The following is a 54,052-nucleotide window of genomic DNA, read 5'->3' on the forward strand; positions in this document are numbered from 1 at the left end:
GCCGGTCAGGCGCGCGGCCTCGAAGCCGTCGCCGATCTCCACGCCCTTGACCGCATTGATGCCCATCATCGCTGACGCCAGGTCGGCGTCCAGCTTGCCATAGACCGGCGCCCCCCATCCGGCAGGCACGCCGCTGGCCTCGCATGTCACCACCGCGCCCAGCGAGGATCCCGAGCGGCGGCATAGTCCAGCCGTTCGGCCCAGCGCTCCGCCGCGGAAGGGTCGGGGCAGAAGAACGGGTTGGTGGGGATGAGAGAGGCGTCGAAATTACCCTCGTCAATCGAGTCGCCGCCCATTTCCGACACCCAGGCGCGAATCGTGACGCCGGGAATGATCTTGCGCGCGACCGCGCCTGCCGCGACGCGTGCTGCGGTTTCGCGCGCGCTGGACCGCCCGCCGCCGCGATAGTCGCGCAGGCCGTATTTCGCGTCATAGGCGAAATCGGCGTGCCCTGGGCGATAGCTTTTCGCGATGTCCGAGTAGTCCTTGGAGCGCTGATCGGTATTCTCGATCATCAGGCTGATCGCGTGCCGGTGGTCTGCCCGTCGAACACGCCCGACAGGATGCGCACCTCGTCCAGTTCGCGCCGCTGGGTGGTGAAGCGGCTGGTGCCCCGGGCGGCGCGCGTCCATGAAAGGCTGGATGTCCCTTTCGGTCAGCGCGATGCGGGGCGGGCATCCATCGACCACCGCGCCCAGCGCCGGCCCGTGGCTTTCGCCCCAGGTGGTGAACCGCAGCACGCGGCCGAAACTGTTCACACTCATGCGTTGAAGCCCATGTTCGATCCCCGGCCCTTTTCCGATCCCGCCTTGCGCGCCCTATTCCTGCGTTGCACGCAAAAGTCCACCTGTCCTATCGGCGCCTGCATATTGAATGTTTCACGAAAGGCCCCCGGCATGACCACGATAGTCTATGGCATTCCCAATTGCGACACGGTGAAGAAGGCCCGCAACTGGCTGGATGACGCCGGGATCGCCCATGCGTTCCACGATTACAGGAAACAGGGCGTGCCGGAAGCGCATCTGAAGGCATGGATTGCCGACAAGGGCTGGGAGCCGATCCTGAACAAGCGCGGCACGACGTTCCGCAAGCTGCCCGATGAGGACCGGCAGGACATCGATGCCGCCAAGGCGGAGGCGCTGCTGATGGCAAACCCGTCGATGATCAAGCGGCCCATCGTGGAGCATGACGGCGGGTTGCTGGTGGGCTTCGATGCCGGCGAATGGTCGGCGTCGCTTAAATAACTATTGCGACGCACTCGCAATATAACGCAGAGCGCCTATCTGGGTCATCGGAAACGAACGGAAGGATCATCATGGCACGCCCCGAACCGCGCACGCTTGCTCTCCTGTCTCGCACCCGGGTGACGCCCAACATGGTCCGCTTGCGGCTGGGCGGTTCGGGGATGGCCGGTTTTCCGGAAGGCTCGCAGGGCGGATATGTGAAGCTGCGCCTGTCCGACGGCGCGGAGGGTGCGAGGCCGGTGGTACGCACCTATACGATCCGGCAGCAGGGCGCGGAATGGATCGATCTGGACTTCGTGGTGCACGGTCTGGACCATGAAAGCCCCGGTCCCGCCGTCCAATGGGCACTGGATGCGCAGCCCGGCGACATCATTTCGGTCGGCGGTCCCGGTCCGGCCAAGCCGCTGCCCGAAGACATGGATTTTTACCTGGTGGCGGGCGACATGACTGCGCTGCCCGCCATCTCGGTCAATCTGGAAGCGCTGCCCCGACATGCGCGCGGCGCGGCGGTGATCGAGATCCAGCACGAGGACGACCGGCAGGATCTGATCGTGCCGGAGGGGCTTGCGGTTCACTGGCTGGTCAACCCGCATCCCGGCAGCGATCCGGACCTGCTGGTGCGAAAGCTGCGCGAACTGGGATGGCGGGACGGCGAGACCTATGCCTGGGTTGCGGCGGAATTCGCGGCCATGCGGGCGCTGCGCGACTATTTCCGCAGCGAGCGCGGGCTCGGTCCCGACCGGCTCTATGCCTCAAGCTATTGGAAGCAGGGCGAGGACGAGGACAGCCACCGCGTGACCAAGCGGGCCGATGCGGAACTGGCGGCCTGATCAGGCCCGGCGCGCGGTCGCGATATAGTTGAGCGAGAGATCGCCCGAAAGCTCGAGCCCCCGCATCGGCGAAAAGGCGATGCCCTGCGGCGCGCCCATTACAAGCCCCGCGGCGGCGAGCAGTTCGCTCAATTCGTCGGGGGTGACGAAATCCTCCCAGTGATGCGTGCCGCGCGGGACCATGCCCAGACGCTCGGCCCCTTCGACCAGCAGCAGCTTCGAACGCGTGGTGCGATTGGGGGTGGAAATCACCATCAGCCCGCCATCCGCCAGCCGTTCCTGAAGCTGGTGGACGAAGGCGCCCTTGTCCGCGACATGCTCGATCACCTCCATCGCGGTGACGAGGTCGAACCGATCGGCCTGCAATTCCGCCAGCTCGCCCGCGTGATAGGTGATGTCCAGCCCTGCCGCCCTGGCATGCGCGCGCGCCGCGCCGATGTTCTCGGCCGCCGCGTCGACGCCGGTGACCTGCGCGCCCAGCCTTGCCAAAGGCTCGCACAGCAGGCCCGCACCGCAGCCGACGTCCAGCGCGGCCTTGCCCGCCAGCGGATGGCGCGCGCGAATGTCGCCGCCCCAGTGCATGTCCACCGCCTCGCGGATGAAGCCCAGCCGGACCGGGTTCAGCCGGTGCAGCATCGCGGAGGAGCCTTTCGGATCCCACCAGTCTGCCGCCAGCGCGCCGAAATGGGCGGCTTCCTCGGGACGGATGGTTACAGGTGATATTGTTGCATTGGCCATGCCATACCCTTAACAGCGCGCAGTTCGAACGGCCAGCATTCGCGTGGCCGACCTTGGCAGACAGACAGAGAAGGCGAAGCATAGTGGCTCGCATCGTGATGAAGTTCGGCGGCACCTCGATGGCGGGGACGGAGCGTATTCGCCGCGTCGCCAATATCGTGCGCCGCCAGCAGGCCGCGGGGCACGAGGTGGCGGTGGTCGTTTCGGCCATGGCGGGCGAGACCGACCGGCTGGTCAATTTCTGCCGCGAGGCCAATCCGCTCTACGACCCCGCCGAATATGACGTGGTTGTCGCCGCGGGCGAGCAGATCACCAGCGGGCTTCTGGCGCTGACGCTGCAGGCGCTGGGCTGCAAGGCGCGGTCGTGGCTGGGCTGGCAGGTCCCGATCCACACCGACAACGCCCACGCCAAGGCGCGCATCGGCGAGATCGACGCCGCCGAAATGATTGCCAGCATGCAGGCGGGCGAGATCGCGGTGATCCCCGGTTTCCAGGGACTGGCCGAGGATGGCCGCGTCGCCACGCTGGGCCGGGGCGGCAGCGATACCAGCGCCGTGGCGGTCGCCGCCGCGGTCAAGGCGGACCGCTGCGACATCTATACCGATGTCGACGGCGTCTATACCACCGACCCGCGCATCGTCGCCAAGGCCCGCAAGCTTAAGGCCGTGACGTTCGAGGAAATGCTCGAGCTTGCCTCGGTCGGGTCCAAGGTGCTGCAGACCCGCTCTGTCAGCCTTGCGATGAAGGAAAAGGTACCCGTCCAGGTGCTGTCGTCGTTCATCGACGACGATGCGCCTTTGGCCGATGAATTGCCCGGAACGCTGATCGTCAGCGAGGAAGAGCTTGAAGGACTCGACATGGAAAGCCAGCTGATCACCGGCATTGCCGCCGACAAGAACGAAGCCAAGGTCATCCTGACCCGCGTGCCCGACCGCCCCGGCGCGGTGGCCAGCATCTTCACCCCGCTGGCGGCGGCCAACATCAACGTCGACATGATCATCCAGAACGTGGGCCGCGACAAGGGCGAGACCGACGTGACCTTCACCGTGCCGGGCGCCGACCTGGTGCGCACCCAGGCGCTGCTGGAAGAGCACAAGCCCCAGATCGGCTTCAACCGCGTGATCACCGATCCCAAGGTTGCGAAGATCAGCGTCGTGGGCGTGGGCATGCGCAGCCACGCGGGCATCGCCAGCACCATGTTCAAGGCGCTGGCCGATCGCGGCATCAACATCCAGGCGATCTCGACCAGCGAGATCAAGGTGTCGGTGCTGATCGACGAGGACGAGACCGAGCTGGCCGTGCGCGTCCTGCACACCGCCTATGGGCTGGACGCGGTCGACGACGCGGCCTGAGCGGACCGTTCGCGGATCCGCGGCGCAAGCGGATCCGCTGCGGCGGCCATTGCGGCGCTGATCGCGGCTTTAAGCGCCGGGCGCGGCGGGATGCGCGCTGCCCGGCGGAATTGCGCGGCCTTTGCCTGCCGTGCCCCGCTGTCCGGTTATCCGGCAGTCTCGGCCCGAACCAAAGGAAAACCCCCGCCAGGCTTGCGCCGGGCGGGGGTTCCTGGTGATTCGGTGATGTCGCCTGCCTATTCGCCGACGGGTGCTGTCGTGTCCGTGTCGGCGGCGACCTCGGGATAGGTCCCGGCGCTGGCGTCCGAAGCCTCGGTGCTGAGCGTGCTCGGCTCGTCCACGGCCTCGATCTCGGCGGCGACCGTTTCGGCGGGGACTTCCTCCACCTCGGGCAAGGGCAGGTTCGAGCCCATGCTGTTGAGATAGGCGATGATATTGGCGCGGTCTTCCGGATTGCCGAGGCCCGCGAAGCTCATCTTCGTGCCATTGGCAAAGGCGCGCGGGCTGGTCAGCCACGCGTCCATGTTCTCGAAATCCCAGTTGCCGCCGTGACTCGACAGCGCCGGGCTATAGGCGAAGCCGGCCGCGTGCTGGCCGATGGGCTTGCCCATGATGCCCCACAGGTTCGGGCCGATGCCGTTGGGCCCGCCCTGCGCGATGGTGTGGCACGCGGTGCACTTGGCGAAGACCGCCTCGCCCTTGGTCACGTCAGCGGTCGACAGCAGCATGGCCAGCGAGGGGCCTTCCTCGCCGCCTTCTTCCTCGGCGCCCTCGATCACATAGCCCAGTTCTTCGGGGCGTTCGCTGTCGAAGACATGGCCGCTGATGCTGGACAGGCCCAGGGCGACGACGCCGCCGAACAGGGTCCAGCCGAAGATGGTATTGGTTCTGCCGTCCATCAGAGAAAATATCCGTCTGCGAGTGCGCGCGTGAAAGCGTTCATGAAAAGATGCATTGGTTCGTGGCCGATAGGGCTCGCGCGCCGCTCTAAATAAGGGTTCGGCGCCTGACAAGGGCGTTTCATGCCATGGCGCGATTCGTTTGGGCGATTTGCCCCGGCCATGGGCCGCGCGTCGCGCCTTGCGGCTTAACCCACTTGGCAGCCGCGCGGCGACGGCCTAACGGCATGGCCCATGAACGCGCCCTTGCCCACGAAGGCCAGCCCCTATGCCGCACCGGCGATGGCGCTGGTGAACAAGATGACCCGCGCCGCGCTTGCGCAGCCCGACCGGGCGATGTCGTTCCAGGGCGCGCCGGGCGCCAATTCGCATATCGCGGCGCTGAACTTCGATCCCGATTGCCTGCCGATGCCCTGCTTCTCGTTCGCGGACGCGATCGACGCCGTCAAGGAAGGGCGCGCCGCGCGGGCCATCATCCCGATCGAGAATTCGCATAACGGGCGCGTGGCGGACATCCATTTCCTGCTGCCGGAATCGGGGCTTGCCATCACCGGCGAGCATTTCATGGAGATCCATCACCATCTGATGGCGCTGGGTGATGGCCCCTATCGCGCGGTGATCAGCCATCCGCAGGCGCTGGGCCAGTGCCGTCACCGGCTGCGCGCCGACGGGCTGGTGCCGATGGACCATGCAGACACCGCCGGCGCCGCCGCGACCGTGTTCGAACAGCAGGATCCGGGTCTTGCCGCGATCGCTCCCGAAATGGCGGCCGAGCTTTACGGGTTGAAGATCGTCGCGCGCGAGATCGAGGATGCGCGCGACAACATGACGCGATTCGTCGTGCTGGCGAAGGACGCGCTGGACCCGGCGACCATCGAGGGACCGGCCATGACCACCTTCGTGTTCGAGGTGCGCAATATCCCGGCCGCGCTGTACAAGGCGCTGGGCGGATTCGCGACCAACGGCGTCAACATGACCAAGCTGGAAAGCTATCAGAAGGGCGCGGCCTTTGCCGCGACCGAGTTCTATGCCGACATTCTGGGCGCCCCCGGCCAGCCCGCCGTGGATCGCGCGCTGGAAGAGCTGGGCTTCTATTCCAAGCATCTTCGCATGCTGGGCACCTATCCGCAGGCGCGCGAACGCGGCTGACGCCTAGTTGGCGGTCCACCAGCAGAACAGCGCCGCCGACGTGCCGATCATAATGGCAATGACGCGGTCGGCGGCGGATCGCCGCCTGACCGGTTTGACGGTTTCATGCCCGTAAACGGGCACTTGCGGCGAACTTGCCGCTTCTTGTGCTGCCATCTCCCACCTCCCGTTATGAATCGCGCTGCCGCATCATGGTCATGGCATGATGCGACAGCGCGATCAGGACTTTTGCGCGGCAATCTACCGTCCCCCGACGACAGCTGCCGCGTCATGCCATTGCGACCGGGTCGCTCAGGTCCTGCTCTGAGGCATGAGACTACATTATAAACCGCCGATCAATGATGCCATCATGGAAATTCGGTTTGTTTGCGTTGGCAGGCGTGTTTTGTACGGTTAACCGCACGATGGCAGACGCCGGGCATGGTTGAACCGCCGTGCGCGCGGCTTCTTCCCTGCCAGCGCAAGAGGGCCCCGATACACATGACAGATTTCCGCCTGCGCGATGCCGCCATCGGTGATGCCGCAGCCCTGTCCATGCTTGGGCGAGAGAGCTTCGTGGCCGCTTTCGGCCATCTCTACCGGCCCGAGGATCTGGCGCGCTTCCTGGATGAGGTGCACGACCCCGCCGCCATCGCCGCGCAGATCGCCGATCCGGCGGTCCTGCACCAGCTGGCGGTGGACGATACGGACCGTCTGCTGGGCTATTGCAAGCTCGACGCCCACAGTTTCTATGGCGAATATTCCGACGCGCGCAGTCCGCTGGGGCTCAGCCAGCTCTATACCGATCCGGCAATGACGGGGCTCGGGCTGGGGGCGGCGCTGATGGAATGGGCACTTGGGACGGCGCGGGCGCGCGGCTGCGATGCCATACAGCTGTCGGTCTGGAGCGAGAATTTGGGCGCGCAGCGTTTTTACCAGCGGCACGGTTTTGCCAAGATCGCCGACATCGACTTCTGGGTCGGCAGCCACCGCGACGACGAGTTCCTCTACGAGTTGCGGCTTTGACCCGTCACAGCCATTTCCAGCGCCAGAACAGGAACAATTGCACCGCCAGGATGGCCGTGCACAGGCCGACGACTTCCCAGAACGCATTGCCGTCGTTCACCCCCGGCATGCCGCCGACATTGATGCCCATCAGGCCCGTCAGAAAGCTGAGCGGCAGGAAGATGCCCGCGACGATGGTCAGCATATAGGTCGCCTTCTCGCTGCTGGCGACGGCGCGGGCGCGAATCTCGTCCTGCAGCACCACCGCGCTTTCCATCGAGATGTCGATATCGTCGAGATAGCGGCGCAGGCGTTCGATCGTCTCGGCGATCTCGCGCCGGTCGTGATCCTCGAACCAGCCCGGCGCTTCGCGGCTGATGCGCTCCAGCGCCTCGTGCTGCGGGCTCATGTGGCGTTTCAGCGCCAGGCAGTTGCGGCGAATGGTGGTGATGCGGGGCAGGATTTCCTCGGGGTCCTCCTCGGGATCGACCCGCTCCAGCTCGTCGATATGTTCGTTCATGTCGATGATCGACCGGCTCATCCGCGCGATCATGTGCTCGGTCAGCTGGGTGATCAGCGATCCCGCGTCGGTCGGGCCGATGCCGCGGTCGATCTCGGCCAGCGTGTCGCGCGGGGTCTGCAGCCGTTCGCGGCGCAGGGTGATCAGCCGCCGCCCGTCGCACCACAATTGCATCGAGACCATGTCCTCGGGCTCGGCATTGGGGTTGAAGTTGATGCCGCGCAGCGTGGCGACCAGCGTATCGCCCTCGCGGAACGCGCGGGGGCGGGTGCGGTCGCTGACCAGCAGCTCTGCCGTGGGTTCCGGGATGCCGACCATGTTCTCGAGCCAGTCCTGCACGCCCGGCTGGTTGCGGCAGATATGCATCCACAGCACGTCATTCGGCCGCGACGGCGATGGGGCCCAGGCGCGCGCTTCCTCCCAGCCCAGCATGCGCCCGCCGCCCTTGCCGTCGAGTACGCGCGCGAACAGCAGCGCATCCTCGCCGCCATGATCGTCGTAGAGTTGAACGTCTTCCAAGAACGGGCCTCCCTTTCGCGCGGGACTGATGGCGCATCGCCGCAATTCAGGCAAATGCGTCTTTGCCCCGTCACGCAAGGGACTGTATAGGCAGGGGCATGTCCACAGACAGCATCGCAGCAATCCGCCCCTGGCGCATGATCGACCGCCGCAAGAGCCGCCAGATCATGGTCGGCCGCGTGCCCGTCGGCGGCGACGCGCCGATCAGCGTCCAGACCATGACCAACACGCTGACCAGCGACGCGGGCGCGACGATCGACCAGATCCGCCGGTGCGAGGATGCGGGCGCCGATATCGTGCGCGTGTCCTGCCCCGACGTCGAATCGACCGCGGCACTGAAACAGATCGTGCGCGCGACCGACGTGCCGATCATCTCTGACATCCATTTCCACTACAAGCGGGCGCTGGAAGCCGCCGACGCGGGCGCGGCGTGCCTGCGCATCAACCCCGGCAATATCGGTTCGGGCGAGCGCGTGGCCGAGGTCGTGCGCGCTGCCAAGGCCAACGGCTGCTCGATCCGCATCGGCGTGAACGCGGGCAGTCTGGAAAAAGACCTGCTGGAGAAATACGGCGAGCCTTGCCCCGAGGCGCTGGTCGAATCGGCTCTGGATCACATCAAGCTGCTGCAGGACCATGATTTCCACGAATACAAGGTCGCGGTGAAGGCCAGCGACGTGTTCCTGGCGGTCGCGGCCTATCAGGGGCTGGCCGATGCGGTCGATTGCCCGCTGCATCTTGGCATCACCGAGGCGGGCGGACTGATCGGCGGGACGGTGAAATCCGCGCTGGGCATCGGCAACCTGCTGTGGGCGGGCATCGGCGATACCCTTCGCGTGTCGCTGTCGGCAGAGCCCGAAGAGGAAGTGCGCGTCGGGTTCGAGATCCTCAAAAGCCTGGGCCTGCGTACCCGCGGCGTGCGCGTCGTGTCCTGCCCGTCTTGCGCGCGGCAGGGTTTCGACGTCATCCGCACGGTGCAGGCGCTGGAAGAGCGGTTGCAGCACATCAAGACCCCGCTGTCGCTGTCGGTGCTGGGCTGCGTGGTCAACGGGCCGGGCGAGGCGCGCGAGACCGATATCGGCATCACCGGCGGCGGCAACGGCAAGCACATGGTCTATCTGTCGGGCGTCACCGACCACCATGTGCAGAGCGCCGACATGCTCGATCACATCGTCAAGCTGGTCGAGGCGAAGGCCGCCGAGATCGAGGGCGGGATGACCGACGCCGGGAAGGCCGATATTGCCGGCGTGAACGAGGCCGCCGAATAGCCGGACTTTACGCCTGCTTAAACATGGCCGGCGTAGGCTGGGTGCATGAGCATGCACAAGGTCTTCTGGATCGGCTTCGCCGCCTGCATCGTGGGCGCCTTCATGACCGAGATGCCCGGCGGCGATGCGCCCGAAGCGTCGCCTGTGTCCGATGCGGCGATGCCGGCCGCGGCATCGCGAACTTCGCAGGTCGATGACGGATGGGGCGGGGGCGATATTCGCCTGTCGCGCCGCGATGACGGACATTTCTACGCCAGCCCGTCGATCGGCGGGCGTCAGCTGGACGTGATGGTCGACACCGGCGCCAGCTTCGTGGCGCTGACCGGCCAGGATGCGCGCGCGGCGGGGCTGGACTGGAGCGATTCGGATCTGCAGCCGGTCGCCCACGGCGCCAGCGGGGTGGTCGAGGGCGTACCGGTGATGATCGACAGCATCGAGCTTGGCGGCACGGAAATGCGCAATGTCGAAGCCGCGATCGTGCCCGAAGGCCTGCCGGTCACGCTGCTGGGCCAAAGCTATCTGCGCCGCTTCCAGCGGGTGGAGATCGAAGGCGACGCCATGGTGCTGTCGCAGGACTGATCGCCGAAGCCCGCGCAAGGTGAAGAACATCGGTTAACTTTGAAGCCATGGCGGTTGTGGTATATATTTAACCGATGACGAAACGAATTTCAGACCGATCCGGAACGGGCCGCCGCCCTGGCACGGCGGAAACCGGCCTTGCGCTGGGCCGCCGTGCGGTGCTGGGGGGCGCACTCGCCGCCGGGGCCGCCATGGTCATGCCGGGCCGGGCGTTTGCCAGCGCCAGCCCGCTGACGCCGGGCCAGCGCCGCGTGCTCGACGTCGCGAAGGAACAGATGGACCGCGCGGGCGAGGCGCTGTGGCGCAGGGACATCGCGGGGATCGCCGATTTCGGCGTCCACTCCTCCGTCCCGCGCTTTCATTTCGCCAATCTCGAACAGGGCACGGTGCGCAGCTTCCTCGTGGCGCACGGCACCGGCTCGGACCCCGAGCATGACGGCTATCTCAACGAATTCTCGAACACGCCGGGGTCGAACGCGACCAGCCGCGGCGCCTATGTGACCTATGAATGGTACCGGGGCCGCTATGGCACATCGATCCGGCTGGGCGGGCTGGATCCGGACAATTCCAACGCGCTGCCGCGCTATATCGTGGCGCATCCGGCAGAATACGCCACCCGCGCCCATGTCGAGCGCTGGGGCAGGCTGGGCCGGTCCAACGGCTGTTTCGCGATGGACCCGGCCGATTTCAACGAAGCGCTGTGGAACCTGTCGGGCGGCCGGCTGCTCTACGCCGACCGCCTCGGTATTTCCTGAACCTGCGGCGCGCGGGGCCGGTCAGGCTCCCGGCGCCTCGATCGGCACGATCGGCTCGTCCGTCTTGTGCTGGCCGGTCTTCTGCACGCGCGGGGCGGCCAAGCTGGCCAGCACGGGTTCGTCGCGGCCGTAGATGTCGTCGAAGCTGCGCATCTGGTCGTCGATGTCGCGCGCCATGGTGAAATAGGTGATGTAGACCGGCAGCTCCTTGGTCAGCGGCACGCGGGTATATTCGCGCGAGTTCGCGATCTCGACCGCTTCCTCGCTCGACAGCCCGCCAAGGCCCTTGGCCATGATCATCGCCAGCTTCATCGCATTCTCGGTACGGACGCAGCCATGGCTGAGCGCGCGCTCGCTGTTATTGAACAGCGACTTCGAAGGCGTGTCGTGCAGGAAGATCGCATGCGGATTGGGCATGTCCAGCTTCATCAGGCCCAGCGAATTGCCCGGCCCCGGCTGCTGCACGACGACGGTCATGCCCGCTTCGGTCTTGTAGGCCTTGTACCCGTTGCTCCGCGCATAGGACGGATTGCCCATCACCCGCGCGCCCAGCCCTTCGCCGACCACGATCGATTGCGGCACGGTCCAGGTGGGGTTGAAGATCACGCCCTCGACCTTTTCGGCCAGCTGCGGGGTGGCGGTGCGGCCCGGCTTGCCGACGATGGTGCGGAACGAGGTATGGACCTTGTTGTTGACGACCAGCCGCAGCTGGTATTCGGGCACGTTGGTCAGCAGATAGTTCTTGCCCAGGTCGCGGCCCAGCCAGCGCCAGCGGTCCATGTTGGCGCGGATCTTCGCGCGCGATGCCTTGTCGCCCTCGCTCGTTTCCAGCAGCATCTGTTTCAGCACCGCGTAATCGGGGTGCGTGGGATTGAGCGAATCGAGCGCGGCGACGATCCCGCCGCCCGAACCGGTACCGGCGAGCGCTTCCTGCAGCAGCGGCTTGATCGGGCGCAGCTTCCAGTCCGGGTCCTCGACGAACCATTGGTGGCGCGAATCCATCTCGGTGCGACCGTCGCGCAGATCCTCGGCGACCCAGGTGAACAAGCGGGTCGCCGTTTCGTTCAGGCGCGGGCCCGGGCCGGCGGCGATCGCAGCCTGCAGCGCCTCGGGCTGATAGTCGCGGGGGAACAGCCCCTCGTTCCCGATTCCCTTGATGAAGTTCAGCAATTGCTGGGCCTGCGCCACCTGCCAGTCGGGCGCGGTGACGAAATAATCGGTCGGGATTTCCTGAACCACCGGCGCGGAGGTCAGGTCGGTCGGCGCCTGCCGTGCCTGTTCGCCGGGCAGCAGCGACGTGGGCTGCGGCCGGGGCTGCGTCTTCGGAAGTGGTTGGGAACCCGAAACGGGCTGCGCCTGCGCGGCCCCTGCGGCGGGCGCGACCTGCGCCACGGCGGTGGCGGGCATGGCGATCGCCACGCTCCACAGGGCGGCATGGCCCAGCAGTTTCAGCGCGCGTCGCGGGGCTTTCGGCGCGTCTTGCGGGGCTTTCAACGCGCTGCGCGGGGCAGGGCGCGGGGCAGGGCGCGGGGCAGGGGAACGGGTGGGTGCATACAAGGTCATCGTGATTTCCCGATGGCGGACCGGCGATCCGATCGCGCCAAGATCTTCCATTTTCGCTACCATACCATAACCGGCGAACGCGCATGGAGGTTTCGGTCCGCTAATGCCCTTTTCAGCCTTTCGCCATGCTGAATCGCAAGGCTTCCAGCCTTTTCTTCATCGATCGCGCCTTTTTTCACGCCTTGACGAAACAGGTGATCCGGCCCATCGCGGCGGCAAACATTTCGCACCCGCACACCCGCGCTTGCGAGCGGTTTTCAACTGACCCAGTTGGATCGACGCGCGTGGGCCAACCATCAGGGAAAGGTCACCCATGACTGCAATCGGCAAGGACACGCTTGGCACCCGCTCGACCATGAGCGTCGGGGGCAAGGAATACGCATATTACTCGCTCGCCAAGGCGGCGGAGAAATATGGCGACGTGTCGCGGCTTCCCTTCTCGCTCAAGGTCCTGCTCGAGAACATGCTGCGGTTCGAGGATGACGGCTTCACCGTCTCGACCGACGACGTGAAGGCGATCGTCGACTGGCAGCAGAACCCCAAGGCGCCGCATCCCGAAATCCAGTACCGCCCCGCGCGCGTGCTGCTGCAGGATTTCACCGGTGTGCCCTGCGTGGTCGACCTGGCCGCGATGCGCGACGCGATCTCGGCGCTGGGCGGCGATACGCAGAAGATCAATCCGCAGGTGCCCGTGAACCTCGTCATCGACCACTCGGTCATGGTGGACGAGTTCGGCCATCCCAAGGCATTCGAAAAGAACGTCGAGCTGGAATACCAGCGCAACGCCGAACGCTACGATTTCCTGAAGTGGGGCGCGAAGAGCCTCGACAATTTCTATGCCGTGCCGCCGGGCACCGGCATCTGCCACCAGGTGAACCTTGAGCATATCGGCCGCGGCGTGTGGACGTCGAAGGACCCGAGCGGCACGGACATCGCCTATCCCGACACCTGCGTCGGCACCGATTCGCACACCACCATGATCAACGGCCTTGGCGTTCTGGGCTGGGGCGTCGGCGGGATCGAGGCGGAGGCCGCGATGCTGGGCCAGCCGGTTTCGATGCTGATCCCCGAAGTCGTCGGCTTCAAGCTGACCGGCAAGATGGCCGAGGGCATCACCGCCACCGACCTGGTGCTGACCTGCGTGCAGATGCTGCGCGAAAAGGGAGTGGTGGGCCGCTTCGTCGAATTCTACGGCGAAGGCACCGCCAAGCTGACGCTGGCCGACCGCGCGACCATCGCCAACATGGCGCCCGAATATGGCGCGACCTGCGGCTTCTTCGGCATCGACGACAAGACGCTGGACTACATGCGCTTGACCGGCCGTGACGAGGACGCGATCGAGTTGGTCGAAGCCTATGCGCGCGAACAGGGGCTCTGGTTCGATCCCTCGAATCCCGAGCCGATCTTCACCGATACGCTGGAACTCGACATGGGTTCGGTCGTGCCGTCGTTGGCCGGCCCCAAGCGTCCGCAGGACAAGGTCGCGCTCGACAAGGTGGACGAGCTGTTCAACACCGACCTCGTCAAGCTGTACAACAAGGCCGGGGCGGAGCGTTTCGCGGTCGAGGGCAAGACCCACGACGTGGGCGACGGCGACGTCGTGATCGCGGCCATCACCAGCTGCACCAACACCTCGAACCCCGACGTGCTGATCGCGGCGGGCCTCGTCGCGAAAAAGGCGCATGAGAGGGGCCTGATGCCAAAGCCCTGGGTGAAGACCTCGCTCGCGCCCGGATCGCAGGTGGTGACCGACTATCTGGTGAAGGCGGGGCTGCAGGACCATCTGAACGCGATCGGCTTCGATCTGGTCGGCTATGGCTGCACCACCTGCATCGGCAATTCCGGCCCGCTGGCCGAGCCGATTTCCCGTGCGATCAACAACAATAATGTCGTCGCCGCATCGGTGCTGTCGGGCAACCGCAATTTCGAGGGCCGCGTATCGCCCGACGTGCGCGCCAATTTCCTCGCCTCGCCGCCGTTGGTCGTCGCCTATGCGCTGAAGGGCACGGTGACCGAGGACATCACCGAGACCCCGATCGGCACCGGCAGCGACGGCAGCGAAGTCTATCTGCGCGATATCTGGCCGACCAATGCCGAGGTTGCCGAAGTGCTGCAGGGCGCGATCAGCCGCGACATGTTCCAGAGCCGCTATGCGGACGTCTACAAGGGCGACGAACATTGGCAGGCGATCAATGTCGAGGGTTCGGACACCTATAGCTGGCGCGCCGGATCGACCTATGTCGCCAACCCGCCCTATTTCGAGGGCATGGGCATGACGCCCGACGCGGTGAGCGACATCATCGACGCCAGGCCGCTGGCGATCCTGGGCGATTCGGTCACGACCGACCACATCTCGCCCGCAGGCTCGATCAAGGAAGACAGTCCAGCGGGCCGTTACCTCAAGGAGCACCAGGTCGCGAAGGCGGACTTCAATTCCTATGGCTCGCGCCGCGGCAACCACGAAGTGATGATGCGCGGCACGTTCGCCAATATCCGCATCAAGAACGAAATGGTGCCGGGGGTCGAGGGCGGCTACACCAGCTATAACGGCGAGCAGATGGCGATCTATGACGCCGCCATGAAGCACAAGGAAGACGGCACGCCGCTGGTCGTCATCGGCGGCAAGGAATACGGCACGGGATCGTCGCGCGACTGGGCGGCGAAGGGCACGATCCTGCTGGGCGTGCGCGCCGTGCTGGTCGAAAGCTTCGAGCGTATCCACCGCTCCAACCTTGTCGGGATGGGCGTGCTGCCCCTGCAATTCAAGGCGGGTGACACGCGCGAGACGCTGGGCCTGACGGGCGACGACCAGTTCAACATCCAAGGCCTCGACAATCTGAAGCCGAGCCAGGAAGTGACCGTCAAGGTGACGCGCAAGGACGGATCGGAATTCAGCTTCGACGTGCTGTGCCGCATCGATACCGCGAACGAGATGGAATATTACCGCAACGGCGGCATCCTCCATTACGTCCTGCGCAAGCTTGCCGCGGACTGATCCCGCAGCGATAGATGACAAACGCAAAGGGGCGGCTCCATCGAGCCGCCCCTTTTCACGTCAAGGCTGCCGGTCCTATCAGCCGCCCTGCCGCATCGCGCTGCGCTGTTCGATCGCGGCAAGCTGCGCCCGCGCGTCCAGCATGGCTTCGCGGAAGCAGGCTTTCTGGCGGTCGTCCATCGGCCCGCGATTGACGCGGCCCACGCTGCAGACGATGCGTGCCGCCTCGCGCAGGTCGCTTTCGACCGCGGCCATCTGGCGCACGTCCGAAGCGGACTTGGTGGAAACGACGATTTCCCTGACATCCATGGTATCGCCAGCCAGCGCAGGCGTAGCCAGCAGGCCGCCGCAAAGGGCGACCGCAAGTGCGATCTTTTTCATCTCGATGCTCCTCTCGCAATATTCGGGCTCGTCTTCGCGAAGCCTCTATGGCTCTTCCATATAGGTCTTTCGTGACAGATGTCCGAGATTATTTTTAACCGTCATCGGCGTCAGGGCTTGCCTGCGCGGGCAGGGGCACGCCGTGCCGGGCGCCGATCCTGACGATGTCCGCCCGTGCGTCGCTGATGGCCTGGTCGATGCAGCGCTGCTGGTCCGGCGATAGCGAAGCGGGGGCGCCGCCAGCCTGGCAGACGCGCTGCGCCGCCAGTCCGATCGATCGCTGCAGCTGCGCCATGCTCGCCGCATCGGCGAAGTCTTCATCACTTACCTTGACCCGCTCGTGACGAACCGCACCATCGCCGGCGAGCGCGGGGTTCGCGGCCAGCGCCGCGGCGCCCAATGCAATCGTGATTGCCGGAATTTGCATGATTACTCTCCTTCCTACTGGCGGGCGCTTTCGGCCCGTCCTGCAACAAGGATAGTCGTGCGCGGCATTGGCAGGGAGGGCGCATCGACCAGCGATGGCGGCTGTTCTGCGAATGGCGAACGGCCTCGACGAAGCGTCTGAAACAGCCGCCCAATGGAACTCTATTCGTCGAACAACCCGCCCTGCGGCAGCCCCTGCTGCGGCGGCGCGAGGCCCAGATGCTGCCAGCCCCGGTCGTTCAGGCACCGTCCGCGAGCGGTGCGGGCGATCAGGCCAAGCTGGATCAGGAACGGCTCGATCACTTCCTCTATCGTGTCGCGCGGTTCGGACAGGCCCGCGGCCAGCGTTTCGACGCCCACCGGCCCGCCCTTGTAGATGTCGGCGATCATGTGGAGATAGCGCCGGTCCTGCGCGTCGAGGCCGAGCGAGTCGACCTCCAGCCGGGTCAGCGCGTCGTCCGCCAGCCGGTCGGTAATCGTTGGCGCGCCCGCGACATCGGCGAAATCGCGCACGCGGCGCAGCAGGCGGCCCGACACGCGCGGCGTGCCGCGCGATCGGCGGGCAATCTCGCGCGCGCCGCCCGGATCGATCCCGATATTGAGCAGCCGCGCCCCGCGCGAGACGACGCTTTCCAGCTCCTCCACCGTATAGAAATTCAGCCGCACCGGAATGCCGAAGCGGTCGCGCAGCGGCGTGGTGAGCAGGCCCTGCCGCGTGGTCGCGCCGACCAGGGTGAAGGGCGGCAGGTCGATCCGCACGCTGCGCGCCGAAGGCCCCTCGCCGATGATCAGGTCGAGCGCGCGATCCTCCATCGCCGGATAGAGCACTTCCTCGACCACCGGGTTGAGGCGGTGGATCTCGTCGATGAAGAGGACGTCGCCTTCCTCGAGATTGGTGAGCAGCGCCGCCAGATCGCCCGATTTCGCGATCACCGGCCCCGATGTCGCCCGGAAGCCGACGCCCAGTTCGCGCGCCACGATCTGCGCCAGCGTCGTCTTGCCCAGGCCGGGAGGGCCGAAGAACAGCACATGGTCCATCGCCTCGCCGCGCGACTTGGCGGCCTCGATGAATACCCGCAGATTCTCGCGCGCGGCCTGCTGGCCGACGAATTCCTCCAGCGTCTTGGGACGCAGCGCGGCATCCGGATCGTCGGGCTGACGCTCGGGCGAATGGAGGGGGACGGGATCGGCCATCAGAACGGGTTCACCGTATATCCCTGTTGCTGCAGCAGGGCGTGGGCGGTCATCGCGGACAGCGCCATCTCGACACCGGGGAGGAGGTCTTCGCGCGCAATTCCCATGGCGGCCGCGCTCTGCCCGCACATGATGACCCGCACGCCCTTGTCCAGCAGCGCGGCGACGATGGCGGCATTGGCGTTGGCGGCACCGTCCTTGCGCCCGGCATAGGCCTGCGCGGCGAGCAGATCGGCACTGGCGGCTCCGTGCACCACGACCGCCAGATGGATGCGATCCCGTGGCATGCCTGCGCGCACGTGCATGTTATGGAAGCGCGCCAGTGTGACCAGGCCGCGACTGGCCTGCCCGGCGGCTGCGGCATCGGACAGGTCGAACACGATCCTGAATTCGGCATCCGCGGGGATGGGCATGTCGCTTTCGACTTCGGCCACGGGACCGAAGGGAAAGACGGGGCCGGGCGTCATGCTGTCCGGCAGGCCCTGCGCCGCGGCAGGAGCGGCAATGGCCAGCGCGGCGATGGCGATCAGTTCCCGCATCAGCCCGCCGCCTTCTTCAAAGCCATGCGGATCAGGGCGCTTTCGCTGGCGTCCTCGCCCAGCTCGCCCTGCGCCTCGGCCACGGCCCTGGCAGCGATGGCGGGCTTGAATCCCAGGTTCTCGAGCGCGGAGACGGCGTCGGCGCTGTTTCCGCCCACCGGCGCCGCGACCAGGCCGCCCGCACCCGCAACCACCGGCATGCCGCCCGCCCGCTCTTTCAGTTCGTTGACGATGCGGCCCGCCAGCTTGGGGCCGACGCCATTCGCCCGCGCCACCATCGCGGCATCGCCCTTGGCGCAGGCCTGCTGCAATTCCTCGGTCGAGAGGGCGGAAAGGATGGCCAGCGCGACCTTGGACCCCACGCCCTGCACGCCGTGCAGCAGGCGGAACCAGTCCCGCTCCGCGCCCTTGGCGAAGCCGATCAGGCGCATGTCGTTCTCGCTCACCTGCAGATCGGTATAGAGCGTGCAGGCCTCACCCTTCTCGCCCAGCGCCGACAACGTACGCGCCGAGCAATGGACCAGATAGCCGACGCCGCCGACGTCGATCACGGCCCAATCCGTGCCGGTTTCGTCCAGCCTGCCTGCAAGTTTCGCGATCATGCCTGCTGCCTAGCGGTGTTTCCGCTTTGTTTCGAGGGGGGAACGAAATCCACCCACAAGCCTTCGTTATACGAGAGCAACAAAGGACAGGATTATGGCTGGCGGTTGGTCGCGCGATGGCGCGGTGCAGGACCAGATCGACGATACGGTGAGCGACGCGGTGGCAAGCGCCCGCGCGCGCATGCCTGTGGGCGAGGGGCTGGAATATTGCCAGACATGCGGCGAGAAGATCCCGCAGAAGCGGCGCACCGCCCTGCCGGGCGTGCGAACCTGCGTGCCCTGTCAGTCGGCGAACGACCGAAGCGTGCGGCACAGCGCGATCAACCGACGCGGCAGCAAGGACAGCCAGCTGCGCTGATCGGCGCGCTGCAACGAAGCAGCGGATCAGGCGAGCGAGGGTGCCTTGCCCGACCCTTCATCGAACAGCGAAAGGATCGAGCGTGCCTGCGCCTGCTTGGTGAACTCGCGCCGCGCCTTGCGCATCGCGCCTTGCGACAGACGCTCGCGCTCGGTCTCGTCGGACAGGCGTACCATGGCGTCGGCCAGACCTTCGGTATCCTCGAAATCGACCAGCAGGCCGGTTTCGCCATCCTCGATCTGGTCGGCAGCACCGCCGCCGGGCGTGCGGATCGGGACCAGCCCGGTTGCCATACCCTCGACGATCACCAGCCCATATCCCTCCACCCGGCTGGGCAGGATGAAGGCGTCGCTGGCCCAGTAATAGCTGAGCACGTCGGTCTTGAACCCGTCGAAGCGGAACAGCGCGTGATCCGCCTCGGACTGAAAGGCGTAGTCGCGGATCTCCCGCTCCTCCTCGCCGCCGCCGCTGCCGACGAAGATCGTACGGACCGGACGGTCGAGCCTTGCGCTGGCCATGCGGGTCGCCTGCACCACCAGGTCGATGCCCTTGTTCCAGCTGAGTCGCCCGACCTGGAGGCAGATGAACTCGTCCTCGGCGATGTCCAGCTGTTCGCGGGCCGCGCGCCGCTGTTCGGGCGTGGGGGGGCGGAACCGGCCTTCGTCGATCGCGCCGACAACCTTGCGGACCCGCCGCGCGACCGGAGGGCATTCGGCCATGACCTGCTGGCGCGTCTCCTCGGACAGGACGACGATGGAATCGACCGCGAAGGCGGACACGATCGCTCGCGCCGGAAGCGACAGCGATGCGCGCGTGCGCCCCACGATATCCGCCTTTCCGGCATGGAACGAGGGGTGATAGGTCGCCAGCACCGGCACGCGGGCGAACAGCGACAGCAATCTGCCCCACAGGATCATGCCCAGCCCGTGCACGTTCACGCTGTCGACGGCGTTGCGCCGCATGAAGGCGCGGATTTCCCGCCAGTGCGCGAGCTTCGGCCTGCTGCCGAGGCCGGGTACGCACAGCACCTCGTCGCACAGCCTGTCGAGCTGTCCGACGCGTTCGGCGTCCGCCCCGGCCGCGGAAATGCGGCTGGTGACGAAATAGATCTTGCAGCCCTGTTCTTTCAGACCGGCGGCAAGCGTCATGCAATAGGAGAAGATCCCGTCATTGCAGTCGGTCTTGCACATCAGGAACATGACGTGCCGCGCGCTTTTCGCAGGCGCGGCGAAAACTGGTCCCGCGCCGGCCGGGCCGCGGGCATTTGCTAGGCTGCTCATGATGCAATCCAATGCCATCCGAACCTGCACGGCTCTCGGTATCCGCAGGTGTGGTGACCTGATTTTCCCGCAATATGCGTCCTTCGGCAACTGCGCTGTGCAGTTGCAGCATGGCAATTACGAGTGATGCCGATTTTAAAGGTTAATATTCAGAACGTTCGGGCCAGATGCGCATGGGCGATGGCGACCGCCAGGGCGTCCGCTGCGTCGGATCCGGCGATCGGAGCGCCCGGAAGCAGCACTTTCAGCATCGCCTGCACCTGATTCTTGTCGGCTCCACCGGTGCCCACGACGGACTTTTTGACCACCTTGGCGGAGTGTTCGTGCACTGCCAGTCCCGCCGCTCCGCAGGCGGCCAATACGGCGCCGCGGGCGTGTGCCAGCTTCAGCGTCGACTGGGGATTCTTGTTGACGAACACCTCTTCGGCGGCGGCGACGTCGGGGCGATAGGTGCGGATCACCTCGGCCACCGCGTGCTGCAGGGCGGCGAGGCGGAAGGACATCTCCTCCTTGCTGCCGGTCGGCACCTGCCCGTTGGCGATGTGGGAGAGGCGCGACCCGGTCTTGCGGATCACGCCCCAACCCGTGCAGGTCAGCGAGGGGTCGAGGCCCAGTACGATCATCGCGGGACGATCATGATGGAGAAGGGAGCGGTCAGGCCCCCAGCTTCTCCATCACCTCGTCGGGGACTTCGTAATTGCCCCAGACGGTCTGGACGTCGTCGTCGTCGTCCAGCGCGTCGACCAATTTGAACAGCGTGCCGGCGGTATCCTCGTCGACCTCGACGGTGATGTTGGGCTTCCATGCCAGCTTGACGTTCTCGGCCTCGCCCAGCGTCTTTTCAAGGTTGCCCGCGACCTCGTGCAGGGCTTCCATCTGGGTCCAGATGACGTGGCCATCCTCGCTCGATTCGACATCGTCGGCGCCCGCCTCGATCGCGGCTTCCAGCACCTTTTCCTCGTCGCCCGCATCGGCGGGATATTCGATCAGGCCCAGCCGCTCGAACCCGTGGGACACTGCGCCCGCGGTGCCCAGGTTGCCGCCGTTCTTGCTGAACGCGGTGCGCACATTGGTCGCGGTGCGGTTGCGATTGTCGGTCAGCGCCTCGACGATCAGGGCGACGCCGCCGGGGCCATAGCCCTCGTAGCGGATCTCCTCGTAATCGTCGCCTTCATTGGCCGATGCCTTGTCGATCGCGCGCTGGATATTGTCCTTGGGCATCGACTGGGCCTTGGCGTTGTTCACCGCCAGGCGCAGGCGCGGGTTCATGTCGGGATCGGGCGTGCCCATCTTGGCGGCGACGGTGATCTCGCGGCTCAGCTTCGAGAACATGGCGGAGCGCTTCTTGTCCTGAGCGCCCTTGCGATGCATGATATTCTTGAATTTCGAATGGCCGGCCATTGCCGCTCTCGTCCTCAGTCTTGTTCGGTGTGCTTTTCGGCTTCGGGCGCCCTTACAGCAGGGTGGCGGGGCAGGGCAAGCACCCGGATGACCGCGCCGCATCGCACGGACACGCGGCAGGCGCGGTTGACACAGGCGACATGTCCTACACAGGCTGTCACCCGGTGCGGGGGCGCGCGGATCCGCGGGTTTCGGCGCCCCGGTTGACACCATGGGGGGCGGGGAAGAATTCACGGGTTGAAAGAGCGTGCCAGTACGCCATAGGAGTCCCCCCCGGGGCATAGGGTAACGTGCGGGCGTAGGACAATAAAACAGCAGGAAGGCGCGCAGATGACCATCGGCCGGATCGACCACGTCAATATCAGCACCAGCGATCTTGCGGCGACGGTCGCCTTCTTTCGCGACATGCTGGGGCTGACCCCCGCGCCGCCGCCGGGGATGGACCCGGCGCTGAACAGCTGGATGGTCGACGATGCGGGCAATGCGCTGGTCCACGTCAACACGCGCGAAGCCGTCAGCGAGCCGGGCCCGATCAACCATGTCGCCTTTGCCTGCAGCGGCTATGACGACTATGCCGCCCGCCTGCGCAATGCGGGTCACGCGATCCGCGAGAGCGACCTGCGCGATATCGCGGGCGTGCGGCAGATCTTCGTGTTCGGGCCCGAGGGAACCCGGATCGAGCTGAATTTCAGGGAGCCGCCCGCGCCCTGAGGCGGGCATCGCTGCACGATCTAGCCGGCCCCGGCCTCTTCCCGGCCCCGGCCCCTTCCCGTCCCCGGCCCTCACCGGCCTCGGCGGGCGGGCCGGCCTAGCCGCATTTCACGAATACCACGCCGTCGCCCTCGATGGCGGTGCCGCCGATCGTGACCGGATCATAGGCGGCGTCCGTCGCCGGGCGCATGATGGCAAGGCCGTCGGGCCCGCGCGCCTCGATCGGCAGATCGTCCATCGGCTCGTCGAGGTCGATGCGCGGATAATTGCCCAGGATCACCAGCGCGCTGTCGTCATGGCGCGAGATGTTGCCCGTCAGCACCGTGCCGCCAGCGCCGGCCGCGATGCGGAAATCGGGATCGCCGCAATCGGCGTCCAGCCCCTTCGCGGTCCATGCGCCGGTCACATAGTCGCGGTCCAGCGCCGTTCCGCCCGCACGAGCGGGATCGCGGTCCGCCGCGGGGGGATCGACCGCCTCGATGCTTCGTGGGGTGAGCGTGCCGCGTCCTTCCATGCAGAAGCCTGCGTCGGCGATCGCGCCCGTCAGGCGGATATAGTCGCCGGGGCCGACATCGGCATTCGTGAAATTGACCGCCCAGACCTCGCCGCCCGGGGTGCGCAGGATCGCGCATTCGGTCCCGCTCTCGACGCGGCCCTCGACGGTGACGAGACTGGCTTCGGCTTGTCCGGCGGCGGGGCCGCCCGTGCGCGGCTGGGGCGGTTCGGACATCTCGCCCGTTTCCTGCGAGCATGAGGGAAGGAGAATGGCGGCGCACATCAGGGCAACATATCGCATGGTGAACCAACGTGCGGCTTGCCGAAGGTTCCGAAAACCGCGATCCGGGGGCTTCCTGGCATACCCGCAGGCAGCTGGTCGGCACGGCACGCGGCATCGTTCGCGGCACCGTTCGCGGGTCGGGCTTCACACAAGGTGGCACCACTTGCCCCGCTGACGCGTTGGACTGGCAGCATGGACAAACCGCTCTTCGAATTCGCCCCCTATCACATATTGATGGCCGGCTGCGGCCTGGTGATCATCGTCGCCTATTGGCTGCCGCGCTGGATATCGGGGAAGGAACCCGCCGCGTCGGGCCTGTTGATCATCGGCGGGCTGGCGGTGTTCGGGGTATTGCCCGGCGTGCCGCAGGTGTTCAGCCCGGTGAACCGGCCCGGTTTCTGGGAACTGGCATCCGAATTCGCGGTCATCATCGCGCTGTTCGGCACGGGGATACGGATCGACCGCATCACCGGAAAGGGGCTGTGGACGCCGACCGTGCGGCTGCTGGCCATCGCGATGCCGCTGTGCATGATCGCGGTCGCGGCCATCGGCGTCGGGGCCGGGCTGGCGCTGGGCAGCGCGATCCTGCTGGCCGCGGTGCTGGCGCCGACCGACCCGGTGCTGGCCGCCGACGTGCAGGTGGGCGCGCCGCTGAAGGGCAAGGAGCATCCGGTGCGCTTCGCGCTGACCGCGGAAGCCGGGCTGAACGACGGGCTGGCGTTTCCCTTCGTCTATCTGGCGATCATCGTCGTCACCATGGGCATGGACCTGTCCGCGTGGGGCTGGGAATGGCTGGGCTTCTATCTTGTCTACAAGATCGCGGTGGGGGTGATCGCGGGCGTGGTGGCGGGCAAGCTGCTGGGCGGGGCGCTGTTTTCCTTTCCGCGCAACAATCCGCTGGCCGAAACCGGGTCGGGCGTGATCGCGATGGCGGGCGTCCTGTTCACCTATGGCATGACCGAATTGTTCGAGGGTTACGGCTTCATCGCCGCCTTCGTCATGGGCGTGGTGCTGCGCCTGCAGGAGCATGAGCACGAGTTCCACGGACGGCTGCACAGTTTTTCCGAAGCGCTGGAGCATGCGGTGACCGCGATCCTGCTGGTGCTGCTGGGCGGGGCGATTCCCGACCTGCTGCCCTATCTGGGCTGGCGCGAGGCGATCATCGGCGCGGCCTTGATCTTCGTGATCCGCCCGGCGTTCGGCATGCTGTCGCTGCTGGGCACCAGCCTGAGCGTCAAGCAGCGCGGGGTGGTGGCGTTCTATGGCGTGCGCGGCATGGGGTCGATCTATTACCTGGCCTATGCGGCGGGGCAGATCGACCTGCAGGATTCGGGCCATCTGTGGGCGACGGTGACCTTTGCGATCGTGCTGTCGACGGTGGTCCACGGCTTCAGCGCCGGGTCGGTCGTCAGCGCCGCGACCGTCGAGGGCGGGGAGCGCGCGGAATAGGGGAGCGGGCGGAATAGGGCGGGCTTACCAGCCCCGGTCCCGGGCTTAGTCCTAGCCAAGATCCTCGACCAGCATGAAGCGTTCCCACACGATGTCCATGTCGGGCGAGAAACCGCCGGTCCGCTCGAAGTAGCGGCGGTGCCCCTCGCGCCAGGCGGCAAGGCTGTCGTCCTCGCCTTCGGCCAGCGCCATCTCCTCGGTCACCTGGGCGAAGGTGCAGCGGCGGACCTCGATCGTGCGGACGACCAGCGCGGGATCGCCCGACCAGTCGAGCACGATGTCGGTGCGGCCGGGGCGGGGCATCGCTTCGCCCTGCTCGAAATCGCGCAAGGCGCCGGTGCTGGCGGTCTTGCGGCCCTGGCGGACCAGCCCGATCAGATGTTCGCAAAGCGCGCGGCTGTCTCCGAGCACGAATGTCTCGGCATCGCCGTACCGCGCCTTCAGGCTCGCCAGGCTTTCGGGCATGGTTCGTCCCCCTTGCGGCCAGCCCTTGCGGCCAGCGCTTACAGCAGGCGCTGGAACCAGCTGACGTCGCGCCAGTCTTCCAGCTTCCAGCCGACTTCCTTGTAGGTGCCGATTTCCTCGAAGCCGAACGCGCGGTGCAGGGCGATGCTGGGCTCGTTGGGCAGCGCGATGCCGGCAAAGGCGGCGTGATAGCGTTCCTTCAGCATCGGCAGCAGCGCCGAATACAGCGCGCTGCCCACCCCGCGCCTTGCCATCGCGGGGTCGACATAGACCGCCACGTCGCAGGACGAGCTATAGGCGTCGCGCGTGCGGTGCGGGCTGGCATAGGCATAGCCGATCACCGCCATGCCGCGCACCGCGACCAGCCAGCCATAGGTGCCGCCCCAGGCGTTGATGCGCTTGAGCATCTCGCCCGCGCTGGGGGGCTGGGTTTCGAAGCTGATCCAGGTGTCGGTGACGAAGGGGGCGTAGATCGCGGCGCAGGCGGCGGCATCGTCCGCCCGCGCCCGCCTGATGCGGAAATCGGTCAAACTGCGATCAGTCCAGTACCACGGCGGTGCCCGACACGCTGACCATCAGCATGGAGCCGTTCTGGCCCAGCACCTCGTAATCGATGTCGACGCCGATCACCCCGTTGCCGCCCAGCGACAGCGCTTCCTGCCGCATTTCGGCGAGCGCTTCCTTGCGGGCGCGGGCCAGCACTTCCTCGTACTTGCCCGAACGTCCGCCGACGAGATCGGTGATCGAGGCGAAGATGTCGCGAAACAGGTTCGCGCCCACGATCACCTCGCCCGTGACGATGCCCAGGTAATCGCGCACCGCGCGCCCTTCGACGACAGCCGTGGTGGTGACCAGCATGCCGCCGCCGTCGCCTTGGTTGCTCCAGGGATTGGGCATCGTATCGCTCTCCTCTCGTATGGGCCTGTGGGGTGGTTCGGGCCGGTTCTAGCCTGACCGCCGCAGGTGGCAAGCCGTGTGCAAGCCCAGAAGAAAGCTGGCGGCGATCAGCCGATCCCGAGCGCGGCCTTGTACGTCTCGAGGATGAGTTCCATCTCGCGCCGGTCGTCGGCGTTCATCTTCCTGAGGCGCACGATCTGGCGCATGATCTTGACGTCGTAGCCGACCGCCTTCGCCTCGGCATAGACATCGCGGATATCGTCGGCGATGCCCTTCTTTTCCTCTTCGAGGCGTTCGACGCGCTCGATCAGAAGGCGCAGGCGATCGTCGGTGTTTTCGGCTTCGGCCATCGGGTCAGCTCCGGTGAGAATCAATCAGGGAATCGCGAAAGAGCGGCCTGATAGGCAGGGCGGCGCGCCGGGTGAAGATGCGGGGCGGCAAGTTATCCCCATGGCGTGGATAAGTGGCCGGCCCCCGCCCGAGGGGTCATGGAAGCGCGCTGCGGACCTGGTTGCGCGCGACGCTGTCTTCCATGCGGGCGATCTGGTCGTTCGTGGCGGGCGTCTGGCGGGTCGTCTTCCACTGGTCCATCGGCATGCCGTGGATCAGCTCGCGCGCCTCGTCCTTGTCGCCGGGATAGCCGGCGTCGCGGATCCAGTCGGCAAGGCAATTGCGGCAGAAGCCCGCCAGTCCCATCAGATCGATGTTCTGGGCATCGTGGCGGTGCTGCAGATGGCGGACTAGGCGGCGGAACGCAGCGGCGGCCACCTCGTCGGGCAGCTGGTCCAGCGGGTCGTGCGGGTTGGAATCGGCCATCGTCGTCACTCCGTTTGCGCATTTGTCGGGCAATTGCCCCTGACACGGCTTGCGCCATGCCATGCGTCTGAATAGGTCAGGCGCTGCATCACTCCCCATCCAGCTATCATCGGGCATCTATCTTGGCAAAGTTCGAACCGCGCGACCGCAAGGTCAAGATCCTCGCCACGCTGGGCCCTGCCAGCGCCAATCCCGACATGATCGCGCGGCTGCACCGCGCCGGCGCCGATGCGTTCCGCATCAACATGAGCCATGCGGACCACGAGACGCATGCCAAGACCTTTGCCGCGATCCGCGAGTACGAGGCGAAGATCGGGCAGCCGATCGGCATATTGTGCGACCTGCAGGGCCCCAAGCTGCGCGTCGGCAAGTTCGAGAACGGGCGCACCGTGATCCCGCACGGGCGCCATTTCACGCTGGACCGCAATCCCGAGCCGGGGAACGAGAACCGCGTCGAGCTGCCGCATCCCGAATTGTTCGGCCTTTTGCAAAAGGGGCAGCGCCTGTTGCTGGACGACGGCAAGCTGCGGCTGCGCGTGATCCGCGCGGACGAGAACGAGATATTGTGCAGCGCCGAGGTCGGCGGCGTGATCTCGGACCGCAAGGGCGTGAACGTGCCCGATGCCGAGGTGCCGATCCCCGCGCTGACCGACAAGGACCGCCGCGACCTGGCCTTTGCCATCCAGCAGAAGGCCGACTGGATCGGCCTGTCCTTCGTGCAGCGCCCCGAGGATCTGGCCGAGGCGCGCAAGCTGATGGGCGGATACGGCGCGCTGATGGCCAAGATCGAGAAGCCGCTGGCGGTGCGCCATCTGGACGAGATCCTGGAGATGTCGGACGGGCTGATGGTCGCGCGCGGCGATCTGGGCGTGGAATTGAATCCAGAGGAAGTGCCCCCGCTGCAGAAGCGCATCGTCCAGCAGGCGCGCAAGGCGGGCAAGCCCGTCGTCGTCGCCACGCAGATGCTGGAATCCATGATCGAGAGCCCCGCGCCGACCCGCGCCGAGGTGTCCGACGTGGCGAACGCGGTCTATGACGGCGCGGATGCGGTGATGCTGTCGGCGGAAACCGCGGCGGGCCAGTGGCCCGAGGAAGCGGTCACCATCATGCACCGCATCGCCAAGCAGGTCGAAAAGGACCCCGGCTATGACGAGCGGATCTCGCTGGGCCGGGTGACGCCCGATGCGACGACGTCGGACGCGCTGGCGGAGGCATGTGCCTCGATCTCGCGGGCGCTGAAGATCTCGGCGATCACGGTGTTCACCTCGTCCGGATCGTCGGCGCGCCGCGTGGCGCGCGAGCGGCCCAGGGTTCCGCTGCTGGTGCTGACGCCCTCGCTGATCACGGCGCGGCGCGTGGCGCTGCTCTGGGGCGCGCATGCGGTGCGGACCAAGGACATCGGCAGCTTCGAGGAAATGATCGGCAAGGGCAAGCGCATGGCGCTGCGCCACGGGTTCGGCGAAGCGGGCGCGCGGGTCATCGTGCTGGCGGGCGTGCCGTTCGGCAAGCCGGGCGCGACCAACCTGCTGCATGTCGTCACGCTGCAGGGCGACGAGCTGGCGCGGCACAAGAGCGAGACATCGGGCAAGTGACCGGCCCGGCGGTTTGCGATTGAAGTCGCCGCGTGTTTGAAAGGGCCAATCGCATAAGCGGGCCAATCGCTTGACGGGAATCGCGGCGCGCCGCATGGCGCGGCCATGACCACGCGCCTTTTCGTTTCCGACAATTCCGCCGCCGTCCACCCGCATGTGTGGGAAGCGATGCGCGCCGCCGATGCGCCCGACATGCCCTATGACGGCGATGCGCTGTCGCAGGGGCTGGACGCGCGCTTTTCCGCGCTGTTCGGGCGCGAATGCGCGGTGGTATGGGCGGGCACCGGCACGGCGGCCAATGCGCTGGCGCTGGCCTGCCTGACGCCGCCGTTCGGCGGGATCGTGTGCCATTACGACGCCCATGTCGAAGCCGACGAAGGCGGCGCGCCCGAATTCTTCACGCATGGCGCCAAGCTGATGCTGGCACAGGGCGAGGGCGCCAAGGTCACGCCCGAGACCATCGCGGCCGTCATCGACCCGATCCGCAACGACGTGCACCGTGTGCAGCCGGTGACCCTGGCGCTGACGCAGGCGACCGAGCAGGGGCGCGTCTATACGCCCGATGAGCTGGCGGCGCTGACAGCGTTTGCGCGCGAACGCGGCCTGCGGGTGCATCTGGACGGGGCGCGTTTCGCCAATGCGGTGGCACATCTGGGCTGCTCTGCGGCAGAGGCGGCGGCGGTGCAGGGGATCGACAGTCTGAGTTTCGGCTTCATCAAGAACGGCGGGATGGGGGCCGAGGCGTTGCTGCTGTTCGATACCGCGCTGGCCGACCAGTGCCGCCGCCGCCACAAGCGCGCGGGGCAGCTGCAGTCAAAGGGCCGCTACATGGCGGCGCAGCTGCATGCGATGCTGGACGACGACATCTGGCTTGAGAACGGCCGCGCCGCCAACCGCGCCGCGCGGATCGTGGCCGAAGCCGCGCCCGAACGCCTGCTGGATCAGGTCGATGCGAACGAGGTCTTCATGCGGCTCTCTTCCGACGAGCGGGAGGCTTTGCGCGCGCAGGGTTTCGCATTCTACGACTGGTCGGACACATCCGCGCGTTTCGTGACCGCATGGAACACCAGCGCCGAGGATGCGGGCGCGCTGGCGTCGGCGCTGTCCGCGCTGTGAGCCCCCCGCCGTCGGCGAATGGCGCGCAGGCCTCGCTGCTGAAGCGCTGGGGGCCGTTCGTCCTTGTCACGCTGATCTGGAGTTCGACCTGGCTGGTCATCAAGGACCAGATCGGGCTGGGCACGCCGGGCTGGTCGATCACCCTGCGCTTTGCCATCGCCACGATAGGCATGTTCCTGCTGTGCGCGGTCAGGGGCGACGGCTGGCGGCTGAAACCGGGGTGGCTGCCGGTCGTGGGACTGGGGGGGATCTGCCAGTTCACCGGCAATTTCCAGTTCGTCTACCGCGCAGAGCAATATCTGACGTCTGGCATCGTCGCGGTGTTCTTCGGCCTGCTGCTGGTGCCCAATGCGATCCTGTCGCGGCTGGTGCTGGGGCAGCGAAGTTCCAAGCGGTTCATCGTCGGATCGGGCATCGCGATCGCGGGCATCATGCTGCTGTTCGCGCATGAATACCGGACCGCCGGAGTGGACCGCGGGGTCGTCGCGGGGATCGTGCTGGCGACGCTGGCCATGCTGGCGGCTTCCATCGCCAATATCACGCAGGCGACGCCCGCCGCGCATCGCCAGCCGTTCCTGCCGATGCTGGCGTGGTCGATGGCGCTGGGCACGGTGATCGACGCGGCGCTGGCGCTGGGGATGGAAGGCTGGCCGGTGTGGCCCGATGGCTGGCGCTATTACGCGGGGGTCGGCTATCTCGCGATCATCGGGTCGGTCGCGACCTTTCCGCTCTATTTCGGGCTGGTGCGCACGATGGGGGCCGGGCAGGCGGCCTATGTCGGGGTGGCGGTGCCGCCGATCGCCATGCTGATCTCGACCCTGTTCGAAGGCTATCAGTGGAGCGTCATGGCCGCGGGCGGGGTGGCGCTGGCGATGGTCGGGCTGATCATCGCGATCCGCACACGCCCCAAGCCGCGCAGCACCAAGGGCGAGGCCGAACCGCCGCTATCCGCCGAGACCGCGATCCGCGAGGCTGGGCGGGTCGCTGGCCGCGAGGCCGGCCGAACCCCCGAGCGCGAGCCCTGATGCCAGATCGGCGGCGAGGCAGGCGGCCAGCCCCTCGCGGTAGGTGGGATAGAGCGGCTGCCATTCCAGCACGCGCTTTGCCTTGATATTCGCGACGCGCCGGTTCTCGGCATAGAAGCCGCGCGCCATGGGAGAGAGATCGACTTCTTCCAGGCTTTGCAGCGGCGGCGGGGCGGTGCCCAGCAGGCGGCAGGCTTCCTCGATCACATCGTTCTGCGGGCAGGGCAGGTCGTCGGACAGATTATAGGCACCGCGCGGCGCACGCTGCCTAAGCGCAAGGGCGACCCCCTCGGCGATGTCGCGGACATGGACGCGGCTGAACACCTGTCCCGGAATGTCGATGCGATTGGCGCGGCCTTCTCGCACGCGGTCCAATGCGCTGCGCCCCGGCCCGTATATGCCGGGCAGGCGGAATACCCGCGCGCCCAGCCCCAGCCATGCCCGGTCCGCCTCGCTGCGGGCCGAGCGCCTGCCGGTGCCGGTGGGCGCGGTTTCGTCGACCCAGGCCCCATCCGCATCGCCATAGACGCCGGTGGAGGAGAGATAGCCGGTCCAGCCGCCGAACTTCGCCAGGTCGCTGCCATAGGCGGTCAGCACCGGATCGCTGCCGCTCTGCCGGTCGGGCGGGACCGAGGACAGGACCGCGTCCGCCTTGCCGAGCGAAAAGCGCACCGCGTCGGTGTCGCCGAAGTCCAGCGTGCCGTCGCTGCCGGTCGCCTCTACCGCCCAGCCATGCGGTTCGAGCCGCGCCGCCAGATGTTTCGCCGTATAGCCGAGCCCGAAGATCAATAATCGCATCGCCCCTAGTTAGGGTGCCGGCGGCCCACCGCGTAGGGGCGGCCGCCCGATTGGCGATAAAATACGGCGGACGGGCGGCCGGATGGCACAATAGGGCTTGAGAAAACCGCCGCAAACCGCATCTATCACAACCATGGATATCGCCCGAAACCCCGCCAGCATTCCCGGCAACGCCAGCCTGGCCGATGCCGCCCCCGAACCCACCGCGCCCGACACGATCCGCCGCCTGGATTATCAGCCGCCGGCTTGGCTGGTGCCGGACATCGCGCTGGAATTCGATCTGGGGATCGAGTTGACCAAGGTGCGCGCGACGCTGACCGTGCGGCAGAACCCCGATGCCGCGCGCGACCAGACGCTGCATCTGTGCGGCGACAATCTTGCCGCCATGGACCTGCTGGTCGACGGCAATCCCGCCGAGGGGTGGAGCATGAGCGGGTCGAACCTGCTGCTGCCGCTGCCCGGCGACGCGCACGAGGTGACGATCGAGACGCATCTGCACCCGGCCACCAACAGCCAGCTGATGGGGCTGTATGCCTCGAACGGGATGCTGTGCACCCAGTGCGAGGCGGAAGGGTTCCGCCGCATCATGTTCTTTCCCGACCGGCCCGACGTGCTGTCGCGTTATACCGTGCGGATGAAGGGCGACCGGGGGGCGTTTCCGATCCTGCTGTCGAACGGCGACATGACCGCCAGCGGAGAAGACGAGGACGGCACGCACTGGGCCGAATGGACCGATCCGTGGCCCAAGCCGTCCTATCTGTTCGCGCTGGTCGCGGGCGACCTGGTGGCGCGCAGGGACGGCTTCACCACCATGGGCGGGCGCAAGGTGGACCTGGCCGTATGGGTGCGTCCGGGGGACGAGGACCGCACCGAACATGCGATGCGCAGCCTGATCAATTCGATGAAATGGGACGAGGAGGTGTTCGGCCGCGAATACGACCTCGATACCTTCAACATCGTGGCGGTGTCCGATTTCAACATGGGCGCGATGGAGAACAAGGGCCTCAATATCTTCAACACGCGCTATATCCTGGCCGATCCCGATACCGCCACCGATGGCGATTTCGACGCGGTCGAGGGCGTGGTGGGGCACGAGTATTTCCACAACTGGTCGGGCAACCGGGTGACCTGCCGCGACTGGTTCCAGCTGAGCCTGAAGGAAGGCTTCACCGTGCTGCGCGACCAGATGTTCAGCGCGGACATGGGGAGCGAGGCGGTCAAGCGGATCGAGGATGTGCGGATCCTGCGCGCGGCCCAGTTCCCCGAGGATTCGGGGCCGCTGGCGCACCCCATACGCCCCGATTCCTATCAGGAAATCAGCAATTTCTATACCGCGACCGTCTATAACAAGGGCGCGGAAGTCATTCGCATGATGCGCACCATGGCGGGGCCTGAGAAGTTCCGCCAGGGCAGCGACCTGTATTTTCAGCGCCATGACGGCGAGGCCGCCACCTGCGAGGATTTCGTCAAGGCGATGGAGGACGGCGCGGGGCTGGACCTGTCGCAGTTCCGCCTGTGGTACGAACAGGCGGGAACGCCGCGCGTCAATGTGGCGATGACCCATGATGCGGGAAGCGGCAAGGTCACGCTTGAGGTGAAGCAGCAGGTGCCCGCGACGCCGGGCCAGCCGGTCAAGAAGCCGATGCCGATCCCGCTGAAGATCGCCCTGTTCGATCGCGGCACCGGCACGCATGACGGCGAACGCACGCTGCAGATCACCAAGGCGAGCGAGACGTTCACTTTCGGCGGGTTCGCGCAGCCGCCGGTGCTGTCGGCCAATCGCGGCTTTTCAGCGCCGATCCAGCTTGAGACCGAGGCGAGCGACGCGGATCTGACATTCCTGGCCGCCAGCGACGACGACAGCTTCGCGCGGTACGAGGCGCTGCAGCAGCTGTTCACGCGCGAATTGCTGGGCGCGACCGACAGCGGCCCGAACGAGCCGCGCCGCGCCGCGATTGCCGAGGCGATGGGCGCGGTGATCGACGACACCGCCATCGACGACATGATGCGCGGCGAATTGCTGATGCTGCCCGCGATCAATTTCCTGATCGAGCTGGCCGCCCCCGCCGATCCGGTCGCCCTGCACGAGGCGCGCGAACGGCTGAAGGCCTATCTGGGCACGCGGCTGCGGGGCCGCCTGACCGCGCTGCATGACCGCGCATCGACGGTGGCATATTCGCTGGATGCCGCCAGCCGCGGCGCGCGCAAGGTAAAGACGCAGGCGCTGATCCTGCTGGCGGCCGCCGACCGGGCCGAGACCGCCCGCCGGGCCGAGGCGCAATATCGCGCGGCGGACAACATGACCGACCGGCAGGGCGCCCTGGCGGTGATGTCGGGGCTGGACGTGCCCGCGCGCGGCGAACTGCTGGCCGATTTCCACGCCCGCTATGCCGATAACGCACTGGTGATCGACAAATGGTTCGCCATTCAGGCAAGCGCGCTGCGCAGCGACGTGCTCGACGCGGTCGAAACGCTGGCAGGGCATGAAGATTTCACCATGAAGAACCCCAACCGGGTACGCGCGCTTTACATGACGATGGCGGGCAATCCGTTCGCGTTCCACGATGCCAGTGGGCGCGGATACCGGATGATCGCCGATCTGGTTTTGAAGCTGGACCCGATCAATCCGCAGACGGCGGCGCGCTTCGTGCCGTGGCTGGGCCGCTGGCGCAAGATCGAGCCGGTGCGCGCCGCGATGATGCGCGAGCAGCTGTCGCGCATCGCGGCGGCGCGCAGCCTGTCGAAGGACGTGCGCGAGCAGGTGACGAAAAGCCTGGATGCAAGCGCCTGATCCGATGGGGCCCGACGTCATCACCGCCGCGCCGCTGGCCGGGGTGCCGCACGGCTTCCTGGGCCGGCGCGGCGGGGTGTCGGGCGGGGCCTATGCCTCGCTGAATGTCGGGACCGGGTCGCCCGACGATCCTGGCCTTGTCGAACGCAACCGGCGCATCGCAGCGGACGCGGTTCTGGCGGGCGTACAGTTGGCGACGGTGTACCAGGTGCATTCGGCATCGTGCGTGCCTGTTTCCGAACCCTGGCCGCTGGACGAGCGGCCGCATGCCGATGCGATGGTGACCGACCGGCCCGGCGTGCTGGTGGGCATATTGACCGCCGATTGCGCACCGGTGCTGCTGGCCGACCGGCAGGCGGGCGTGGTGGGTGCGGCCCATGCGGGGTGGAAGGGCGCGATTGGCGGGGTGACCGACAATACCATCGCCGCGATGGAAGTGCTGGGCGCGGACCGCAGCCGCATCGCCGCCGCCATCGGCCCCTGCATCGCGCAGGCAAGCTATGAGGTGGATGAAGGCTTCCTCGTCCGTTTCTGTGAGGACGATCCGGCGAACGAACGCTTCTTCAAGCCCGGCAGGCCCGGTCACCAGCAATTCGACCTGGCCGGCTATGTCGCCGCGCGGCTGGCCGGCGCGGGCATCGGCACGGTGGCGATCACCGGGCAAGACACGCTGGCTGAGGAGGAGCGCTTCTTCTCGTACCGCCGCGCGGCCCTGGCGGGGGAGGCCAGCTATGGGCGGCAGATCAGCCTGATCGGAGTCGAGGGGTAGAGGCGGGTTTTGCGGGTTTCGGACCGAGAGCGGACTTTCCGGTTACGACCCGATTGCGGTCATCTGCGAAAACGTGAGAAAAGCTTCACGATGGTCAAATACATCTATTTGCAGCCCGATGAGCAAATGCCAGAAGTAGCTGACGAGGATGCGTGGCTTATCGTTGAAGCAAGCGATGATGGTCGCTTCTTTGGCTCCGGCTACGGTTTCAGGGCGTCGGGAGAGGGCGTGTTTTACGCCTCCTCAGCAGAGAGCGATGTTACTCTGGAGGCGGCACTCGCCACAGCGACAGAGTGGGCACGTGAGCGAGGTGTTCCGACAATCTGGGTTCAGACAAGTCCGGCCCTGTGAATGTCCGTTTCCCACCCCGAACTCGCCATCAACGGCACTCCGAGGGCCGCCAAAAGCTGTCTGGCAGCAAGCGACAACCTAGCGGACGTTAAGCCTAGCTTTAGTCAATGCATTGAAATAGGCCGCTCAATGGCTGCCAGCGGTTAAGTCGTGAGCGGGGGTCTTATGGGTGTAGGTTTCTTTATTTTCGCCTCCTTCGGGGCCACATTTCTCGTCAGCAGTCTTGTCCATGCCTTTCTATCCCAAATGCGATTGAAAGTTATCGTGGCGGCAGCGTTGCTTCCTTGCATCGTGCTGTTCACCACAGGTGGAGGGCCATGGAACCTGTACACCATTTTGTTTGGTGTCAGTGTCGTCGGCTCGGCAATTGGTGCGACAGCCGCTGCGAGTCTAAGGGGAATTCAGAACCGACTGGGCTGGTGATTGCGCCAATCTGGGAATGTCCGCTAACCACGACATTCCCGTCAATCCAGCTGACCAGCCGTCGCGTCATAAGCGGACGTCGCCAAACCCCGCGTCGGTCATTCCCGCGAAAGCGGGAATCCGGCGAGGCATGGCGGTAATGCGCTTTGGATCCCCGCCTGCGCGGGAATGACGTATGTGACAAACGGCGGCGAAAGCGGTCTGCCCCCCTACAGCCCCGCGTATAATGCCAGCATCTGCGCCCAAGCCTTCTCCGCCTCTGCCTGGTCATAGGCGGGGCTGTCGAGCACGGTCCAGCCGTGGTCGGCGGGATAGACGATCACCTCGATCGGCGCGCCGATCGCGGCAGCGGCTTCGCGCAGGGCCTGCTTGGCTTCGGGCTGCTTGGCGTCGTCGTCCTGCGAGATAGCGGCGAGGTAGGAGGTGCCCGGCTGCATCATGCGGTGCGGGCTCTGCGGGGAATCGGTGACCAGCCCGCCGCCATGCATCGATGCGGCGGCCCTGACCCGGCCGGGCACGGCGGCGGCGGCGTAGAAGGTCCACGAACCGGTCATGCAATGCCCGTTCGCGCCGATGCCGCGCGCGGTGTCCACCGCCTCCTGCGCGTCGAGCCAGGCGACATAGGCCCTGGCGTCCTGCATCACCGCGTCCGGCGTGTTCTGTTCGCGCCAGGGACCGACCTTCGAGAAACCCTCCAGGTTCATGAAGGCGGCGAAATCGGCGAATTGCTGGCCGCTGACCGAGCGGTAGTATGGATTGGGGTGCAGCACCGCATAGCCTTCGCCCGCCAGCCTTTCGGCCATCTGCTGCGAGGCGGGGCGCACGCCCGCGATGTCGGGCCACATGATGATGCCGGGATGCGTGCCCTGCGCGGGGTGATAGAAGGTCGCGTCGGCGGTTCCGGCGGCGGTCGGGATCGACACCTGCGAGCGCACCACGCCCGAACCGGTCGCGGCGGCATCCTGCGCGCCCGCCCCCTCGGTCGCCGCCGCGCAGCCCGCCAGCAGCGCCGCGCCGCCCATGGCGCCAAAGCTGCGCCGGTTCATCGCGCCAGCATTCATCGCGCCGGAGTTCATCGCGCCCTTGTTCTTCGCCATTTCGGCAAGCTGGCGTTGGTCGCACATCGGCATTCTCCTCACACGTCCCGTCGGGGTGCGAGGATAGGCGCAGATGGGCCGGAAACAACCGCTGTTTCGCAAGTGCCCCGATGGGCAGGGCTTCGGTTGTTTTCAGCGCCGTGTCAGCGCGGCTTCGCTTTCGTCCAGCAGGCTGGCGATGATGTCGGCGACGGGTTCTTCCTTTTTCACCATGCCGACCGACTGGCCCGCCATCAGCGAGCCATTCTCGATGTCGCCGTCGATCACCGCGCGGCGCAAGGCGCCCGCCCAGTAATGCTCGATCTGCAATTGGGCTTCGGACATGGCGATGCCTTCGCCGTCGAGGAGGCCTGCGACTTCGCGCTGCTTGGTGGTGAACGCCTCGGTGCCCTTGTTCTTCAGCGCGCGGACCGGGATCACCGGCAGGCGCGCATCGACCTGCACGCTGGCGACCGCGTCGCGCGCACCGGCGCGGAAGAACGCCTTCTTGAAATCGGGATGCGCGATGCTTTCGGTCGCCGCGGCGAAACGCGTGCCCAGCTGCACGCCGACTGCGCCCATTTCCAGATAGCCCGCGATCGCCTCGCCCCGCCCGATGCCGCCTGCGACGAACACCAGATGGTCGGCGGACAGTTCGGGCAGGAATTCCTGCGCCAGCACGCTGGTCGAGACGGGGCCGATATGGCCGCCTGCCTCCATCCCCTCGATCACCATGGCGTCGGCGCCCGAACGCAGCAGCTTCTTCGCCAGCGCCAGCGTGGGGGCGAAGCAGATGACCTTGGCGCCGCCGTTCCGTGAATTTCCGGCCTTGATCGCCTCGACGCTGCCCTTGGGGGGCAGGCCGCCCGCCAGCACGACATGCGTCACCGCGTGCTTCGCGCAAACATCGATCAGGTCCATGATCTGCGGGTGCATGGTGATGAGGTTCACGCCGAAGGGCTTGTCGGTCATGCTCCGGGTGGCCGCGATCTCGGCATCCAGCAGCTCGGGCGTCATCGCTCCGCAGGCGATCACGCCGAAGCCGCCCGCGTTCGAAATGGCGGATACCAGGTTGCGTTCGGACACCCAGCTCATCGCGCCGCACATGATCGCGTGTTCGCTGCCGAGGAATTCGGCGCCGCGCGCCATCAGCGCGTGGGTCTTGGGGTGGCTGGTCATGTCGTCGATGCGTCCTGGGTAAGATGGCGTTGCGGGGCTTTAGGCAGCGGGCGCGATCACGGCAAGAGCGGGCAGGCAGTTCTGTGGGCAGGGGGCTGTGAGCCGGGGCCACTGGGGGGCAGGTGAACGGGCCCAGGGGAACGGGCCCAAGGATACGGGCCCAAGGGGGGACGGGAACGACGACCGGCGGGCTGCGTAGGGTGGGCAGGGGCCGTCATCGACCGGCCCGTTCCAATCGAAAGGGGGCGCGGCATGGACATGCTATTCGGCGAGGATCTGGGCGCGGCGGTGCTGCGCGGGTTGGTGCTGGGCGCGTTCGCGCTGATGTGGGTCGTGCTGCTGGTGCGCATACTGGGGCTGCGCAGCTTTTCGAAGATGACCAATTTCGATTTCGTGATGACCATCGCGATGGGCTCGCTGATCGCCTCGGCCTCGCAGTCCGAGAATATCCTGCCGTTTCTGCAGGGGCTGGCCGCGATGGTGTCGCTGTTCGCGGTGCAATGGACCGCCGCGCGCCTGCGCAAGTCGTCGGACAAGGTGGAGGCCGCGATCAGCAACACGCCGCTGGTTCTGATGCGCAACGGCGAATATTGCGAAGAGGCGCTGAAGGCCACCCGCGTCAGCCGCAACGACCTTGTCGCCAAGCTGCGCGAGGCGAATGTGATGGATTTTTCCGAAGTGCGCGCGGTCGTGCTGGAAACGACCGGCGACATCTCGGTCCTGCACGGCGACCATCTGAACGAATCGCTGCTGAAGGGAGTTGCGCGTGGACCGGACTAGGTGGCCTGACCAGGAGACCTGACTGGGGCCCGGATCGCGGCGTATCGGGAACGATGCGCGTGGCGGCCCATTGGACAGGCAGACACTCTCGATCCAATGCGGAGAAACATCATGTACGGCTGGGCCTTCCTGTTCGCCATCGTCGCGCTGGTCGCGGCCATCTTCGGCTTTAGCGGCGTCGCCGGTACGCTGGCCAATATCGCGCTGATCATCTTCCTGATCGCCCTGGTGGCGACGGCGGTGTTCTTCTTCATGGGCTGGAAGGCGGCGAAGGCGGTCGACCGCAAGCTCTAGATCACCCGGTCCTCCGGCGCGCCCTTGCAGCCGCTGGCGATGACGTACCATTCGCTGCTGTCCTTGCGGCTGGCGGGCGGCTTGGCGTGCTTGACCGTGGCGAAGTGCTTTTTCAGGATGCTGAGCAGCGCGGTATCGGTGCCGCCAGCAAACACCTTGGCGACGAAGGTGCCGCCTTCGGCCAGGGTGCGGATCGCGAAATCGGCGGCGGCCTCGACCAGGCCCATGGTGCGCAGATGGTCGGTCTGCTTGTGGCCCACCGTGTTCGCCGCCATGTCGGACAGCACCAGGTCGGGCGCTTCGCCCAGCGCGTCCATCAGCGCGTCCGGCGCCTTGTCGTCCATGAAATCCATCTGGAAGATCGTGACGCCCGGAATCGGATCGACTTCCAGCAGGTCGATGCCGACGATTTTTGCCTGCGGACTTTTCTTCGCCACCAGCTGCGCCCAGCCGCCCGGCGCGATGCCCAGGTCGACGACGGCGCGCGTGCCCTTCAGCAGGCCGAATTTCTCGTCCAGTTCGGCCAGCTTGAACGCGGCGCGGCTGCGGTATCCCTCGGCCTTGGCCTTGGCGACATAGGGGTCGTTCAATTGCCGCGCCAGCCAGCGTGCGCTGCTGGCGGTGCGCTTCTTGTTGCTTTTCAGCTTCTGACGGTCGCTTCCCGATCTGCTCATCGCCCGGCCCTAGAGCGGTTGTTCGCGCGGCGATAGGGGGCGTGCCAGCGAACCCGAATGCGCGTGGGTGCCGCCCATCAGCGATCGCAGGATCCCCTCGCGGATGCCGCGGTCGGCCACGCCCAGCCGCGTCGCGGGCCACAGGTCCAGGATCGTTTCCAGTATCGCGCAGCCCGCCACCACCAGCTCGGCGCGGTCGTGGCCGATGCAGGGCAGTTCGGCGCGCTGGCCGAAATCCATGGTCGACAGATCGCTGGCGATCCCGCGCATCGCCTGCGCCGGAACGATCAGCCCGTCGACCGCCTGCCGGTCGTATTGTTCAAGCCCCAGATGCACGCTGGCCAGGGTGGTGACCGTGCCGCTGGTGCCCAGCAGGCGGGGGCCGTTCTCGTCCTCTTGCCGGGGGATGGTGCGGAAGGGTTCCAGCCGGCGCGAGAACTGGCGAAAGCTGTCCGCCACCTTGCGCCGCATGTCGCGGTAGCGGGCAAGGCGCTGCGCATCGTCCTCGCCCTCCTGTGCGGGGAAACTCTCGGTCAGCGAGACGACGCCCCAGGGCACCGATTGCCAGTCGAGGATGCGGGGAACGACATCGCCGGTCTCGATCAGCACCAGCTCGGTCGATCCGCCGCCGATGTCGAAGATCATCGCGGGGCCTTCGCCGCGTTCCAGCAGCACATGGCAGCCCAGCACCGCCAGCCGCGCCTCTTCCTGAGCGCTGATGACGTCGAGCACGATGCCGGTTTCCTCGCGCACGCGGTCGATGAAATCCTGCCCGTTGGACGCGCGTCGGCACGCCTCGGTCGCGACGCTGCGCGCGAGGTGGACGTTGCGGCGCCGCAGTTTCTGCGAGCAGACCTTCAGGGCGCCCAGCGCCCGCTCCATCGCCTCGTCCGACAGGCGGCCGCTTTGGGCCAGCCCCTCGCCAAGGCGCACGACGCGGCTGAACGCGTCGATCACCATGAAGTTCTCCCCCTGCGCGCGGGCGATCAGCAGGCGGCAGTTGTTGGTGCCGAGGTCGATCGCTGCATACGCCTGCCGCGATGCGGTCGAGGGGGGGGCAGGCTTGTCGGGATGGCCGTCGGGGCGCCGCGGCGCCGTAGCGCCGTCGTCACCGGAACGCCTTTCGGGTGGGTGTTTGCCGTTCTTGCGGGATGGAGCGCGGCCAGCCGGCCTGCCATCCGAGTTCTTTACGCCGGCAGCGGGACCCGATCTGCCCTTGCGGGCCTCTCTGTCCGGATCGGCGTGAGCACGGCGACGACCGCGCGATGAGCGCCGATCCCCGTCATGCGATGCCGGCGGAAGCGATTCCGCCATGTTTTCAACTTTCCAAATTCACATCGACCGCGCCGGACCTGTGGCGCGGGGGACCTGCCGGTGATGCTAACGGCCGCGATGCACGCTGGCAAGCGCGCTGGGGCGAGAGCATGGCGCGCCGGATCGTTCGGCGGTCGGGCACCTCCATCCCGTCACCGCCGGGGCGCAGACCAGAAAGCCGGTTGACCCGCGCCCCGCCCCGCGCTAATGGCGCGCCCCTCACCCAGCGTGATGCCCCGTCGTCTAATGGTAAGACTACGGACTCTGACTCCGTCAATCGAGGTTCGAATCCTCGCGGGGCATCCATCTCCCCCTACCAGACCCCTGCCCGCGCCAGTCGTCATTCGCAGCCGTTCGGCGCGTCTGGACGATGGATCGGCTTGCGGCTGCGTGGTAAGCGCCGTCCATCACTCAGAACATAGCGGATGGGGAACCCGATGGCCGACCATAGACTCGAAACGATGACCGTGCATGCCGGGTGCGAGCCCGATCCCACGACCAATGCGCGGATCACGCCGATCTATCAGACGGCAAGCTATGTCTTCGACAGCGCCGAGCATGCCGCCGACCTGTTCGCGTTGAAGCAGTTCGGGAACATCTATTCGCGCATCATGAACCCCACCAATGATGCGCTGGAAGGCAAGATCGCCGCGCTGGAAGGCGGTGTCGGCGCGCTGGGCGTGGCGAGCGGGCATGCGGCGCAGCTTGTCGCATTCCACACGCTGATGGAGCCGGGCTGCAACATCGTCGCAGCGCGCAGGCTGTATGGCGGATCGCTCAACCAGATGGGCGAGGCATTTCGCAAGTTCGGCTGGGAAACCCGCTTCGTCGATGTCGACGAGCCGGAGAACGTGCGCGCGGCGATGGACGACAAGACCCGCTGCGTCTTCATCGAAAGCCTGGCCAATCCGGGCGGCGTCGTTACCGACATCGCGGCCATCGCCGACATCGCGCATGACGGCGGCGTGCCGCTGATCGTCGACAACACCATGGCGACCCCGATGCTGTGCCGCCCGTTCGAGCACGGCGCGGATATCGTCACCCATTCGACCACCAAGTTCCTGAACGGCCACGGCAATGCGGTGGGCGGGGTGATCGTCGATTCGGGCAGGTTCGACTGGAAGGCGCAAGCCGGCAAGTTCCCCAGCCTGACGCAGCCGAACGGGTCCTATCATGGCGCGGTGCTGGTCGATGCGCTGGAACCGGTGGGGCCGGTCGCCTTCATCATCGCCTGCCGCGTGCTGGGCCTGCGCGATCTTGGGCCGGCGCTGGCGCCGCAGAACGCATGGCTGGCGCTGACCGGCATGGAAACGCTGGCGCTGCGGATGGAGCGGCACTGCGCCAATGCGCTGGCGGTCGCCCAGTGGCTCGAGCGGCACCAGAAGATCGAATGGGTGTCCTATGCCGGGCTCGAGGGCAATCGCTACAAGCCGCTGGCCGACAAATATCTGGGCGGCAAGGGCGGGGCGGTGTTCACCTTTGGCGTCAAGGGCGGGTTCGAGGCGGGCGTCAAGCTGGTCTCCAGCCTCAAGCTGTTCAGCCATCTTGCCAATATCGGCGACACGCGCTCGCTGATCATCCACCCGGCATCGACCACGCACAGCCAGCTTGAGGGCGAGGAGCTGATCGCGGCGGGCGCGGGGCCCGATGTCGTTCGGATCTCGGTGGGGATCGAGCATGTTGGCGACATCATCGCCGACCTGGAGGAAGGGCTCAAAGGCATCTGATCGCGGCTGCGGCGGGGCGCAAGTGCGGACCGGGCTTGGCGGTGCGCTTCGCCGCGAGGAACGTCGGGGCGGTATCGCGCGGGTGGCGAGATCGTGCAGATCCGGTCGGTCCACAAGTCGGCCGGATCGCCGATCGAGACGGCCAGCCCCATCGGCCATGTCTTCGAGCAGGATGGGTCGCCCGTTCGGCGCGGGCCAACCGAACGGATCGCCCGTGATCTTCATCTGCGATACGGCCGCTGAAGAAGTCGCGCGCATCATCATTGTGGGCGCATTGGCGCCGGCGATCTTCCGGGACCCCGCAAATAGCGCGCCGGGCGGCGACCGACCGCGCGCGATCAGCGGCGCTGGCGTTCCATAAGCTCGACCAGCTCGTTGAACTTGGCGCGCTGCTGCCCCTCGTCGCCCGAGGCGATGGCCTCGGCGACGCAGCTGGCGGCATGGTCCTTGAGCACTTCGCTCTCAACCTTGGCGAGGGCGGATTTCACCGCCTGCATCTGGGTGAGGATGTCCATGCAATAGCGGCCTTCCTCGATCATCTTGCCGATGCCGCGCACCTGTCCCGCGATGCGGTTGAGGCGCTTCACCTTGGCGTCGATATTGGTGTCGCAGGTCATGGAAGCCCTCTTGCTATACCCTGGGGGGGTATATATCTGCACGGCAGGAGAAAACAAGACATGGCAGATTCGTCCATCCTTTCCCGCCGCGGGTTCATTGCCGGATCGGCGGCGCTTGCGTCCGCTGCATCGCTGCCCATGCCCATCTGGGCCACGGGCAGCATGGCAAGAGCCGGTGCGGGTGGGGCGTCGAAAGGTTTTGGCACGCTGGACGGCGACGACATTCGCCTGACGGTGGCGAACAGCCATTTCGCGGCGGGCGGCCGGTCCGGCCATGCGGTCACCGTCAACGGCACCGTCCCCGGCCCGCTGATCCGCCTGCGCCAGGGGCGCACCGTGCGGCTGCATGTCACCAACACGCTTGAGGAGGACACCTCGGTCCACTGGCACGGGCTGCTGGTGCCGTTCCAGTTCGATGGCGTGCCCGGCGTCAGCTTTCCGGGCATCCGCGCGGGCGAGACCTTCACCTACGAGATTCCGGTGCGCCAGGCGGGCACATACTGGTGGCACAGCCATTCCGGCCTTCAGGAGCAGCAGGGGCATTACGGCCCGCTGATCGTCGATCCGGCGGATGAGAGCGGCGCGCGCTACGACCGCGAGATCGTGCTGCTGCTGAGCGAGTTCACCCCGCTGCACCCGCATCAGGTGATGCGCAATCTGAAGGTGGCGGAAGGCTATTTCAACTTCAACAAGCAGACCGCGACCCAGGGCGACATGCCGGTGGCCGACCGTATCGACTGGGGCCGCATGCGGATGGATCCGCGCGATATCTCGGACGTGACGGGGTCGACCTATTCCTTCCTGGTCAATGGCCATGCGCCGATGGACGATCTGCAATTCCTGTTCACGCCGGGCGAGCGGATCAGGCTGCGCATCATCAACGGCAGCGCGATGACCTTCTTCAATTTCCGCATTCCCGGCGTGCCGCTGACGGTGATCCAGGCCGACGGTCAGGACGTGCGCGACGTGACCGTGGACGAGCTGCAGATCGGCGTCGCGGAAACATACGATTTGGTGATCGAACCGCGCGCCGGCGCCCACACCATCGTCGCCGAGGCGATGGACCGGTCGGGCATGGGCATCGCCACGCTGACCTCTACCCCGGGCGAGCGTGCGCTGGTACCGGCGCTGCGCGATCCTGTGACGCTGACCATGGACGACATGGGGATGGCCAGCATGGCGGGCGGCGCGCATGCCGGGATGGATCACTCGGCGCATGGCGGCTCGATGGATGGGGCCGGTATGGATGGAGACGCGATGGACGTTGCCGCGATGGATCATTCCATGCGCGACATGTCGCAGCTGCCGCCGTCGGCCAACGGGGTCGGGGTCGACATGGTCGCGCCCATGCCGGTCGACCGGATGGATTTTCCCGGCCTGGGCCTCGACAAGGTTTCGCACCGGGTGCTGCGCTATACCGACCTTGTCGCCAGGGCGCCGAACCCGGTGCGCGCGCCCGAACGCAGCCTCGAGATCCACCTGACCGGAAACATGGAGCGTTACATGTGGTCGTTCGACGGGCAGAAATTCTCTGCCGTCAGCGACGATCCGATCCGCTTCGGCTTCGACGAGAGGGTGCGCGTGACGCTGGTCAACAACACGATGATGGCGCACCCGATCCATCTGCATGGCCATTTCTTCGAACTGGTCAATGGGGCGGACGAGGCGCACCAGCCGCTGAAGCACACGCTGATCGTGCAGCCGGGCGGAAAGGCGACCTTCGACCTCACCGCCAACGAGCCGGGCGACTGGGCGTTTCACTGCCATCTGCTGTATCACATGCACGCCGGGATGATGCAGGTCGTCACCGTGCGCCCCTTCCCCGTGGCGGAGGGCGCGTGATGCGGACGCTGATACTGGCGGCAGCCGCCCTGGCATCCGCGCCCGCTGCGGCGCAGGACCATTCGGGCCACGCGCAGGACTCCGCCGAACCGCGGGAGCAGGACGCGCACGAGCAGGACGCGCAGGAGCAGGACGACGGCGCGGACCATGGCGCGATGGATCATGGGTCGATGGACCACGGTACCATGGATCACGGCGCTATGGGTCATGGCGCTATGGGGCAGGAAGCCATGCACCACGGCGCAATGGACCATAGCGGCATGGATCACGGCACCATGGACCCCGGCGCCATGGACCATAGCACCATGGATTACGGCGCAACGGATCACGGCGCAATGGATCACGGCGCCATGGACCACGGCACGATGGATCATTCCGGTCACGGCGCCATGGCGGACCAGCCGATAGACCATTCCGGCATGGATCATTCCATGATGGATCATTCGGCGATGGAGGGTGCGCCCGCGCTGCCCGCGTCGGGGCCTCCGCCCCGCGCGTTCGAGGGGCCGGCCCATGCCGCCGACGTCATCTATGGCAGCGATGCGATGCTGCCCGCGCGCGAACAGCTGGCAAGCGAGAACGGCGATTTCAGCGGCAGCATGCTGATGCTGGAACGGCTGGAGGCGCGCGTCGGCAAGGGCGAGGACGCCTATTTGTGGGACGCGCAGGGCTGGACCGGCGGCGACATCGACAAGCTGTGGATCAAGACCGAGGGCGAGGGCGCGTTCGGCGGCGCCGTCGAGGATGCCGAGGTGCAGGCCTTGTGGAGCCACGCGATCGGCCCCTGGTTCGACCTGCAGGCGGGCGTGCGATATGACATCGAGCCGGACAGCCGAGGCCACGCTGTGCTGGGCGTGCAGGGTCTGGCGCCCTATATGTTCGAGCTGGACGCCGCCGCATTCCTGTCGGACCGGGGCGACCTGACCGCGCGGGTAGAGGGGGAATACGACCAGCGCATCACCCAGCGCCTGATCCTGCAGCCGCGCGCGGAAATTTCCCTGGCGGCGCAGGACATTCCCGAGATCGGGGTCGGATCGGGCGTGTCGTCGGTCGAGGTCGGGCTGCGTCTGCGATATGAGATCAGGCGCGAATTCGCGCCCTATATCGGCGTCGGCTATTCGGCGAAGCTGGGGCAGACGGCGGATTACGCGCGCGAGGACGGCGAGGACAGCGATGCGCTGGCGGCGCTGATCGGTTTGCGCGCCTGGTTCTGAAACTCCGGGCCGGGAACCTGTTCGGCCCAGCACGTTAGATCAAGACAGGCACAGGAGAACGCACGATGGCCGAAGGCGGCACAGGGCACCACCAGCACGGCGGCAATCCCTATCCCAAGTTCATGGCGATGATCGGCACCTCGACGGTGGTGATGTTCGTCCTGATGTATCTCAACACCTATAACGTCGACCATGTGTTCTGGAGCGAGACGCGCTTCTGGATGGCCTTCGTGATGGGCGCGGCGATGATGGTCGTGATGTTGCTGTTCATGTGGGGCATGTACAAGAGCACGACGAAGAACATCATCATCCTGGGCGTGGCGGCTTTGGTCTTCGCGCTGGGCCTGTGGCTGGTGCGCAGCCAGTCGACCGTCACCGACACCGAATACATGAAGGCGATGATCCCGCATCATTCCATCGCCATCATGACCAGCGAGCGCGCGCATATCCGCGACCCGCGCGTGCGCGAACTGGCCAAGAACATCATCGTCGCCCAGCGGCGCGAGATCGCCGAGATGAAATATCTCATCGCCGACATCGAGGAGAACGGCGTGCGCGTGACCAGGCGCATGCCGCAGGAGGCAGCGCAATGAGATATGCCGCGATTTTCCTGCTGCCGCTGGCGCTGGCGGCCTGCAACGAGAATACGTCGCCCGGCGCCGACCGCGAGGCGCAGGTCGCTGCCGCGCCCGCACCGTCCGAGCGTGCATCCGCTGCCGAGGCGCTGGACGGCATCGCGACCGAGGCGATTTCGGTCGAGACGATGACCGATGCCGACATCGCCGCGCTGGGCGAGGCGGCAGGCGATTGCCGCATCGTGCTGACCGAGGTCGCGTTCCCCTCGCTGGCGTACGAGCCGGGTGAACGGGCGACGATCAAGCTGAACGGCAGACTGATCACCATGCCCGCGACCGGACCGCGTGCCTACTCCGAGGGAGGGCTGGAAGTCCTTCTCAGGCCGGTGGAGGGCGAGGGCGACGCCGGGCTGCCCCTGGAGGAGATGATCGTCATTCTCCCCGGAGCGGAGGACGAGCTCGGCTATCGCGGCTATCGTCAGTGCCTTGCCGAAGGAGGCGTGTGATGCGCTGGAATTCCTTCATCGCCGGTTTCGCGGCGGCGGTCGTGCTGGCGCTGGTCATCGCTCTGGGCGTGATCCTGAGCGGCGCTTATAATGTCGCCGCGACCGATCGCCACGACCCGATCGCCGCCTGGGCGTTCGAGACGACTTTCGAGAATTCCGTCTCGCGGCAGGCCAGCGCGATTGCCGCGCCCGAACTGACGCCCGCGATGGTCCAGGCCGGTGCGGGGGAATACAAGGCGATGTGCGCCCAATGCCACGGCGGCATCGGCAAGGAGCGTGCCGGATTTGCGCAAGGCATGATGCCAAGGCCGCCCGCGCTGGCTGCCTCGGCCGAGCATTTGAGCGCGTCCGAAGTGTTCTGGCTGGTCAAGCACGGCGTGAAGATGAGCGGCATGCCCGCATTCGGCCCCACCCACGATGACGAGGTGGTGTGGAACATCGCCGCCTTCGTCAAGGCGATGCCCGGCATGTCGGCGGATCGCTACGGTGCCTATGGAGCCGGGGGGGAAGGCGGGCATCACCACGCCCCGGGCGAGGGGCACAGCCACTAGGCGCGCAGGGAAGGCGGGCGCGGGCGGGCCGACGGGGTTCGTCTCGCCGTTTTCCCCGATATGGCCGTGGGCCGCACTCCCTGTGATCGGGCGCGATTTCGCCAACGATCGAGGGACAATGCCCATGAGGACGGATCGCTAGCTGCGCGCAGGACTGATCGCTAGCCGCGCGCAGGATTGATCGCTAGCCGCGCGCAAGGCTGGCGTTGTAGAAGGCGGGATCGCCGGTGATTTCCTCGCCCAGCCAGTCGGGGCGGTCGAAGTCGGCGGTTTCACCGTCCAGCTCGATCTCGGCGATGACCAGCCCGTCGCGGCGATCCTCGAACCGGTCGATTTCCCAGGTCAGTCCGCCGCCCGCAGGAACGCGGTAGCGGGTCTTTTCGATCGGCTGGCCGATGCAGCATGCGATCAGCGCCTCGGCGTCGCCTGCCGGAATGTCATATTCGAATTCGCCCCGCGACAGCGCCGCGCCGCCGGTCTTGATGGTCAGTGTGGCGGATGCGCCATCGACGATGCGGACGCGCACCTGCCGTTCGTCGTCGATCGCCAGATAGGCCTGCCTGATGTGCCTGCCCTTGTCCGCGTGCGCGCGCCAGCCATCGCCGGTGACGCGGAACTTGCGCTCGGTCTCGGTCCCCATGGGTCAGCCGTGCTTGCGCCAGACGGTCCACAGCGCTTCGAAATGCTCGCCCAGCACCTCGGGCTCCTGCGCCAGCATGCGGTCGAGGATCGGCCATGCCTGATCCTCCAGCCGTTCCTGCCGCGCGCGGGCAAGGCCGATGGCGACCTCGACATCGGCGCTGCTGCCAAACGCATCGGGCTGGCCGCCCAGGGTCTGCGCGAACACGTCGAGGTCGTGGTGATCGCCGAGGATGTCGGACAATTGCTTCGCCGCCGCCTGGCGGGTGGCCATCATGTCGGGCCACAGCTTTTCCAGCAGGCGGCAGTGATACCAGTGGTATTTCACGCGCTTGCGCAATTCGTGGAAATTCTCGCCATCCGGGCATTTGCGCGCGTTTTCGGATGCCTTCAGCGCGCGGCCATAGGTCTTTTCCAGCCCGCCCGCGACCGCGTCCCAGCCGTCCTCGTCCAGTTTCCAGCCCCTGGCCCGCTCCCGCGCGGCCTCCAGACGGGTGCGCGCTTCGGCAAGGTGGTCCTCGACGCCGCCATCCTCGATCCGCGCCTTGCGGTCCATGGTGAAGCGGCGGCGGATCGGGCCAAGCGACGATCGGTCGACCTGCCCGGCATAATCCTTCATCAGCAGGTCATAGGTATCCTGCATCACCTTGGCGTCGCGCGCGCCCGAGATCATGCCGGCAATCTCGCGGAACGCCGCATTCTCGTCCTTGTAGCCGCCGAAGGCCGGGCGAACGAGGCGGATCAGCCCGCGCAGTTTCTTGCAGCGCTTGCGCACGTCGTGCACCGCCCCGGCCCGGTCGGTCCCCTCGATCGAGGCGAGCGCCTTGCCGATCTGTTCGTCCGCGATCCGCCGCACGGCATCGCCGACGGAGCTGTCCTTGTGTTTCAAACGGTAAGCCATCGCGCGACGCTACGCCGTAAGGCCGGGTCTTGCCAAGCGCCGTGACCGCGCGGTCACCGCGCCGCCATATTGTCGATCAGCCGCGTCCCACCGATCCGCGCCGCCACGAACAGGCGGGCATTGCCGTTCGCCGCGTCCAGCAGCTCGATGCTGTCCGCATCGCGCAATTCGGCATAGTCGACGCTGTCGAAACCGGCGGCTATGATCGCGGCCCGCAGATCCGCCATCACGGCGGCGGCATCGCCGCTCCCTAGCCGCGCGATGGCTTCGCGCATGGCGATGTTGAGCCGGCCCGCCGCCTGCCGCTGCCCGGTGGAAAGATAGGCGTTGCGCGAGCTCATCGCCAGACCGTCCTCCTCGCGCACGATGGGGACGCCGACGATGTCGTCGACATGCGGCTGCGTCAGATCGAGATCGCGGGCCATGCGGCGGATCACCGCCAGTTGCTGCCAGTCCTTTTCCCCGAACAGCGCGATATCGGGGCGGACCTGGTTGAACAGCTTGCACACCACGGTCGCCACCCCGTCGAAATGGCCGGGCCGGTCCGCGCCGCACAGGCCCGCGCTGACGCCCGAGACGCCGATATTGGTCGCATAGCCTTCGGGGTACATCGCGCCGACATCGGGCGCCCACAGCAGGTCCACGTCCTCGGCCTCCAGCAGGGCTCTGTCGCGTTCCATCTGGCGGGGATAGGCGTCCAGATCCTCGTTCGGGCCGAACTGGCGGGGGTTCACGAAGATCGACACGGCGACCAGCCCAGCCAGTTCGCGGGCGCGGCGCACCAGCGTCAGATGCCCCTCATGCAGCGCGCCCATCGTGGGCACCAGCGCGAGCCTCGTGCCTCCTGCAGCCTGTCCGCGAAGGGCGTCCACTGTCTGCCGTAGTGGATTCAGCGCGCGAACGGTTTGCATGTTGGGAGTCCCACTTGGTAGTCTATGGCGATGTCGGCGCGGGTGTAACGCGCAATCCGGCAGCGTAAAGCCATTTGGCGCAAGCGAGTTGACCGATTTATGAGCCAGCCACACCGCATCGTCTTCGCCAATGAAAAGGGCGGAACGGGCAAATCGACAACCGCGGTCCATGTCGCCGTGGCGCTTGCCTATCAGGGGGCGAAGGTGGCGGCGCTCGACCTCGACCACCGGCAGCGCACCTTCTTCCGCTATTTCGAGAACCGGCTGGATACCGAGAAGCGGCGCGGCATCGAATTGCCCGGTGCGATGGTCGGCGTGTTCGGCGGACCCAGCATCGAGGTGCTGGAAGCGATGATCGACGAAGCGAGCGAGGGGATGGATTTCCTGATCTTCGACACCGCGGGCCGCGACGACAAATATGCGCGCCATGTCGCCACCACCGCCGACACCCTGGTCACGCCGCTGAACGACAGCTTCGTCGATTTCGACCTGTTCGGCCATGTCGATCCCGACACGTTCAAGGTCAAGAAGCTGTCCTTCTATGCCGAACTGATGTTCGAGGCGCGCAAGAAGCGCGGCCTTTCGGCGCATGGCAAGCGCGACATGGACTGGATCGTGGTCAGGAACCGCACCCAGCATATCGAGGCGCGCAACATGCGCCGCCTTGAATTCGCGCTGTCCGAACTGTCGAAGCGCGTCGGTTTCCGCACCGCGCCGGGGCTGTCCGAACGCGTCGTCTATCGCGAACTGTTCCCGGCAGGGCTGACCCTGCTGGACAAGGGGCACCTGGGCGACATGGGGACCAGCCACCTGGTCGCGCGGCAGGAACTGCGTTCGCTGGTCAAGGCGCTGAACCTGCCGCCTGTCGAGCGCCGCGACGAGGTGGGCGAAGCCGCGTGAAATTCCTGGTCCTCGCCATTCTGGCGCTGGTGGTGTTCCGCATGGTCTTCCACAAATGGCCGTGGGAGATGTGGCGCGCGTCGGAACAGGCGCAGCAGCTGGCGCAGGCGCGCGTGCTGCTGGGGGTCGACCGCAATGCCAGCCGCGAGGATATACTGGCGGCGCACCGCCGGCTGATCCGCACCGCCCATCCGGACAAGGGCGGATCGCCGGAAGAGGTGTTTCGCATCGACGCGGCGCGTGACATATTGCTGGAACAAACTGTCCCCACCAAGCGCTGATCGTGGGTTCACGCTGCCCGCGTCCTGCGGGCGGCGATCAGCATTTATCCAGCGTTGCGAAAGGCATCTTCATGTCCCATCAGTTCCATCCCACCGTCCTGCGCGAATACGACATCCGCGGCATCATCGGCGAAACGCTGGGGCCCGACGATGCCCGTGCGATCGGTCGCGGCTTTGCCACCCTGCTGAAGCGGGCGGGCGGCAACCGGGTGGCTGTCGGCTATGACGGCCGCGTATCCTCGCCCACGCTGGAACACGCGCTGGTCGAGGGGCTGAACGCCAGCGGCTGCGACGTGGTGCGGATCGGGCTGGGCCCGACGCCGATGCTGTATTTCGCCGAGGCGTCAGCCGAAGATGTCGATGGCGGTATCCAGATAACCGGCAGCCATAACCCCGCCAATTACAATGGCTTCAAGATGGTATTTCAGGGACGCCCGTTTTTCGGCGCGGACATCCTGAAGATCGGCGAGATGGCCGCCGCAGGCGACTGGGACGACGGCAGCGGCACGCATGAGAGCCGCGATGTCGAGGACGCCTATATCGACGCGCTGATGAAGCCGTTCGACGGGCTGTCGGCAGGCGAGATGGATAAGCTGTCCAGCCTGCGGATCGGCTGGGACGCGGGCAATGGCGCCGCCGGGCCCTGCCTTGGAAAGCTGGTCGCGCGGCTGCCGGGCGAGCATTTCACCCTGTTCACCGAAGTCGACGGTAATTTCCCCAATCATCACCCGGACCCCACCGAAGAGAAGAACCTTGCCGATCTGAAGACGCTGGTGGCCGAGAAGAATCTCGACTTCGGCGTGGCCTTCGACGGCGACGGCGACCGCATCGGTGCGATCGACGGCACGGGACGGGTTATCTGGGGTGACCAGTTGCTGATGATCTACGCCGAGGATCTGTTGAAATACCTACCCGGCGCGACGATCATCGCCGACGTGAAGGCCAGCCGCGCGCTGTACGACAGCGTCGCGAAGAACGGCGGCGAGCCGCTGATGTGGAAGACCGGCCATTCGTTGATCAAGTCGAAGATGAAGGAAACCGGCTCTCCGCTGGCGGGTGAGATGAGCGGGCACGTGTTCTTCGCCGACCAGTATTATGGCTATGACGACGCGCTGTACGGCGGCGTGCGACTGATCCTGGCCAGCGCGCGGCTGGGCAAGAGCGTGACCGATCTGCGGTCGGCCATGCCCGACATGATCAACACGCCCGAAATGCGCTTCCAGGTCGACGAGAGCCGCAAGTTCGCGGTGATCGACGAGGTGAAGGCGCGGCTGGCCGATTCGACCGACGACGTGAACGATACCGACGGCGTGCGCGTGACCAGCGACGATGGCTGGTGGCTGCTGCGTGCATCGAACACGCAGGACGTTCTGGTCGCGCGTGCCGAGAGCGATAGCGAGGCGGGGCTCGAGCGGCTGATGGGCCAGATCGACGACCAGCTCGCGGCATCGGGCCTGGAGCGCGGACCGCAGGCGGGCCACTGATCTTTCGGGATATTGCCGACTCGGGCCGCGAATCGCAATTCCGGTTCGAGTCGGCCCCCCGCGACCGCCCGCAATCGCTTTTCACGCATCTTGCGCCGTGCAATCGACCGATTTTTCATAACCGAATGGTAGCGCTAACTCGCTGTATTTTCGTGCTTACTGACATTCTTGCAAAAAGCGCAAAACGACTTCGTTTTTTCGCAGTTGCAATACGCCGTGCTGCGGTGCACAAAGATCGTGCCTTTCAGGCATCCTCTCCCAAAACTTCATGGCCCGGCGGGTTTTCCCTCCGGGCCTTTTTTTGTCCAGCACCCGCATGTCGATGCGGCGAAGAACCAAACGCCCTGCCATGGGTTGAAGTCTGAGCATGGCAGTTCCCCAAACGATAGAGCGCTGGTTCGACGGGCGCGGCTGGCGCGTCCGGCGGCACCAGGCCGAGATGCTGGACGCGGACGATGCGGGACGCCACGCGCTGCTGACCGCGGACACCGGCGCGGGCAAGACGCTGGCTGGCTTCCTGCCGACACTGGCGGCCTTCACGCCGGAGCGGCTGGGCGATCAGGCGCCGACCGAAGGGCTGCACACTCTTTACGTTTCTCCGCTGAAGGCACTGGCCACCGATGTCAGGCGCAATTTGCTGGTCCCGGTCGAGGAGATGGGGCTGCCGATCCGGATCGAAACCCGCAGCGGCGATACCCCCTCGGACCGCAAGAAGCGCCAGCGCAGCCGCCCGCCGCATATATTGCTGACGACGCCCGAATCGCTGTCGCTGCTGATCTCGTACCCTGAGGCTGCGGAGCTGTTCGCAGGGCTGAAGCGCGTGGTCATCGACGAGATGCACGCGTTCGCAACCGGCAAGCGCGGCGACCTGCTGATGCTCGCGCTTGCGCGGCTACAGGCGCTGGCCCCCGACATGTGGCGCAGCGGTCTGTCGGCCACCGTTGCCGATGTCGAGGCCTATCGCGGCTGGCTGGCGCCGTGGGGCGATCTGGACGCGGTTAGCCATGTCGTCGGCGAGCCGGGGGCGCCGCCC

At 66.5% G+C, this 54,052-nt stretch carries 60 protein-coding genes, 1 tRNA gene and 1 pseudogene (1 of these 62 cut by a window edge); 32 read left to right on the forward strand and 30 right to left on the reverse strand.

Features of this window, described 5'->3' with window-relative positions; translation table 11 throughout:
- Positions 1-60: 60 nt before the first annotated feature.
- Positions 61-764 (reverse strand): annotated as a pseudogene (locus A9D14_RS20340) (chorismate synthase); the annotation flags it as partial.
- Positions 765-896: 132 nt separating this feature from the next.
- Here A9D14_RS20340 and A9D14_RS00015 point away from each other — a divergent pair.
- Positions 897-1,244, forward strand: coding sequence for an ArsC family reductase (locus A9D14_RS00015; RefSeq protein ID WP_066841878.1), 348 nt, complete (start codon positions 897-899; stop codon positions 1,242-1,244).
- Positions 1,245-1,315: 71 nt separating this feature from the next.
- Positions 1,316-2,074: a siderophore-interacting protein gene (locus tag A9D14_RS00020; RefSeq protein WP_066841881.1), complete on the forward strand. Its 759-nt coding sequence runs from the start codon at positions 1,316-1,318 to the stop codon at positions 2,072-2,074.
- Here the strand turns inward: A9D14_RS00020 and ubiG are convergent, their stop codons facing one another.
- A complete protein-coding gene (gene ubiG, locus A9D14_RS00025) occupies positions 2,075-2,812 on the reverse strand; it encodes a bifunctional 2-polyprenyl-6-hydroxyphenol methylase/3-demethylubiquinol 3-O-methyltransferase UbiG (protein WP_066841883.1) in 738 nt (245 codons plus the stop codon). It abuts the gene before it with no gap.
- Between the two features lie 83 nt (positions 2,813-2,895).
- On the opposite strand from ubiG, the gene A9D14_RS00030 reads away from it, so the two are divergent.
- Entirely contained in the window at positions 2,896-4,164 is a 1,269-nt protein-coding gene (locus A9D14_RS00030) for an aspartate kinase (RefSeq protein WP_066841885.1), read from the forward strand.
- Between the two features lie 236 nt (positions 4,165-4,400).
- Here A9D14_RS00030 and A9D14_RS00035 read toward each other — a convergent pair whose 3' ends face one another.
- Entirely contained in the window at positions 4,401-5,063 is a 663-nt protein-coding gene (locus A9D14_RS00035; protein WP_066841887.1) for a c-type cytochrome, read from the reverse strand.
- A gap of 234 nt (positions 5,064-5,297) precedes the next feature.
- Between A9D14_RS00035 and A9D14_RS00040 the strand changes: the two genes are divergently transcribed.
- Positions 5,298-6,212, forward strand: a complete 915-nt coding sequence (locus tag A9D14_RS00040; protein ID WP_066841889.1) for a prephenate dehydratase — start codon at positions 5,298-5,300, stop codon at positions 6,210-6,212.
- A gap of 3 nt (positions 6,213-6,215) precedes the next feature.
- Here the strand turns inward: A9D14_RS00040 and A9D14_RS19220 are convergent, their stop codons facing one another.
- Complete coding sequence (locus A9D14_RS19220) at positions 6,216-6,368, reverse strand: hypothetical protein (RefSeq protein ID WP_157668081.1); 153 nt, start codon at positions 6,366-6,368, stop codon at positions 6,216-6,218.
- Positions 6,369-6,692: 324 nt separating this feature from the next.
- On the opposite strand from A9D14_RS19220, the gene A9D14_RS00045 reads away from it, so the two are divergent.
- Entirely contained in the window at positions 6,693-7,217 is a 525-nt protein-coding gene (locus A9D14_RS00045; RefSeq protein ID WP_066841891.1) for a GNAT family N-acetyltransferase, read from the forward strand.
- Between the two features lie 4 nt (positions 7,218-7,221).
- Here the strand turns inward: A9D14_RS00045 and A9D14_RS00050 are convergent, their stop codons facing one another.
- The gene (locus A9D14_RS00050) at positions 7,222-8,235 is read right to left on the reverse strand and encodes a zinc transporter ZntB (protein WP_066841896.1); all 1,014 of its coding nucleotides are present in this window, start codon (positions 8,233-8,235) and stop codon (positions 7,222-7,224) included.
- A gap of 98 nt (positions 8,236-8,333) precedes the next feature.
- Here A9D14_RS00050 and ispG point away from each other — a divergent pair, with 98 nt between their 5' ends.
- The 3 genes from ispG (at position 8,334) to A9D14_RS00065 (ending at position 10,834) form a co-directional block, all read left to right on the forward strand.
- Positions 8,334-9,500, forward strand: a complete 1,167-nt coding sequence (ispG, locus tag A9D14_RS00055; protein WP_066841898.1) for a flavodoxin-dependent (E)-4-hydroxy-3-methylbut-2-enyl-diphosphate synthase — start codon at positions 8,334-8,336, stop codon at positions 9,498-9,500.
- Positions 9,501-9,545: 45 nt separating this feature from the next.
- Complete coding sequence (locus A9D14_RS00060; protein ID WP_083987438.1) at positions 9,546-10,079, forward strand: retropepsin-like aspartic protease family protein; 534 nt, start codon at positions 9,546-9,548, stop codon at positions 10,077-10,079.
- 191 nt (positions 10,080-10,270) lie between these two features.
- On the forward strand, positions 10,271-10,834 hold the full coding sequence (locus tag A9D14_RS00065) for a murein L,D-transpeptidase catalytic domain-containing protein (RefSeq protein ID WP_232468948.1): 564 nt from the start codon (positions 10,271-10,273) through the stop codon (positions 10,832-10,834).
- Between the two features lie 21 nt (positions 10,835-10,855).
- Here A9D14_RS00065 and A9D14_RS00070 read toward each other — a convergent pair whose 3' ends face one another.
- On the reverse strand, positions 10,856-12,397 hold the full coding sequence (locus A9D14_RS00070) for a L,D-transpeptidase family protein (protein WP_232468630.1): 1,542 nt from the start codon (positions 12,395-12,397) through the stop codon (positions 10,856-10,858).
- A 313-nt stretch (positions 12,398-12,710) separates the two neighbouring features.
- Between A9D14_RS00070 and acnA the strand changes: the two genes are divergently transcribed.
- Entirely contained in the window at positions 12,711-15,392 is a 2,682-nt protein-coding gene (acnA, locus tag A9D14_RS00075; RefSeq protein WP_066841902.1) for an aconitate hydratase AcnA, read from the forward strand.
- 78 nt (positions 15,393-15,470) lie between these two features.
- Here acnA and A9D14_RS00080 read toward each other — a convergent pair whose 3' ends face one another.
- From A9D14_RS00080 to ruvA, 5 genes are all read right to left on the reverse strand, one after another.
- Positions 15,471-15,773: a UrcA family protein gene (locus A9D14_RS00080; RefSeq protein ID WP_066841904.1), complete on the reverse strand. Its 303-nt coding sequence runs from the start codon at positions 15,771-15,773 to the stop codon at positions 15,471-15,473.
- A gap of 94 nt (positions 15,774-15,867) precedes the next feature.
- Complete coding sequence (locus A9D14_RS00085; RefSeq protein ID WP_083987440.1) at positions 15,868-16,200, reverse strand: UrcA family protein; 333 nt, start codon at positions 16,198-16,200, stop codon at positions 15,868-15,870.
- Between the two features lie 161 nt (positions 16,201-16,361).
- Positions 16,362-17,393, reverse strand: a complete 1,032-nt coding sequence (ruvB, locus tag A9D14_RS00090) for a Holliday junction branch migration DNA helicase RuvB (protein WP_066841908.1) — start codon at positions 17,391-17,393, stop codon at positions 16,362-16,364.
- The gene (locus A9D14_RS00095) at positions 17,393-17,932 is read right to left on the reverse strand and encodes a DsrE family protein (RefSeq protein ID WP_066841910.1); all 540 of its coding nucleotides are present in this window, start codon (positions 17,930-17,932) and stop codon (positions 17,393-17,395) included. Before A9D14_RS00095 ends, ruvB begins: the two co-directional genes overlap by 1 nt.
- Complete coding sequence (gene ruvA / locus A9D14_RS00100) at positions 17,932-18,534, reverse strand: Holliday junction branch migration protein RuvA (protein WP_066841912.1); 603 nt, start codon at positions 18,532-18,534, stop codon at positions 17,932-17,934. The genes A9D14_RS00095 and ruvA overlap by 1 nt, the downstream gene beginning before the upstream one ends.
- Positions 18,535-18,628: 94 nt before the next feature.
- Here ruvA and A9D14_RS00105 point away from each other — a divergent pair, with 94 nt between their 5' ends.
- Entirely contained in the window at positions 18,629-18,892 is a 264-nt protein-coding gene (locus A9D14_RS00105) for a DksA/TraR family C4-type zinc finger protein (protein ID WP_066841914.1), read from the forward strand.
- Positions 18,893-18,918: 26 nt separating this feature from the next.
- Here A9D14_RS00105 and A9D14_RS00110 read toward each other — a convergent pair whose 3' ends face one another.
- From A9D14_RS00110 to A9D14_RS00120, 3 genes are all read right to left on the reverse strand, one after another.
- A complete protein-coding gene (locus tag A9D14_RS00110) occupies positions 18,919-20,172 on the reverse strand; it encodes a glycosyltransferase family 4 protein (RefSeq protein ID WP_198302025.1) in 1,254 nt (417 codons plus the stop codon).
- A gap of 149 nt (positions 20,173-20,321) precedes the next feature.
- Positions 20,322-20,795 carry a crossover junction endodeoxyribonuclease RuvC gene (ruvC, locus tag A9D14_RS00115; RefSeq protein ID WP_066841918.1) on the reverse strand — a complete coding sequence of 158 codons (474 nt, stop codon included), beginning with the start codon at positions 20,793-20,795 and terminating at the stop codon, positions 20,322-20,324.
- A gap of 31 nt (positions 20,796-20,826) precedes the next feature.
- A complete protein-coding gene (locus A9D14_RS00120) occupies positions 20,827-21,573 on the reverse strand; it encodes a YebC/PmpR family DNA-binding transcriptional regulator (RefSeq protein ID WP_066841921.1) in 747 nt (248 codons plus the stop codon).
- Positions 21,574-21,903: 330 nt separating this feature from the next.
- On the opposite strand from A9D14_RS00120, the gene A9D14_RS00125 reads away from it, so the two are divergent.
- Positions 21,904-22,284, forward strand: coding sequence for a VOC family protein (locus tag A9D14_RS00125; RefSeq protein ID WP_066841923.1), 381 nt, complete (start codon positions 21,904-21,906; stop codon positions 22,282-22,284).
- Positions 22,285-22,381: 97 nt separating this feature from the next.
- On the opposite strand, the gene A9D14_RS00130 is transcribed toward A9D14_RS00125, so the two are convergent.
- Entirely contained in the window at positions 22,382-23,014 is a 633-nt protein-coding gene (locus A9D14_RS00130) for a DUF5818 domain-containing protein (RefSeq protein ID WP_232468632.1), read from the reverse strand.
- 240 nt (positions 23,015-23,254) lie between these two features.
- On the opposite strand from A9D14_RS00130, the gene A9D14_RS00135 reads away from it, so the two are divergent.
- A complete protein-coding gene (locus A9D14_RS00135; RefSeq protein WP_066841926.1) occupies positions 23,255-24,511 on the forward strand; it encodes a cation:proton antiporter in 1,257 nt (418 codons plus the stop codon).
- A 51-nt stretch (positions 24,512-24,562) separates the two neighbouring features.
- On the opposite strand, the gene A9D14_RS00140 is transcribed toward A9D14_RS00135, so the two are convergent.
- From A9D14_RS00140 to A9D14_RS00160, 5 genes are all read right to left on the reverse strand, one after another.
- Complete coding sequence (locus tag A9D14_RS00140; RefSeq protein ID WP_066841927.1) at positions 24,563-24,976, reverse strand: ASCH domain-containing protein; 414 nt, start codon at positions 24,974-24,976, stop codon at positions 24,563-24,565.
- A gap of 38 nt (positions 24,977-25,014) precedes the next feature.
- Positions 25,015-25,506, reverse strand: a complete 492-nt coding sequence (locus A9D14_RS00145; RefSeq protein WP_066841928.1) for a GNAT family N-acetyltransferase — start codon at positions 25,504-25,506, stop codon at positions 25,015-25,017.
- 7 nt (positions 25,507-25,513) lie between these two features.
- Positions 25,514-25,834 (reverse strand): heavy metal-binding domain-containing protein, encoded by a 321-nt coding sequence (locus A9D14_RS00150; protein WP_066847749.1) that lies wholly within the window; start codon positions 25,832-25,834, stop codon positions 25,514-25,516.
- Between the two features lie 146 nt (positions 25,835-25,980).
- Positions 25,981-26,223 carry a DUF2312 domain-containing protein gene (locus tag A9D14_RS00155; RefSeq protein WP_066841930.1) on the reverse strand — a complete coding sequence of 81 codons (243 nt, stop codon included), beginning with the start codon at positions 26,221-26,223 and terminating at the stop codon, positions 25,981-25,983.
- A gap of 136 nt (positions 26,224-26,359) precedes the next feature.
- Positions 26,360-26,689, reverse strand: coding sequence for a DUF1244 domain-containing protein (locus A9D14_RS00160; protein ID WP_066841933.1), 330 nt, complete (start codon positions 26,687-26,689; stop codon positions 26,360-26,362).
- 122 nt (positions 26,690-26,811) lie between these two features.
- Between A9D14_RS00160 and pyk the strand changes: the two genes are divergently transcribed.
- From pyk to A9D14_RS00175, 3 genes are all read left to right on the forward strand, one after another.
- Positions 26,812-28,281 carry a pyruvate kinase gene (gene pyk, locus A9D14_RS00165; RefSeq protein WP_066841935.1) on the forward strand — a complete coding sequence of 490 codons (1,470 nt, stop codon included), beginning with the start codon at positions 26,812-26,814 and terminating at the stop codon, positions 28,279-28,281.
- 105 nt (positions 28,282-28,386) lie between these two features.
- Entirely contained in the window at positions 28,387-29,397 is a 1,011-nt protein-coding gene (locus A9D14_RS00170; protein WP_066841936.1) for a threonine aldolase family protein, read from the forward strand.
- Positions 29,394-30,422, forward strand: coding sequence for a DMT family transporter (locus A9D14_RS00175; protein ID WP_066841938.1), 1,029 nt, complete (start codon positions 29,394-29,396; stop codon positions 30,420-30,422). Before A9D14_RS00170 ends, A9D14_RS00175 begins: the two co-directional genes overlap by 4 nt.
- Here A9D14_RS00175 and A9D14_RS00180 read toward each other — a convergent pair.
- Positions 30,342-31,220 carry a Rossmann-fold NAD(P)-binding domain-containing protein gene (locus A9D14_RS00180; protein ID WP_232468634.1) on the reverse strand — a complete coding sequence of 293 codons (879 nt, stop codon included), beginning with the start codon at positions 31,218-31,220 and terminating at the stop codon, positions 30,342-30,344. The genes A9D14_RS00175 and A9D14_RS00180 overlap by 81 nt on opposite strands.
- 133 nt (positions 31,221-31,353) lie before the next feature.
- On the opposite strand from A9D14_RS00180, the gene pepN reads away from it, so the two are divergent.
- The 4 genes from pepN to A9D14_RS19225 all read left to right on the forward strand — a co-directional run bounded on the left by pepN (position 31,354) and on the right by A9D14_RS19225 (position 35,554).
- Entirely contained in the window at positions 31,354-34,011 is a 2,658-nt protein-coding gene (gene pepN, locus A9D14_RS00185) for an aminopeptidase N (protein WP_066841942.1), read from the forward strand.
- Positions 33,998-34,780, forward strand: coding sequence for a peptidoglycan editing factor PgeF (gene pgeF, locus A9D14_RS00190; RefSeq protein WP_083987446.1), 783 nt, complete (start codon positions 33,998-34,000; stop codon positions 34,778-34,780). The genes pepN and pgeF overlap by 14 nt, the downstream gene beginning before the upstream one ends.
- Before the next feature lie 90 nt (positions 34,781-34,870).
- Positions 34,871-35,131, forward strand: a complete 261-nt coding sequence (locus tag A9D14_RS00195; RefSeq protein ID WP_066841947.1) for a hypothetical protein — start codon at positions 34,871-34,873, stop codon at positions 35,129-35,131.
- A gap of 165 nt (positions 35,132-35,296) precedes the next feature.
- Positions 35,297-35,554: a hypothetical protein gene (locus A9D14_RS19225; protein ID WP_157668082.1), complete on the forward strand. Its 258-nt coding sequence runs from the start codon at positions 35,297-35,299 to the stop codon at positions 35,552-35,554.
- Between the two features lie 209 nt (positions 35,555-35,763).
- Here the strand turns inward: A9D14_RS19225 and A9D14_RS00200 are convergent, their stop codons facing one another.
- Together A9D14_RS00200 and A9D14_RS00205 are read right to left on the reverse strand one after the other, a co-directional pair.
- Positions 35,764-36,678: a dienelactone hydrolase family protein gene (locus A9D14_RS00200; RefSeq protein ID WP_083987448.1), complete on the reverse strand. Its 915-nt coding sequence runs from the start codon at positions 36,676-36,678 to the stop codon at positions 35,764-35,766.
- A 105-nt stretch (positions 36,679-36,783) separates the two neighbouring features.
- Positions 36,784-37,809, reverse strand: a complete 1,026-nt coding sequence (locus A9D14_RS00205) for an NAD(P)H-dependent flavin oxidoreductase (RefSeq protein WP_066841948.1) — start codon at positions 37,807-37,809, stop codon at positions 36,784-36,786.
- A 252-nt stretch (positions 37,810-38,061) separates the two neighbouring features.
- On the opposite strand from A9D14_RS00205, the gene A9D14_RS00210 reads away from it, so the two are divergent.
- Together A9D14_RS00210 and A9D14_RS00215 are read left to right on the forward strand one after the other, a co-directional pair.
- Positions 38,062-38,589, forward strand: a complete 528-nt coding sequence (locus A9D14_RS00210) for a DUF421 domain-containing protein (RefSeq protein ID WP_232468636.1) — start codon at positions 38,062-38,064, stop codon at positions 38,587-38,589.
- Between the two features lie 111 nt (positions 38,590-38,700).
- On the forward strand, positions 38,701-38,883 hold the full coding sequence (locus A9D14_RS00215; protein WP_066841951.1) for a DUF1328 domain-containing protein: 183 nt from the start codon (positions 38,701-38,703) through the stop codon (positions 38,881-38,883).
- Here the strand turns inward: A9D14_RS00215 and A9D14_RS00220 are convergent.
- Positions 38,880-39,557 carry an RlmE family RNA methyltransferase gene (locus A9D14_RS00220; RefSeq protein WP_066841953.1) on the reverse strand — a complete coding sequence of 226 codons (678 nt, stop codon included), beginning with the start codon at positions 39,555-39,557 and terminating at the stop codon, positions 38,880-38,882. The genes A9D14_RS00215 and A9D14_RS00220 overlap by 4 nt on opposite strands.
- 9 nt (positions 39,558-39,566) lie before the next feature.
- Entirely contained in the window at positions 39,567-40,871 is a 1,305-nt protein-coding gene (locus A9D14_RS00225) for a Ppx/GppA phosphatase family protein (protein WP_066841955.1), read from the reverse strand.
- 232 nt (positions 40,872-41,103) lie between these two features.
- On the opposite strand from A9D14_RS00225, the gene A9D14_RS00230 reads away from it, so the two are divergent.
- Positions 41,104-41,177, forward strand: a tRNA-Gln gene (locus tag A9D14_RS00230).
- A 131-nt stretch (positions 41,178-41,308) separates the two neighbouring features.
- Positions 41,309-42,598, forward strand: coding sequence for an O-acetylhomoserine aminocarboxypropyltransferase (locus A9D14_RS00235; RefSeq protein ID WP_066847772.1), 1,290 nt, complete (start codon positions 41,309-41,311; stop codon positions 42,596-42,598).
- Positions 42,599-42,936: 338 nt separating this feature from the next.
- Here A9D14_RS00235 and A9D14_RS00245 read toward each other — a convergent pair whose 3' ends face one another.
- Positions 42,937-43,215 carry a metal-sensitive transcriptional regulator gene (locus A9D14_RS00245; protein ID WP_066841959.1) on the reverse strand — a complete coding sequence of 93 codons (279 nt, stop codon included), beginning with the start codon at positions 43,213-43,215 and terminating at the stop codon, positions 42,937-42,939.
- A gap of 60 nt (positions 43,216-43,275) precedes the next feature.
- On the opposite strand from A9D14_RS00245, the gene A9D14_RS00250 reads away from it, so the two are divergent.
- The 5 genes from A9D14_RS00250 (at position 43,276) to A9D14_RS00270 (ending at position 47,903) form a co-directional block, all read left to right on the forward strand.
- Positions 43,276-45,057 carry a copper resistance system multicopper oxidase gene (locus A9D14_RS00250; protein WP_066841962.1) on the forward strand — a complete coding sequence of 594 codons (1,782 nt, stop codon included), beginning with the start codon at positions 43,276-43,278 and terminating at the stop codon, positions 45,055-45,057.
- A complete protein-coding gene (locus tag A9D14_RS00255) occupies positions 45,057-46,271 on the forward strand; it encodes a copper resistance protein B (protein WP_066841963.1) in 1,215 nt (404 codons plus the stop codon). The genes A9D14_RS00250 and A9D14_RS00255 overlap by 1 nt, the downstream gene beginning before the upstream one ends.
- Positions 46,272-46,336: 65 nt before the next feature.
- The gene (locus A9D14_RS00260; RefSeq protein WP_415877340.1) at positions 46,337-46,864 is read left to right on the forward strand and encodes a DUF305 domain-containing protein; all 528 of its coding nucleotides are present in this window, start codon (positions 46,337-46,339) and stop codon (positions 46,862-46,864) included.
- On the forward strand, positions 46,861-47,352 hold the full coding sequence (locus A9D14_RS00265; RefSeq protein WP_066841965.1) for a DUF6692 family protein: 492 nt from the start codon (positions 46,861-46,863) through the stop codon (positions 47,350-47,352). Before A9D14_RS00260 ends, A9D14_RS00265 begins: the two co-directional genes overlap by 4 nt.
- A complete protein-coding gene (locus A9D14_RS00270) occupies positions 47,352-47,903 on the forward strand; it encodes a c-type cytochrome (protein WP_066841967.1) in 552 nt (183 codons plus the stop codon). The genes A9D14_RS00265 and A9D14_RS00270 overlap by 1 nt, the downstream gene beginning before the upstream one ends.
- Before the next feature lie 184 nt (positions 47,904-48,087).
- On the opposite strand, the gene A9D14_RS00275 is transcribed toward A9D14_RS00270, so the two are convergent.
- The 3 genes from A9D14_RS00275 to panC are packed head-to-tail and all read right to left on the reverse strand — an operon-like array spanning position 48,088 to position 50,354.
- A complete protein-coding gene (locus tag A9D14_RS00275; protein ID WP_066841969.1) occupies positions 48,088-48,543 on the reverse strand; it encodes a CYTH domain-containing protein in 456 nt (151 codons plus the stop codon).
- Positions 48,544-48,546: 3 nt separating this feature from the next.
- On the reverse strand, positions 48,547-49,443 hold the full coding sequence (locus A9D14_RS00280) for a CHAD domain-containing protein (RefSeq protein ID WP_066841971.1): 897 nt from the start codon (positions 49,441-49,443) through the stop codon (positions 48,547-48,549).
- 53 nt (positions 49,444-49,496) lie between these two features.
- Positions 49,497-50,354: a pantoate--beta-alanine ligase gene (panC, locus tag A9D14_RS00285; RefSeq protein ID WP_066841973.1), complete on the reverse strand. Its 858-nt coding sequence runs from the start codon at positions 50,352-50,354 to the stop codon at positions 49,497-49,499.
- A gap of 99 nt (positions 50,355-50,453) precedes the next feature.
- Here panC and A9D14_RS00290 point away from each other — a divergent pair, with 99 nt between their 5' ends.
- The 3 genes from A9D14_RS00290 (at position 50,454) to pgmG (ending at position 53,019) form a co-directional block, all read left to right on the forward strand.
- Positions 50,454-51,254 carry a division plane positioning ATPase MipZ gene (locus A9D14_RS00290; RefSeq protein WP_066841975.1) on the forward strand — a complete coding sequence of 267 codons (801 nt, stop codon included), beginning with the start codon at positions 50,454-50,456 and terminating at the stop codon, positions 51,252-51,254.
- Entirely contained in the window at positions 51,251-51,535 is a 285-nt protein-coding gene (locus A9D14_RS00295) for a J domain-containing protein (protein ID WP_083987450.1), read from the forward strand. Before A9D14_RS00290 ends, A9D14_RS00295 begins: the two co-directional genes overlap by 4 nt.
- 71 nt (positions 51,536-51,606) lie before the next feature.
- Positions 51,607-53,019 (forward strand): phosphoglucomutase/phosphomannomutase PgmG, encoded by a 1,413-nt coding sequence (pgmG, locus tag A9D14_RS00300; protein ID WP_066847787.1) that lies wholly within the window; start codon positions 51,607-51,609, stop codon positions 53,017-53,019.
- 156 nt (positions 53,020-53,175) lie between these two features.
- Here pgmG and A9D14_RS19230 read toward each other — a convergent pair whose 3' ends face one another.
- Positions 53,176-53,388 (reverse strand): hypothetical protein, encoded by a 213-nt coding sequence (locus tag A9D14_RS19230; protein ID WP_157668083.1) that lies wholly within the window; start codon positions 53,386-53,388, stop codon positions 53,176-53,178.
- On the opposite strand from A9D14_RS19230, the gene A9D14_RS00305 reads away from it, so the two are divergent.
- Positions 53,387-54,052 carry the start of a ligase-associated DNA damage response DEXH box helicase gene (locus A9D14_RS00305; protein ID WP_066841982.1) on the forward strand. The gene runs 1,761 nt beyond the window's last position, so only the first 666 of its 2,427 coding nucleotides appear in the window; its start codon is at positions 53,387-53,389; its stop codon lies off the right edge, out of view. The genes A9D14_RS19230 and A9D14_RS00305 overlap by 2 nt on opposite strands.

This window comes from Croceicoccus marinus (assembly GCF_001661675.2).
GTDB lineage: Bacteria > Pseudomonadota > Alphaproteobacteria > Sphingomonadales > Sphingomonadaceae > Croceicoccus > Croceicoccus marinus.

Bases quoted from the DNA above. Each gene is read 5' to 3' on its own strand.
- A9D14_RS00015 (WP_066841878.1), top strand. From the start codon at position 897: ATGACCACGATAGTCTATGGCATTCCCAATTGCGACACGGTGAAGAAG.
- A9D14_RS00020 (WP_066841881.1), top strand. From the start codon at position 1,316: ATGGCACGCCCCGAACCGCGCACGCTTGCTCTCCTGTCTCGCACCCGG.
- ubiG (WP_066841883.1), bottom strand. From the start codon at position 2,812: ATGGCCAATGCAACAATATCACCTGTAACCATCCGTCCCGAGGAAGCC.
- A9D14_RS00035 (WP_066841887.1), bottom strand. From the start codon at position 5,063: ATGGACGGCAGAACCAATACCATCTTCGGCTGGACCCTGTTCGGCGGC.
- A9D14_RS00040 (WP_066841889.1), top strand. From the start codon at position 5,298: ATGAACGCGCCCTTGCCCACGAAGGCCAGCCCCTATGCCGCACCGGCG.
- A9D14_RS19220 (WP_157668081.1), bottom strand. From the start codon at position 6,368: ATGGCAGCACAAGAAGCGGCAAGTTCGCCGCAAGTGCCCGTTTACGGG.
- A9D14_RS00045 (WP_066841891.1), top strand. From the start codon at position 6,693: ATGACAGATTTCCGCCTGCGCGATGCCGCCATCGGTGATGCCGCAGCC.
- ispG (WP_066841898.1), top strand. From the start codon at position 8,334: ATGTCCACAGACAGCATCGCAGCAATCCGCCCCTGGCGCATGATCGAC.
- A9D14_RS00060 (WP_083987438.1), top strand. From the start codon at position 9,546: ATGAGCATGCACAAGGTCTTCTGGATCGGCTTCGCCGCCTGCATCGTG.
- A9D14_RS00065 (WP_232468948.1), top strand. From the start codon at position 10,271: ATGGTCATGCCGGGCCGGGCGTTTGCCAGCGCCAGCCCGCTGACGCCG.
- A9D14_RS00070 (WP_232468630.1), bottom strand. From the start codon at position 12,397: ATGACCTTGTATGCACCCACCCGTTCCCCTGCCCCGCGCCCTGCCCCG.
- acnA (WP_066841902.1), top strand. From the start codon at position 12,711: ATGACTGCAATCGGCAAGGACACGCTTGGCACCCGCTCGACCATGAGC.
- A9D14_RS00080 (WP_066841904.1), bottom strand. From the start codon at position 15,773: ATGAAAAAGATCGCACTTGCGGTCGCCCTTTGCGGCGGCCTGCTGGCT.
- A9D14_RS00085 (WP_083987440.1), bottom strand. From the start codon at position 16,200: ATGCAAATTCCGGCAATCACGATTGCATTGGGCGCCGCGGCGCTGGCC.
- ruvB (WP_066841908.1), bottom strand. From the start codon at position 17,393: ATGGCCGATCCCGTCCCCCTCCATTCGCCCGAGCGTCAGCCCGACGAT.
- A9D14_RS00095 (WP_066841910.1), bottom strand. From the start codon at position 17,932: ATGCGGGAACTGATCGCCATCGCCGCGCTGGCCATTGCCGCTCCTGCC.
- ruvA (WP_066841912.1), bottom strand. From the start codon at position 18,534: ATGATCGCGAAACTTGCAGGCAGGCTGGACGAAACCGGCACGGATTGG.
- A9D14_RS00105 (WP_066841914.1), top strand. From the start codon at position 18,629: ATGGCTGGCGGTTGGTCGCGCGATGGCGCGGTGCAGGACCAGATCGAC.
- A9D14_RS00110 (WP_198302025.1), bottom strand. From the start codon at position 20,172: ATGAGCAGCCTAGCAAATGCCCGCGGCCCGGCCGGCGCGGGACCAGTT.
- ruvC (WP_066841918.1), bottom strand. From the start codon at position 20,795: ATGATCGTACTGGGCCTCGACCCCTCGCTGACCTGCACGGGTTGGGGC.
- A9D14_RS00120 (WP_066841921.1), bottom strand. From the start codon at position 21,573: ATGGCCGGCCATTCGAAATTCAAGAATATCATGCATCGCAAGGGCGCT.
- A9D14_RS00125 (WP_066841923.1), top strand. From the start codon at position 21,904: ATGACCATCGGCCGGATCGACCACGTCAATATCAGCACCAGCGATCTT.
- A9D14_RS00130 (WP_232468632.1), bottom strand. From the start codon at position 23,014: ATGTCCGAACCGCCCCAGCCGCGCACGGGCGGCCCCGCCGCCGGACAA.
- A9D14_RS00135 (WP_066841926.1), top strand. From the start codon at position 23,255: ATGGACAAACCGCTCTTCGAATTCGCCCCCTATCACATATTGATGGCC.
- A9D14_RS00140 (WP_066841927.1), bottom strand. From the start codon at position 24,976: ATGCCCGAAAGCCTGGCGAGCCTGAAGGCGCGGTACGGCGATGCCGAG.
- A9D14_RS00150 (WP_066847749.1), bottom strand. From the start codon at position 25,834: ATGCTGGTCACCACCACGGCTGTCGTCGAAGGGCGCGCGGTGCGCGAT.
- A9D14_RS00155 (WP_066841930.1), bottom strand. From the start codon at position 26,223: ATGGCCGAAGCCGAAAACACCGACGATCGCCTGCGCCTTCTGATCGAG.
- A9D14_RS00160 (WP_066841933.1), bottom strand. From the start codon at position 26,689: ATGGCCGATTCCAACCCGCACGACCCGCTGGACCAGCTGCCCGACGAG.
- A9D14_RS00170 (WP_066841936.1), top strand. From the start codon at position 28,387: ATGACCACGCGCCTTTTCGTTTCCGACAATTCCGCCGCCGTCCACCCG.
- A9D14_RS00180 (WP_232468634.1), bottom strand. From the start codon at position 31,220: ATGCGATTATTGATCTTCGGGCTCGGCTATACGGCGAAACATCTGGCG.
- pepN (WP_066841942.1), top strand. From the start codon at position 31,354: ATGGATATCGCCCGAAACCCCGCCAGCATTCCCGGCAACGCCAGCCTG.
- pgeF (WP_083987446.1), top strand. From the start codon at position 33,998: ATGCAAGCGCCTGATCCGATGGGGCCCGACGTCATCACCGCCGCGCCG.
- A9D14_RS00195 (WP_066841947.1), top strand. From the start codon at position 34,871: ATGGTCAAATACATCTATTTGCAGCCCGATGAGCAAATGCCAGAAGTA.
- A9D14_RS19225 (WP_157668082.1), top strand. From the start codon at position 35,297: ATGGGTGTAGGTTTCTTTATTTTCGCCTCCTTCGGGGCCACATTTCTC.
- A9D14_RS00200 (WP_083987448.1), bottom strand. From the start codon at position 36,678: ATGTGCGACCAACGCCAGCTTGCCGAAATGGCGAAGAACAAGGGCGCG.
- A9D14_RS00205 (WP_066841948.1), bottom strand. From the start codon at position 37,809: ATGACCAGCCACCCCAAGACCCACGCGCTGATGGCGCGCGGCGCCGAA.
- A9D14_RS00210 (WP_232468636.1), top strand. From the start codon at position 38,062: ATGGACATGCTATTCGGCGAGGATCTGGGCGCGGCGGTGCTGCGCGGG.
- A9D14_RS00215 (WP_066841951.1), top strand. From the start codon at position 38,701: ATGTACGGCTGGGCCTTCCTGTTCGCCATCGTCGCGCTGGTCGCGGCC.
- A9D14_RS00220 (WP_066841953.1), bottom strand. From the start codon at position 39,557: ATGAGCAGATCGGGAAGCGACCGTCAGAAGCTGAAAAGCAACAAGAAG.
- A9D14_RS00225 (WP_066841955.1), bottom strand. From the start codon at position 40,871: ATGGCGGAATCGCTTCCGCCGGCATCGCATGACGGGGATCGGCGCTCA.
- A9D14_RS00235 (WP_066847772.1), top strand. From the start codon at position 41,309: ATGGCCGACCATAGACTCGAAACGATGACCGTGCATGCCGGGTGCGAG.
- A9D14_RS00245 (WP_066841959.1), bottom strand. From the start codon at position 43,215: ATGACCTGCGACACCAATATCGACGCCAAGGTGAAGCGCCTCAACCGC.
- A9D14_RS00250 (WP_066841962.1), top strand. From the start codon at position 43,276: ATGGCAGATTCGTCCATCCTTTCCCGCCGCGGGTTCATTGCCGGATCG.
- A9D14_RS00255 (WP_066841963.1), top strand. From the start codon at position 45,057: ATGCGGACGCTGATACTGGCGGCAGCCGCCCTGGCATCCGCGCCCGCT.
- A9D14_RS00260 (WP_415877340.1), top strand. From the start codon at position 46,337: ATGGCCGAAGGCGGCACAGGGCACCACCAGCACGGCGGCAATCCCTAT.
- A9D14_RS00265 (WP_066841965.1), top strand. From the start codon at position 46,861: ATGAGATATGCCGCGATTTTCCTGCTGCCGCTGGCGCTGGCGGCCTGC.
- A9D14_RS00270 (WP_066841967.1), top strand. From the start codon at position 47,352: ATGCGCTGGAATTCCTTCATCGCCGGTTTCGCGGCGGCGGTCGTGCTG.
- A9D14_RS00275 (WP_066841969.1), bottom strand. From the start codon at position 48,543: ATGGGGACCGAGACCGAGCGCAAGTTCCGCGTCACCGGCGATGGCTGG.
- A9D14_RS00280 (WP_066841971.1), bottom strand. From the start codon at position 49,443: ATGGCTTACCGTTTGAAACACAAGGACAGCTCCGTCGGCGATGCCGTG.
- panC (WP_066841973.1), bottom strand. From the start codon at position 50,354: ATGCAAACCGTTCGCGCGCTGAATCCACTACGGCAGACAGTGGACGCC.
- A9D14_RS00290 (WP_066841975.1), top strand. From the start codon at position 50,454: ATGAGCCAGCCACACCGCATCGTCTTCGCCAATGAAAAGGGCGGAACG.
- pgmG (WP_066847787.1), top strand. From the start codon at position 51,607: ATGTCCCATCAGTTCCATCCCACCGTCCTGCGCGAATACGACATCCGC.
- A9D14_RS19230 (WP_157668083.1), bottom strand. From the start codon at position 53,388: ATGCTCAGACTTCAACCCATGGCAGGGCGTTTGGTTCTTCGCCGCATC.